Source organism: Pantoea cypripedii (assembly GCF_002095535.1).
Taxonomy (GTDB): Bacteria; Pseudomonadota; Gammaproteobacteria; order Enterobacterales; family Enterobacteriaceae; genus Pantoea; species Pantoea cypripedii.
The window spans coordinates 922,747-980,417 of sequence record NZ_MLJI01000002.1 but is presented as its reverse complement, the minus strand read 5'-3'; the positions used below and the strand labels follow the sequence as shown (position 1 = coordinate 980,417).

Sequence of the window (57,671 nt, the reverse complement as noted above, 5' to 3'; positions counted from 1 at the left end):
TCTCTGAAGGGATGTCGAACGGTGGATAGTGCCAGCCTAACGCGTCGCGCGTGGCCGCCACTTCGGCATCGCCGAGCGGCGCACCGTGAACATCGTGCGTTCCTGCTTTATGCGGCGAACCGAACCCGATAATGGTTTTACACATCAACAGGGAGGGCTTATCGGTGACCGCGCGGGCTTCCTCAATGGCACGTTTGATGGCATCGACATCATGGCCATCAATACCGCGAACCACATGCCAGCCATACGCCGCGAAACGTTGCGCGGTATCGTCGGTAAACCAGCCAGTAACATGACCGTCGATGGAAATTCCGTTGTCGTCATAGAAGGCCACCAGTTTGCCCAGTTTCAGGGTACCGGCCAGCGAGCTAACCTCATGGGAAATACCTTCCATCAGACAGCCATCGCCCATAAAGACATAGGTGAAATGATCGACGATATCGTGACCGGGGCGATTAAATTGCGCGGCCAGCGTTTTTTCGGCAATCGCCATCCCTACCGCATTGGCCAGCCCCTGGCCCAGCGGGCCCGTGGTGGTTTCCACGCCTGCGGTATATCCCACTTCCGGATGCCCCGGTGTTTGCGAGTGCAGCTGACGAAAGTTTTTCAGCTGTTCAAGCGGCAGATCATAACCGCTCAGATGCAACAGGCTGTAGAGCAACATCGAACCGTGACCATTTGACAGCACAAAGCGATCGCGGCCAGCCCAGTGAGGATTGTTCGGGTTATGGTTGAGGAAATCACGCCACAAAACCTCAGCAATATCGGCCATGCCCATGGGTGCGCCAGGATGGCCCGATTTGGCGCGTTGCACCGCATCAATACTGAGAAAACGAATCGCGTTCGCCAGGATGTTTCTTGAGGACATTTCAAACTCCGTGGTTAAAACCTGAGAGAAAAATCGGCACCACGCTGATGCGTCACAGCGAGGTCGAGGTAATGGCGGATGGTGGCGTAAGCCTCAATATCATGGACGGTCGATTGTGACGTCAGAACCTCTACCACCACACTCCCCGCCGCACTGGCTGAGCGCAGTCCCGCCTCCGAATCTTCAAAGGCGATACACCCGGACGGGGATACTTTGAGTTTCTGCGCACCTTTAAGGAATGGTTCCGGATGGGGTTTACCGTGCTGAATATCCTCACTGGTCACCAGCACGCCAGGAAACGGAAAACCGGCCTGGTGAATACGTGCAGAAGCGACCCGCAACGAGCCTGAGGTGACAATTCCCCAGGGAACGTTAAGCGCGTTGAGCCGGGTGAGGAATTCGGCGGCGCCAGCAACCGGGGTAATCCCCTCGGTGTTGCGAGCTTCATAATCCTCCAGCGCCAGGAATTCCTGCCCGATCGTCGCCTCGCTGGCGTCCGGCATAAAATGACGCAGCGTGCTGATGGCCGGTTTGCCATGCAGATAATTACGTACTTCCCCGGCGTTAAAGCCTTTTCTATTTGCCCAGGCACTCCACGACGCTTCGACGAAATCCAGTGAGTTGACTAAGGTCCCATCCAAATCAAATAACAGCCCACGAAAATGCATATTACTCACCATCAGGGGAATTAAAGAGATATGCCTATTATTTACTCCTCTCTCCGCCAGGCATTAAAGAGTAAAAATGAAACTTTAATAGCAATTCCGGCACCACCTCTCGCAGCCGTCATTAATTTATGACAAGGTTCACAAAATAAAAAAAGGAAACCTTTTTTCAAGTAAAGGACACATTTTTTCTATTCAATCCTCCGGGCAAACGCGGAAGGATATTAAACATCGAACGCAGAGTGTCACATCTGCCTGGAAAAATTTAACAGCGTTTCTCTTAGCTATTTATTGGGAGTGGTTATGTCAGAATTAATAAGCTATCAATGTGAGCTTAAGGACGGAATTCATGCCAGACCAGCAGGCCACATCGAACGTCTTTGTAATTCCTTTCAATCTAATGTGCGCTGGAAAAATATCCGTACCGGCCTCGAAGGCAGTGCAAAGAGCGCCCTTTCGCTGGTCGCCACCGATACCTTATTCAATGATCGCTGTGAAATTACCCTCTGCGGTGAAGATGCACACGACGCCGCAAATCAGCTGTCGGCCTTACTGGAAAAACTGCCGTCTTTTGAAATGACGCAGGAAGAAGAACCCGCAGCGCCAGCAGGTTATCTGCCACGTTCCCTGCGGGAAACACAACTGAGTTTTATCCAGGGATCACGCATCAGCGGCGGTGTGGCGATCGCCAGACCGGTGGTTATCCAGAGCCTGACGTTGCAGGAGATACTGGCACGTAGCCCGGCACAGCAACGCACCGCTGCACAGGAAAAAGAGTCGGTGATTACCGGTCTGGAAATCCTGAAAAATGAGAAAATTGCGGCTCTGGAGATGAGCAGCGGTGTTGAGCACGAGATTATTCAGGCGCATTTATCGATTATCACCGATGCCGCTTTCCAGAGCGCCATCACCGGCTTTATCGAAAACGGCAACAATGCATGGTCAGCGATTACACTTGCCGCGATAGAGTTCTGTGAAATACTTAACCGCTCATCGAGCAAATATATTAAAGAAAGAACCCTCGATGTATTAGATATTACCAGCCAGTTATTGATGACGCTGTATGGTGCTAACGCGTTACCACAAAATAACCTGGAACTGTCAGAGCCGTCGATTATTCTGGCCGACAATCTGACCCCAAGCAAATTTCTCGGCATCAACAAAGATTGGCTGGCTGGCCTGGTATTATCCTCAACAGGTAAAACCTCGCATACCGCCATCCTCGCGCGTTCACTGGGTATTCCCACGCTGACAGATATCAACTTTTCCGCGCTGAACCTTGATCCGCAGCAGGATATTATTATTGACGGTAATCCGGGCATTCTGATCACCGCCCCTGACGCACGGGTACTGCGATATTATCGTCATGAGATTGCCGTACAGCAGCAAATGCAGCAGCAGATGCTGGCAAATGTCCACCAACCCGCCGTCACCGCAGACGGGCATGGTATCGAGATCGCTGCCAATATCGCCAGCCTGGCAGAAGCGGCTGCCGCGTTTGACAATGGCGCAGCAGGCGTCGGTCTGTTTCGTACCGAAATGTCGTTTATGGACCGCGCCACCCCGCCTGATTATGCCGAGCTGGCCGCGCTTTACACCGCTGTCATGGCGTGCGCAGCGGGCAAACCAGTGATCTTTCGTACCTTCGATATCGGCGGTGATAAACCGGTGGATTACCTGAATATGGGTGACGAAAAGAATCCCTTTCTTGGCTTCCGCGCGGTACGCACATATCGGCTTTACCGGGATTTGTTCAGCATGCAGCTGAAAGCAATTCTGACCGCCTCCGCACATGGACCGGCCAAAATCATGATTCCGATGATCTCGAACGTTGATGAGGTGATCTGGTGTCGTGAGGTGCTGTCTGCGGTGATGCAGGAGATGGATAACGCCGGGTTGCCTTACACGATGGCATCGAATTAGGCGTGATGCTGGAAGTGCCTTCGGTTATCTTCGCCATTCCTGAAATCGCTGCCTACGCCGACTTTTTCAGCGTCGGCAGCAATGACCTGACCCAGTATTTCTTCGCCGCCGATCGCGGCAATTCCCAGGTGGCGGATGTGTACGACAACTACGCCCCCTCCTTCTTACGTGCCATGCAGTTCGCTGCCGAAGAGGTACATCGTGCCGGTAAATGGATTGGCATCTGCGGCGAGCTGGGAGCCAGCCCGGATTTCCTGCCGCTGTTCACCGGCATGGGTTTTGACGAACTCAGCATGAGCGGTACCGCCATTCCCGGCGTCAAGCATGCGTTGCGTGAGCTGAACTTCGCGAAATGCCAGCAACTGGCGCAGCATGCCGTCACGCTCAAACGTTCGGCTGAGGTCAAAGCGGCGTTGCAGGCTCCCGATGTCAAACAGGTCAGCAGCAAGCCGATCCTGGCGCCGGAATTTATGCTCTGCGGTTTGCAGGCCAGCGATAAAAATGAGGTCATCAAAATGATGACCGATAATCTGTGGCTGCACCATCGCACCGATAACCGGGAACCATTATGTGACGATATCTGGATAAGGGAAGATTCCTTCTCCACCGCTGTCGGCTATGGTTTTGCCATCCCGCACACCAAATCCAATCATATCCGCTATTCAACCATCAGCATGGCGACCCTTGCCAAACCCATTATCTGGGGCGACCAGCAAGTTGAGACGGTCTTTATGCTGACGGTGAATAAATCTGCCGACCCTAATCAACATATGAAGTATTTCTCCATCCTTGCCAGAAAACTGATGAAAGAGGAGTTTCGCAATGAAATAAAACGCGCCGATAACGTCAGCGTACTCTACAACCTGATGACCAAAACATTAGATGTATAAAGTCAGGACCACGCAATAACACTTTAAATAATCAGCCAAATAAATAAAAGACCAGGAGTCAGTGATGAAAATCGTCGGAGTCGCAGCATGCATTACAGGCATCGCACATACCTATATGGCACAGGAAGCCATTGAACAGGAATGCAAAAAAAGAGGTTATGACGTAAAAGTCGAAACCCAGGGCGGCATGGGAATTGAAAATGAATTAAGCGAAGAAGACATCGCCGAAGCGGATGTGGTGATTATGGCCGTCGCCATCGGTATTGAGGGCGTGGAGCGCTTTGAAGAAAAAGAAGACGCAGGCCGGATTATTTCATTAAACCCGGCTGAGGTCATTCGTAATCCGGCGGCGATCATTAATAAAGCCGAACAGCTTGCACAATAACCCTGCGTAAAATTGCGTTTATTTTTCGCAGAAACCAACGTGCATAACAACGTTAAATAAATTTCTGTGACCTCCGTTATTTCTGTGTTCAGGCAATTATGCCTGCGGATTTATTCGGCCATAGCACTGCGATCGCGGAGATCGGGAGGAATAAAAATGTCGGATACGATGAAAACCATTAAGGATGATTTAGTCAAAGCCTTCAGCACCGGGGTGTCTTATATGATGCCGGTGGTGGTGGTCGGCGGGATCTGCCTGGCGCTGTCGCTGGTGGGTGGAGAACCCACGCCGGGCAAAGGCATTGTGGTCACCAATCCATTCCTGCTAAACCTTGGAGCCATCGGGAGCGCCGGGCTGGGCATGATGATCCCGGTGCTCGCCGCCTATATCGCCTATTCCATTGCTGGCAAACCAGGCCTGACGCCCGGCTTAGTCACCGGATTTATGGCCGCCACACCGCTCGGCGAAGCGCATGTGGTCACCGGCTTTCTCGGTGCGATGCTGCTCGGCATCCTGAGTGGCTACGTCGCGAAATGGGTCAAGACCTGGAAGGTCGGCAAAGTGCTGATGCCAGTGATGCCGATCCTGATTATCCCTATCGTTACCAGCTGCCTGGTCGGCATGCTTTATTTGTACGTGCTGATTGGCCCCATCGGTATGGCGATGAAATGGCTGGTGGCCATGTTGTCGAATATGCAGGGTGGCAGCGGCCTGGTTCTCGGTTTAATTCTCGGAGCAATGGCTGCCTTTGATATGGGCGGACCGGTGAATAAAACCGCGACGGCATTTACCCTGGCGTTGATGGCTGAAGGAATATATGGCCCGAACGGAGCCTACCGTATCGCCTGCGCTATTCCGCCGCTGGGTATTGCGCTCTCGACGTTAATCTCGCGCCGTAAATGGGCGGAAGATGAAAGACGCATGGGTACCTCCGCCGCGTTTATGGGCTTAATTGGTATCACCGAAGGTGCCATTCCTTTTGCCGTTAAAAACCTTAAAACCGTTCTCCCCTCAATCATTATTGGCAGCGCCGTAGGTGCCGGTCTGGCGATGATTCATGGCGTTGAATCTATGGTGCCGCACGGTGGCTTAATTGCCATTGCTGGCGTGAATAAAGGTGCGATGTGGTACGTCATTGATATGGCCATCGGCGTCATTGTTACGGCTGTATGCCTGCATATTCTGCGACCCAATATTAGCGAAGTCGTTAAAAAAGAACCCGCTAAAAAACCTGTCACTTCTGATTTAAATAAAGCGTAAGGAGTTATTATGAAAAATACCATGAAACAGTACGTCGATTATATTGTTAACGGTGGAAAATCAACCATGTTGGGTATCGGCCCCATGTCACCTGCGCTTATTCAGGCGTGCTTTGAACTGGGTAAAGAAAAAGATCTGCCTTTGATGTTTATTGCCAGCCGTAATCAGGTTGATGCCGATGAATTTGGTGCGGGTTACGTCAATAACTGGGATCAGTTCCGCTTTGCGGCAGATTTAAAAGCGATGGCAGAAAAAGTCGGTTTCGATGGCGACTATTTCCTCTGTCGTGACCACGGTGGCCCCTGGCAGCGTGACAAAGAACGTAAAGACCATATTCCGGAAGCAGAAGCCATGGAACTGGCGCGCCGCTCCTATCAGATTGATATGGATGCCGGTTTCGACCTGTTGCACATTGACCCGACCAAAGATCCGTATGTCGTCGGCAAAGTGATTGATATCGAACTGGTGCTGAGCCGCACCGTGGAACTGATTCGCTTCTGTGAAGAATACCGTAAGGCGAATAACCTGAAAGAGTTCTTCTATGAAGTCGGCACCGAAGAAACCAATGGCGGCCTGACCGATATCAGCGCGTATGAAGGCTTTATTGTTGAACTCAACAAACGTCTGCTGGCCGCAGACTTACCGCAACCGTTATTTATCGTCGGCCAGACCGGTACGTTGACGCGCCTGACAAAGAATGTCGGACATTTCAACGATACACAATCAGCTGAACTCTCGGCGATCAGTACCCGCTACGGTGTGGGTTTAAAAGAGCATAACGGCGACTACCTGCCGGATGACATCCTGCTGAAACACCCGGGTCTGGGCATCACCGCGATGAACGTCGCCCCGGCGTATGGCACCATCGAAACCCGCGCCTACCTCAAACTGGCCGAAGTGGAAAAAGACCTGGCGGCCAAAGGTTTTATTCAGTCCGCTTCTAATCTTAAAAATGTGCTGACCCGTGAGTGCGTGCTGAGCCACAAATGGGAGAAATGGATGACCGATGAGTATAAAAATAAGTCAGAAGAACAGATTTTTAATGAGCCAGCATTGCTGAAAGAAATTCTTGAACTTAGCGGCCATTATAATTACGAAAAACCGGATGTCGTGAAAGAGATGAAAACCCTGTTCGCCAATTTGCGTTCCTTTGGTGTGGAGCCTGAGCGTTATGTGGTGAACAAAATTAAGGACATGATCCAGAATGAAGCGGAATGCTTCAATATGCCGGGTCTGACCTCGCGTGTTGCTCACGCAAAATAATCTTTTGATGCAATGAATAACCGGGAGCAGGATGCTCCTGGTTATCCGGCTAAACACATTACCGAGGTAAAGATGGTGAACCAGCTTGAGCAATTAAAGCAGCGGACCATTATTGTCGCTGACAGTGGGGATATTGACAGCATTCTGGCTTATCAACCCGAAGATGCCACCACCAACCCGTCATTAATTTATAAAGCAGCGCAGCTGCCGCAATACCAACCGCTGATTAAAGATGCGGTTGCGGCGGTAAAGACGCGCCAGGCTGGCAAAGAGGTTCTCCCCTCAGCGATCGCCGATTATCTGGCTGTCAGCATTGGTGCGCTGATCCTGCAAAGCGTGCCGGGACGTATTTCAACCGAAGTTGATGCACGGCTCTCTTTTGACACCGAAGCCAGCATTCATAAAGCGCGGGAACTGATCGCCCTCTATGAAGAAAGAGGTGTCACCAAAGACCGTGTTCTGATCAAGCTGGCTGCCACCTGGCAGGGAATTCGTGCCGCCGAAGTGCTGGAAACAGAAGGCATCAATTGTAATCTGACGCTGCTGTTCTCCTTCGCACAGGCCCGGGCCTGTGCCGATGCTGGCGTTTTCCTGATCTCGCCTTTTGTCGGACGTATCTATGACTGGTACAAAAAGAACCAACCGGACACCGTCTTTACCGTCGACAACGATCCTGGGGTTGAGTCAGTACGCACTATATACCATTTCTACAAAAGGCATGGCTACCAGACGGTGGTGATGGGAGCCAGCTTCCGCACCCCGCAACAGGTGCTGGCGCTGAACGGCTGCGATCGCCTGACGGTTTCTCCCAATCTACTGGCGCAGCTACAACAAAGCGAAGCGGCTGTTCCTGCCCCGCTGGACTACGACGGCGAGATTCAGTCCAGACCCGCTGCCATCAGCGAAGCGGAGTTTTACTGGGCGCACAATCAGGATGCGATGGCAGTCGAAAAACTTGCCGAAGGCATCCGCCTGTTTGCCATTGACCAAAATAGTCTTGAGGCGCTGCTGACAAAGTATCTATAAATATTCCGTTATTGCCCCTGCAAGTTTGCCGCATCCATCTTGTCGGGGCCCTGTTTATTGCGATGGGAACATCACTATTTAGGCGTAAATAAATTGGTTGCACAATCGAATGATGGGATCAAAACATTATTCTAAGGAACCAGCATCTCCATTTTCAGCATCCTCAAGCACTATTGGCAGTTGACGCAACAACGTTGGCAACCATTCCCTCACGGTGTCCCACACCACATCAAGGTTTATGTCAAAATACCCATGAGCCATGCGATTGCGCATACTACGCCATGGAATTTCCGAGTGCTTTTGGGTGAAATCCACATAGCCATCCATGACCTTGGTGGAAGCCTCTCCGACGATAATAAGACTCATAATGACTGCTTGCTGGCTTCATTTATCCACCAGAAAATCGTCCTTTGTTAAGCCTTCAACAAAGCTGATAGCATCTGACGCTGCTTGCTGGATATGCTCAATATAATCAGGTAAACGGTTCTCACTCATATAGGGCGGGCCTCAGCCAGAACTTTCGCCCGAAATTTCGGTGGTAAGTCACCCGGCGTCAGTAAATCGACTTCTATACCCAGAAGTGATTTCAGTTCATCTTCCAAATCACCTAAGTCCAGCAAGGTGGCTCCCGGAAGCGCATCGACTAGCAGATCAAGGTCGCTGCCATCTTTATCAGTCCCATGCAGTACAGAACCAAAAACCCGAGGATTAGCGGTACGATAGCGGTTTACCGTTGCCAGTACAGCACCACGCTGCATGTTGAGAGCAATCGATGGTCGCATAACTTTCGCTCCTTAACATTCTGTATTCAAACACTTACCCGAATAATACATCTTTAAACTGTAAGGTAGATGAAAATCTGACTCTTCTGTTCGCAAATATCACCCATCACCAACAATCCACTTTTGTCTATTCCGTCCATATAGTGAAACGATGTCAATGAATCACACACACCTAACCTGCCTCTGGCAACACCTGCCGTCATTCTATCTCTGACAGGTGTTGCGCCTGAATGTTAACTATTGCAACAGCCTTTGCAGCCAGCACACCCCGTACCATTTTCCGCTACCGGAATATTGAGACGGTGCTCTTTGATGCGTTTACCCCATTTACGCAGTAACGCAATAAGCAACACATTCACGATCACGACACTGAACAGGCAGATTGCGCTATAGGCCGGATGCGCACTAAAGGTCACGCTCTGATAAAACAGGGTTGCGATGGAAAACGCCACATTCAGACCCCAGAAGAAAGAGAACAGCATCCAGTTTCTGCCCGCTTCACGCGCTATCGCCCCCATGACCGAGACACAGGGCACATACAACAGCACGAATATCAGGTAGCTGTAGGCGGCAAAAACGCTGCCAAATTTCGCACTCATCACCCCCATCTGTCCGGCAGCCATCTCACCATCCCCTTTGCTGGCTTCAATCGGGTTGGCTAACGCCCCCAGACTCACTGCGGCTTTCAGCCCTTCCCAGGTGGCGGTTAGCGATCCTGTCAGTTCCGTGAGCAGATTAAATTCCTCAGGGTTGAACCCACCACTTTGCACATCTTCACCGGTGTACAGGCTGTTTAAGGTCCCTACCACCACCTCTTTTGCCATGATGCCCGTCACCAGCCCCACCGTGGCCTGCCAGTTATCATCCGTGACCCCAATGGGTTGCAGAATCGGCGTAATCACTTTGCTGGTCGCTGCCAGCGCAGAGTCATTGATGTTATTCACTGTATTGCCGTTAAACGAGAAGCTGCTCAGCACCCCGATAATCATACTGACAAGAATAATCACCCGGCCCGCGCGGATAATGAACATCTTCAGGCGTTGCCAGGTCTGAATCAGCAGGCTCTTCAGGTGCGGACGATGGTAAACCGGCAGCTCCATAATGAAAGGTGAGGCTTCACCACGCAGTAACGTATGTTTCAGGATCAACCCGGTGATGATTGCCACGGCGATGCCGAGCACGTACAACGAGAACACCAGGCTGGCACTGTGGGCACCAAAAAATGCCGCAGCAAATACGGCGAAGATGGCCAGACGCGCACCACAGGACATAAAAGGAGCGATCAAGACCGTAATCAGGCGTTCGCGCGGCGTATCCAGCGTACGCGCCCCCATCACCGACGGCACATTGCAGCCAAAGCCGACAATCAGTGGCACAAACGATTTACCCGGTAACCCCAATGCCTGCATCAGGCGGTCCATCACGAAAGCCGCGCGCGCCATGTAACCGGAATCTTCCAGAAAAGACAGGAAAAGATACATCAGGCCAATCTGGGGAATAATCGGCAGCACCGTATTGATACCCGCACCAATCCCCTGCGCCAGAAATACCGTTAACCAGTCGGGGAAATGGAAGGTGTAGCCGAGCCATTGCGTACCGTGGATAAACACAGCGACCGAGCCACTATCAAACACCGGTTGCAGTGCCGCGCCAATATTGATCGACAGCACAAACATCAGATACATCACCCCGAGGAATATCGGGATCCCCGCCCAGCGGTTAAGCACCACCTTATCGATCATGCCGGTGAGGTGGCCCGGCGTTGACTGGTGGATATTGCTGACGGTGGAACAGAGATCGGTAATCGCGCGAAAACGGTAATCGGCAATCACCATACCCGGATCGCCGCCGGCTTCTTTGCTTATCTCCGGCAGATGTTGCACCACCTCCGGACAGATTTTCTGACTGTTGAGATCCCCTTCCAGCAGCTGCAATGCCAGCCAGTACTGCTTTTGTGCCGGGATAGCAGACGATATCATGGCACGCAGGCGGGTGATCATGGTTTCAATCCCGGCCGGATACGCTACCCATTTCACCGGTGCCTGGTGGTGGTGATGGTCGATAGTTTCTTTGAGCCTGGCGATCCCTTCGCCGCGCGTTGACGTCAGGGATACCACCGGACATCCCAGTCGACGGGAAAGCGCATCAATATCGATGCTGATATTCTGGCTGGCGGCAATATCCTGCATATTCAGCGCGATAATGCAGGGAACACCTAATTCCAGCAGTTGCACTGTCAGAAACAGGTTACTTTCCAGGTTCGATGCATCCACGACATTGATCACCAGATCGGCCTGGTCGTTAAACAGGTACTGGCAGGCAATACTTTCATCTATCGAGGTATCCGCCGAAATGGTGGTGAGCGAGCGCGTGCCCGGTAAATCAATCAAATGCACATCCGAAGCTGCGGTAAAAAACTGCCCTTCTTTGCGTTCGACCGTCACCCCCGCCCAGTTACCTACCCGCTGCCGTGCCCCGGTAAGCTGGTTAAATAAGGTGGTCTTGCCGGTATTCGGGTTGCCGATCAAACCAATGATTAACTTCTTCATGCGGTCATTTCCTCAAGAAGGATGGCCGCAAGATCCTGCTGCCGTACTGCCAGGCTGATGCGCCGCGTGCGGATTTGCACCGGATCGCCCATCGGGGCCACGCGGATAACTTCAATAAGCGCTCCGGGGATCATGCCCATCGCCAGTAGCTTTTGCCGCCAGGCAGGATTAATCGGACTTTTATAGCCTGCAATCCGATAAACGCGGTTGGTTTTAATCTGCATATCATCAGCCAGCTTAGTAACAAGGAGTGATGATTATATAAATGATAACCATTCCCACTTTTGATCCAGGATCAGGTTGTTGCGAACAATCAGGCCTTAACTTCAATGGCGGGTTAACAACCGGCAATTTCTCACGTCATGCCAATGATGCCGTTTAATTCTGAAAACATCTGATTTGTCAGATATTTTCATAAAGAATCGCTTACGGCGCAGATGTTGGGTTTTGGCATGTTAATCTGTTGACTTAAAGTATGTTGTAATTATGAAGCATCTTGTATCCGACGCCGGATCAGATCACAGCATTCAATTATCGGGAGTGATAACCTGGTTCACACCTCAGGAGAACCATCACCCGTTTTTTATCCGGACAACAGGTCACTAAAGACAGGAAGCTTTATTATGCCGATAGATGGAATTAAAGGACCCGCAACAAGCCATGCATCCACCTCAAACATTGCAACCGACGAACAGATTGCCCAACTGACGAATCTTATCGAAGAAATTTGCGCCAATAATCGTCTCAGAATGTCGAGTATGAACACCAGAGTTGATACGGCGGGCGGTGACGAAATTGATGGCGTATATGAACACGCTGCTCCGGTTACAGAAGCGGATTTTGGTAAAACCATCGAACACGTTAACGAGATAATTACCGAAAAAATCAAACAGCGCCTGGATGCCGGACGAGCAGAGCCCTTTTTTATCCTCGCTTTCGATTTTGATGACACCATCAAGGAACAGGAATGGAGGAAAGGACAGATAATACAATCGGTGATTCGCCAAGTCTCTCGCAACGGGCTATCTATATCTGCGTCATCTCCAGCCGTGGTAGTGATGCTGCCGACCATCACAAACTGTGGACGTTTCTTGATGAGAAAGGTTTTTCAAAATCACTCAGCAAAGACATAACCGTGGAAGTGAAGGCGGGTGACTGTGATAATGGCGATGACTCTGACACTATCCCGGCTTACCATTACCGTACCGAATATTCAATGCTATGCACTAAAGTTTCACACAACGGCAAAATCTGGCAAAACCAGAGATATTTGAACATAGGCTAGTAAGAACCCAGAACCAATGGTCAATAAGGCGGTTGGCGTGAGCTCAGTGCCAGCAATTGCACACGTAAATAAAGCGGATATTTCCCTGCGATGTCTGGCAGGGCATGCTACATGTCCATCATGGCAGTCAAAAGCCTTATTGGTAGCTGCAGGATGTTTTTCGGTATAACTGATATCACACCCAATCCACACTCAGCGATGAGGTAAAAACTTTTGGATATACTGGAGCAGGTCGACGGTCGGTTGATTGTATTAGGCATTCTGGGCGATCCTGTCCATCAGGTTCAAGCGCCTCTGATGATGAACGCTGAAATCAGACGTCATCAGATAGCCGACACCCTGATGATACCATTCCATGTCACCCGCGAGGGCTTAACGGAGTTTTTAACCGGGTTGCAAGCATGGCATAACTTCCGTGGAGTCATTGTCACCATGCCTCATAAACAGGCCGTAATGGCCAGCCTAGGCCACGTCTCGGAACAGGCAAAAGCGATAGGAGCCTGCAATGTTATCAGGCGAGAAACCGATGGCAGCCTAAGCGGCACCATGCTGGATGGGGAAGGATTTGTGAGTAGCCTATTGGTGGCAGGTTATCAGGTTCAGGGTAAAAGTATCTATCTGGCCGGAGCCGGAGGCGCTGCCTGCGCCATTGCCCACGCACTGGCATACAATGGCGTGACCAGCATAACGCTTTACAATCGCACCCGTGCTAAAGCAGAGGGACTGCGGCAGGTTCTGCAAAGCCAGTATCACGGATTGAACATTTCGATTGGTACGGAAACACCAGAACATCACGATATTGCGATCAATGCGACATCAGCAGGGATGGGAGACTCAGACCTGATACCCTTCTCACTGGAGAAACTGACACCCCCAGCTTTAATCTGCGATATCATCATCTCCCCTGAGCGAACCTTGTTGCTGCAACAAGCAGAGAAACTGGGATTTCCCACCCATTACGGCAGAGCAATGCTGCAGCAGCAAATCAGCCTGATGCTGAAGTATATGCTGCATCATTGACTGCTCCTCGCCTCAAATGAACTGACCCCACTTCACTGAGCCGAACCTAAGCCGCTTGGAGTGACCCTGCTCCCGTAGACATTCGCTGTCCTCACGGTGAGGCCTTTTCGAAGGCCTCCGGACTGACGCCTCCCAGGTGGCTGTGGCGCCGGGTCCGGTTGTAGAACACTTCGATATAATCAAAGATATCAGCCCGGGCCATGTCCCGGGTTTTGTATATCCGCTTTCTGATGCGCTCTTTTTTCAGCGAGCTGAAGAACGACTCTGCCACCGCATTATCCCAGCAGTTGCCACGACGGCTCATGCTCGGTGACAGGTTATTGGCCTGGCAGAACCGCCGCCAGTCATCGCTGCCGTACTGACTGCCCTGGACGCCCTTCTAAGAGTCAAGCCGTTATCGGGATGCTGCTGACCTGCCTGTTTTGATTACGCAGTAATGTATAAACTTCGCGTGAGATATAACGCTTCAGGCAGCGTATTGCTTCCATTTTTGTATGTCCTTCAGCTACTCGCCTGTCTACATACTTCCTGGTTTTTTCATCAGTTCGTAATCGACCGATGGCGATGATGTGAAGAGCACTATTCGCAGCACGATCTCCGCCCCGGTTAAGTCGGTAACGGTTCGTTTTCCCAGAGGAGACAGGAACTGGGCTGACACCACACAGTGCTGCAAAACCTGATTCTGATCGTAGTCGTTGGGGATTGTCTCCGGCAGTGATCAGCAACTGCGAAGCGCTTTCGTATCCAATGGCATTACGTTTAATCAGCTCAGGCGCCAGCTCGTCAACAATTGCCGCAATCATGACATCCAGATCAGCGATTTCGTCATGTAACTCGAGATCGCGTCGGGCCAGAGATTTTAATGCAATGCGATAAACGTTCGTAACATTGCGGTATTCACTGGCATCTGGCCTCCAGGATCCCAGTGTTCTGATAAGCTGCATGCGCGTCATATTTCTGAGCTGTTCACGCAGTTCATCTGGCGCAGAGACAATATTGGAATGAATAATCTGGAGCGCGACTCTACGGGCTGATATCGCTGTTTTTCGACAGGTTTTTAGCACCCGCAGAGACTCAATCATGCCAACCCGTGTTTTTGGAGTGACTGTCCGTATTCTCGCGAAGGCGGCATGAGCAGCGCACTCTGCATCAATCGTGTTGCTTTTACCACGCTTATGTCGCTCCATGCGGTCTGGTGTCGTTACCTCAAGCACTTCTACTCCGGCTTTGAGTAAATAACGCAGTAGTCCTGAGCCGTAGGTGCCTGTGCACTCAACACCAATTCGCTGTACTGAGCCAAAAGTGGCCATCCATGCCAGCATCTGGCGGTAGCCCTGTCGTGTTGTGGAGAAATACTCCGTACCGAGGATTTTGTTATGTTGATTAACTACAGCAGCAACGTGCAGGTCTTTATGCGTATCTACACCACCAACAATGGCAGAAGCAGTGGCATCAATATTTTCATCATTCATGGCTGGTCACCTGTCAGGACGACATAATTGAATCTCCAGACAGATAACCCGGACAGGACAGTAAAGAGACACGCCGTCAGGCCCTTCTTGAGTCACGCGTACCGGTGAGGAGATGCCTCGCATGAAGATGCTTCCGGCAACCGACGAGTCCAGGGCAGGACACAAAAGGTCGATCGCTGTGTGAGTCAGGATGCGGGAAGTTCTTCACTGCATCAGTAATCACATCAATCTGCTCAGACAGCAAACAGCGCAAGGATGAAAACTGACACCGGAATTATTACTATCACTATGCACGATAACTGTCTCTGTAGGCCTGCGCCGCCAGACAGCCATCAGGAGCGCATCCAGCGCCAGTTCGCGCGACAGTGTCGGCTTCATTGACCAGCCCACCACATTGCGGGCAAACAGGTCGATGACCACAGCAAGATACAGCCAGCCCTGCCATGTCCGTATGTAAGTGATATCCGTCACCCAGACCTGGTTGGGTCGCACAACCGTGAACTCCCGCTGTACCCGGTTCGGAGCAATCAGTGAAGGCCTTCCCCGTGCGCCACGGGGGACCTTCAGAACCCGACACATCATGGTGATCGACCAGATATCACGGTGATCGTTAATGAAGCGGTACTTCAGTCGGGCTCCCTTGCAAAGTACCGCGCCGCCTTTTTCAGGATATCGCGCTCTTCCTCAGTACGCCTGAGCTGCGCCTTCAGCCGGAGGATCTCCGTTCGCGCATCCAGCCGGTCCTGCGCCTGATGCCCGCTGGCATCAGGTTTTACGGAGCGAACCCATTTGTAGAGGCTATGCTGTGAGACGCCCAGGCGTTCAGAAACGTCGGCGACGGAATAGCCCCGCTCGGTGATCTGGCGGACAGCTTCTTCCTTAAACTCAGGGGTAAATCGTGGTGTGCCCATAGACTCCTCCTTGTATCTCTAAAGCGGATTACTATTAACGAGCTTAGATTTGGTAAAGCCTGTGTAGTCCGATTCCTCACGGGGTTATTCAAGCCCGCAGCATAGCGACTGACGCACAGGCTGAGCCGCCCATCTGAAGCCCGAACAGTTGTCCGAACCTCAAATCGTATTTGCAAGGAGGGGTATAGATGAGTGGAACCAATCAGCATTGTGCCGGGATTGATGTTTCGAAAAACACTCTGGATATTGCATTTAGCGGCATGACTAATCAGTCAACAATGCCAAATGATCTAGAAGGTTTTACTAAAGTTGTCAGCGAGTTAAAACGTAATTGCACGCGCTTGATCCTGATGGAAGCAACAGGCGGCCTTGAATCGGGAGCCACTTGCTATCTCCAATCTGAAGGTTTTGATGTTGTTATCATTAATCCCCGACAGGCGCGAGATTTTGCTCGCGCGATGGGTTATCTGGCTAAGACTGATCGAATTGATGCCAAGGTTCTGCTTCAGATGGCAGAGGTTATTAACCAGCACCCCGAGCGGGAAAAATATATTCGTCCCTTGCCTAATGTTCACAGACAATTGCTGGCAGCCATGGTTGTCAGACGCCGTCAATTAACAGTCATGCTTACGGCAGAACGGAACCGATTACATCTATCGCATCCAATGAGTCACAGGAGCATCAGATTAATCATTACGGCACTGAAAGATGAATTAGCTCGCATTGAAGATGAAATGGCAGACCATATCTCGAAAAATTTCAGAGACCTGTCTGAACTGCTAAGCGCTGTAAAAGGCGTTGGTGCGGCGACTGTTGCTGTGCTACTTGCAGAAGTTCCAGAACTTGGATCTCTGTCACGTCGTGAAATTAGTGCTCTAATTGGAGTTGCACCGGTTAACCGAGATTCCGGAACAATGCGTGGTCGACGAACGGTCTTTGGAGGGCGAGCCTCAGTCCGTACGGCCCTGTATATGTCAGCACTGGTAGGGACCCGGCACAATCCTGTAATTAAAGAGTTTTACGAGCGGCTGGTTGCTGCCGGAAAGCCTAAAAAGGTCGCATTAACTGCCTGTATCAGAAAACTATTGACCATTCTGAATGCAATGTTAAAGAAGAATGAAGCATGGGATCCTTTGTATCATCACCATGCTTCGTAATGAGTGGCTATAGACAGTTGCTATGCTCAAAATATAGGGCAGATTTGTCTACGGGCGCGGGGTCACTCCATACAAACTGGTGGGCAATCCCACAGTTGCAGCTGCGCTGATGGAGCAACTTCTGCATAACGGGCATCGGGTTGAACTCAGGGGTGAATCGATGCGAAAAGTCGCGCAAACCGATCAGACAAGTTAAAAACTAAAGAAGTAAAAACAGCGTGAGAAGAACGATCGAAATCATCGGAATACACACCTGCAAACGAAGCTGGATATTAGCCGACAGGAATATTCTGCCGGGGAAGATGGCAATGACGGTCTAGCTAGCTAGTACCTTCTGATACGTGAGGCAAGATATGGATTAGTGCTTAATCTGCAACAGCTGTTCTTCGGTCAGACCGGTCATTCTCTTGACGGTGCTGCGGTCCATACCGTCCAGCAACATATAACGGGCGACTTCAAGTTTACCTTTCTCGATTCCGCGTTGTTCACCGAGTTGGATGCCCTTCTGTTTAAGCTGTTCCGCGATAGTCATCAGTGCGTCCTCGTGGTTCGGCACTCGCTGTGCCAGTTTACGTACAAAGGCTTCTGCGTTTGAAGTTTCGCCTGCCTGCGCAACGTAGTTTATCACCGAAACAAACTGCTGTCCTGTCATGGGCTCCGTCTGCAAAAGCGTAGCCAGATTATCCAGCAGCTCGGCCAGATCGCGCCGGTGAATGTGTTTTTGTATCAAAGTCAGGGCCGCCATACTGCGGTGCCCCATGATTTCAGCATCAGGAATGACGGTGACATCAACCAGCGGGAAACCCTTGTTATAGAGGTTATCTGCCAGCACCGGATCGCTAAATTCATCCAGCCAGCGGGTTGAATACGGATAAGGGCTGCGCTTTCCGGTGTAAAACAATACCGGTATCACCAGCGGAAGCTTTTTATGCCCGGCGTCCAGGTGGCGTTGCATGGCTGCGACTGCGTAGCGGAGAAGCCTGAAGGCCATATGTTTATCCGGGGAAGACTGATGCTCGATAAGCACATGCACATAGCCATCATTACCGGTTGTGGTCTTCAGGCTGTAAACGACATCACTAAAGTAGGGACGCAGGTTTTCCTCAACAAAACTTCCTGACTCCAGCTTAAGGGTTTTGAAGTCACAGACGGACTTCAGTTCTGCCGGAAGGTGAAGCTGCATAAAATCCCGGGCGGTCTCGGGATGCGTCAGAAACTGCTTAAATACAAGGTCATGCGGGGTTGGGGTGGCTTTTTTCCCTCTCCTGGCTTTCGTGTACGACATGTCCTTCTCCTTGATTGGGATGCTGCTCACCTGCTATTAACGAAAACTCTGCTATGCATTTGATCTGATGGAATTTTCAATAAATGACATTGAATCGCAGAATTTTGATAGTATACTGGTTATCCATACAGCCGTCTGTGCGTAATCTCGGTACTTCGGCCCCGAGATCCGATATCAATACCCTCATATATTTCCCGCCTCAGCGTTTCGCTCGCCTTATAAAGTCGGTTTTCTGGTCAGGTGGATAACGAACATCGGACGAAAAAGCAGCACTAACCGGCACACCCTGGTGCGCTGATATGCCATGTTGATTGGATACCGATGAGACAGAGAGGACGACGTAATGATCACCTTATGCAAAGCCTGCGGAACATCCTATGCGACCGCCGGAACGCCTCCGAGGCAGTGTAAAATCTGCGAAGATGCACGGCAGTTTGTGCCTGCAACCGGACAACAATGGATCGATTTACCCGGCCTCCTTGCCTCACACACCAATAAGTGGCAACAACATGAAGCCAGTCTCTTTAGCATCACCACCGTGCCTGAATTCGCGATTGGTCAACGCGCATTCCTGCTGAGAACAGCAGAAGGGAATATTCTGTGGGATTGCATTGCCACGCTCGACGACGCCACGAAAACGTTAATTTCCACACTGGGTGGGCTCAAAGCCATCGCCATATCACATCCGCATTTCTATACCACCATGCAGGAATGGGCAGCTGAGTTCGATGCCCCGGTTTACCTGCACGCCAGCGATCAGCAGTGGATCATGCGCGACAGCCCCTACATCAGGCCTTGGGAAGGCGACGCCATTAAACTGACTGCTGACGTTACTGTTATGCATCTCGGTGGGCACTTCGCAGGCAGCTGCGTGCTGCACTGGGCACAGGGTGAAGGGATACTGCTTGGCGGGGACACCGTTCAGGTCGCACCTGGCGCGAATGCCGTCTCCTTTCTGTGGAGTTACCCGTAAGCGTACAGCGAGAGCCGTATTGACAGGATGATCCGGAGATTATTCCCCGGGCAGGGTGACGCGCCACGGCAGTAACTCACCGACGCGATTGACCGGCCAGTCGGCGATTACCGACAGCACATGGCGAAGATAACGTTCAGGATCGATGCCGTTTAACCGGCAGCTCCCGATTAACCCATACAGCTGCGCGCCACGATCGCCGCCGTGATCCGAGCCGAAGAACAGGTAATTTTTCCGCCCCAGACTCACCGTCCGTAGCGCGTTTTCCGCGATATTGTTGTCAGCCTCCGACCAGCCGTCGCTCGCATAGTATTTCAGCGCATCCCACTGATTGAGCGCGTAAGCGAACGCCTTTGACAGTTCCGAGTGTCGTGACAGCGTTTTCTGCTTCTCCCGCAGCCATCCTTCCAGTGCGGTCAGCAGAGGCACCGTTTTTTCCTGCCGCGCGGCCAGACGTTCCGATGCGCTTTTGCCCCGGATACCGGCTTCAACAGCGTACAGTTCCCCGATACGGTGCAGCGCTTCAGTCGTGGTGTCAGACGGCGTCCGGACGTGAACGTCGTGGATTTTACGCCGCGCGTGCGCCCGGCACGCCGCTTCCTTTATTTGGCCTTCGCGGTACAGCTCGTTGAACCCGGCGTACGCGTCCGCCTGCAGCACCCCGCTGAACCCCGCAAGGTGCGACTGCGGGTGCATCCCTTTGCGGTCCGGCGAGTACGCGAACCACACTGCCGGCGCCATCGCCGAGCCCGCGTTGCGGTCATCACGCACGTAGGTCCACAGCCGGCCCGTTTTCGTTTTGCCATTGCCCGGCAGCAGCACCGGGACCGGCGTATCATCGGCGTGCAGCTTACCGTCCGTCAGCACGTAGCGCTGCAGGGCTTCATCCAGCGGTGACAGCAGCTGGCAGCACGCGTCAACCCACCCCGACAGCAGCGAACGACCCAACGTGACGCCCTGACGTTCGTATATCTCCGACTGCCGGTTCAGCGGCGTGTGCTCCGCGTACTTCGACGTCAGCACCCGCGCCAGCAGACCCGGCCCGGCGATGCCACGCTCGACAGGACGCGACGGTGCGGGGGCCTGCACGATGCGGTCGCACTTTCTGCAGGCGTGCTTTTCCCGCACGGTGCGGATAACGCGGAACCGGCTTCGCATCAGCTCCAGCTGCTCTGCTACGTCTTCGCCCAGGTACGACAGCGCGCCGCCGCAGTCCGGGCAGCAGCTTTCAGCGGGTTTAAGCCGTTTTTCATCGCGCGGCAGGGATTCAGGGAACGGTTTGCGCGTGCGGGTCTGCCGCAGCGGCCGTGGCACCGGCGGGTCGTCCACGCGACCGGTACGCTCGTCGCTGTCCTTCTGCATGGCGGTGAGACGGGCTTCTATCTGCGCGATGCGCTTCGCCACCTTTTCAGAGCGGCTGCCAAAGTTCATGCGGCGCAGCTTATCCAGTTGCGCCTGCAGGTAGTCAACTTCGCGCTCGCGCTCATCCAGCCTCGCCTGCAGGAGGCGGTTCAGCGCCTCCTGTTCAGCCAGGCGCTGTTTAAGAAGGGCGATGTCGTCGGGAAGAGATTCGTTCATGGCGGGCATGCTACCAGGTTGCCCGCGGGGTGACCAGGATTACAGCAGCGTGAGGGGCGACAGCAGGCGCTTTGGCTGCCGCCAGTCGATGCCTTCCAGCAACATGGCCAGTTGAGCGGGTGTGAGGAACACTTTGCCGTCGCGGGCCGACGGCCAGGCGAAGCGACCACGCTCCAGCCTTTTGGTCAGCAGGCACAGACCGTCACCGGTGGACCAGAGCAGTTTGACCTGGCTCCCGCTGCGCCCACGGAAGATAAAGACGTGACCGGACATCGGGTCATCTCTGAGGGCGGTCTGGATCTTTGCGCCCAGGCCGTTAAAGCCGTTGCGCATGTCGGTGATGCCCGCAACCAGCCAGATTTTTGTGCCGGATGGCAGGTTTATCACGGACGTCCTCCGCGCATGATGGCCGCCAGCATCGCGCTGAGCTGCTCCGGAGTGGGGTTATGGAGCGATATTTCCCCGCCCGGGAGCCGGATAATGCAGTCTGCGGTGGCATCAGGCAGCGGTACCTGAGCGGGTACAGGATGCACTATCTGAACCGGTACCAGCGCGGGTAATGCTGGTGTTTTTGTTTTACGCCTCCGGGGTGTAGCGACCCGGCCCTCATTTTTCCAGAGACGCATCCATTTAAAGAGGAGGTTGTCGTTAACATTATGCTGTCGCGCCAGGGCGGCAACGCTGCCGTTTTCCTCAAGGGTTTTAAGCGCCATGTGAACCAGCCGCAGCTTAAATTCGGGCGTGTAGCGCTGGCGTGTCAGAGATTTAGAATCAGTCATCAGGTGTCCACCTAACCGGAATAAGTGGACGCTTAAATTACAGGGAGAGGCGAAATTAACCAGACGGTGCTGGCTGCACGCTTACAGTTACCCCAACATGCTTCCGTTACCGGCAGCGATGGTCCGGGATATTACGCAGCGCCTGAGTGCCGTGAAGTTTGCAAAACTTTATGGTGCGTTTGAAGGAAGGAATATCACGGAAAATGCGGGGGATATCGTGCGTTGTTCAGGCGAAAAATATATCGCCTGTTTGGGGCTGTGAAGCGGACATCTGGGTAGCTAAAAAGCTACCCTGTGCTTATCACTACGTGGGAAAATCAGGCACGCGGATCTAGTGGTTATGGTCTCTGAGAAAAACCGTCAAAACGTCTTTGGGAGGCGTTACTCCACACTCTGAAAGTAACCAACCTACCGCACCGCGATGATAAGTCCCGTGGAACAAAACATGATTAAGCATATCCACGGCCTTCATTTCACCCTCCCCGCCGTCTACGAACTGGAATTTTATCGTAGTCGCGAGATCCTCGGCAGTCATGGCGGTTACCGCCTCGATATACCAATCCGTGCATGCGGCCATTTTATCGAGCAGCTCATCAGCAGAGGGAGTATCCGGCGTATTTAGCGCAGTGTACCCATGTTGCTGCCCTGTCAGGTTGGCCCTGAAAATCATGTCAACGAGATAAATATGGTTCATCAGCCGGAGCGTCAGATGTCGTTTTTCTGCTTTCGCAGGGGTGTCTACTTCTTTAATTACCTTTAAAGTTTCGAAGTCAATCCAGCGCTTATATTTAAGCAAAGTAACGATGGTTGGCGAGCTCATGGTCTGTCCCTGGAATTTTATATTGTGCCATCATATCAATAGCATGCAGGATTGGTACCTTGAATTACACTCCGTTAACAAATACCTTGTGAATGAGTGCCGCACGATAAATCCGACTTACACTATATGCCCAAGAGGGAGTGGCGAAGGTTCTTTAATCACCTGAATGGCAAAGGTACTTCGGATGTCACGCACACCCGGTAACTGCAGTAACACCGTGGTGTGGAAAACCTCATAGGCTTTCAGATCCGGCACCACCACATGCAGCAGAAAATCAGCATCTCCCGATATCAGATAGGCAGAAATGACCTCAGGCAACAGAGCCAGCGCCTCTCTGAGTCTTCCGGCCTGTTCAAGATCGTGCTTTTCGACTTTCAGACCGACCATTACAGTCACTCCCAACCCCAACAGTTCCCTGTCCAGACTGGCTGTATATCCCTTTATGACGCCCTCTTTTTCCAGATTTTTGACCCGTCGCAGACAGGGTGAAGGTGAGAGTCCAATCTTGTCTGCAAGCTCGACATTGGTGAGCCTTCCATCAACCTGGAGGGACAAGAGAATCTTTTGGTCAAACGTATCAAGTGATATTTTTGGCATAGAAATTACCATTAGAGTTGATTACAGCAATAATATGCCAATTATAAGCCTTAAAAGAGAAACAATGGCAAGCACCTGCCTCACCACTCCGGGATAAGATAGCGGCCTTCACTATTCTGGATTGCCGCGACTATGTCTGACTATTATCTGTTTGCTCTTTCACTTGCCATGATCTTCACGTTGCCTGGTCCCGATATGATTCTTCTGTTGCAAACGGGTTCAACAGCCGGGAAACGTGCAGGTCTGATGACTGCCCTGGGACTCGGTACAGCCAAACTATGCCACGTCATCCTTGCCGCATTTGGGTTGGGGACGATGTTCAGGGTGTACTCATGGACGTTCGATATCGTCAAATATGCAGGCGCCGCCTACCTGTTCTGGCTGGGTGTAAAAATGCTGCGACCAGGCCGCTTTTTCCGTGCACCGGACGAACCTGCCAGCATGGATTCCCGCCATACCATCCAGCATGTGGGTAAAGGCATGCTGACGAATCTTTTGAATCCCAAAGCGCTGCTATTTACATCCGTGCTGCTGCCCCAGTTTATCCATCCGGAAAAAGGGAATGTGATGTTGCAGTTTTTCTCACTGGGTCTGGTCCTTGTTCTGACTGGATTTATGTTTGATGCCATGTACGCACTGGCGGGGGGTATTTATGGCCGTTTTCTTGATAGAAACATCCGCTTTCAGCGCATTCAGCAACTTTTTTTCCAGCGTCATTCTTATCGGATTTGCTGTACGCCTGATGATGATGAGCCATGTGTAATACTCGCTCCATTAATCCCTAACCTTTTGCGCCGAAATGCCGATAATCTTGCACGGCCTGGTTTCAGGCCGTGATGAGTTTCCTTTTTCTTTGTATCGAACAGGAGCACACCATGGATGTTTCGCAAATTACTTCACTGGCTTCCGGTCTTGATAATCTAGATCTCAAAAGCCAGGTGAATACCCTCGTACTGAAGAAAGCGTTAGATAACCAACAATCCTCTGCAGCCAGCATTCTCGAATCCATTCCACAACTGCCAGCTAACCCGGCAATCGGACGGAATATCAATACCACCGCTTGAGCAGCAGCCTGACCGGGATTGATATGCTGGTTTACTCGCGGATGTCATAGCCGGCTCTTGTCGACGGGGAGTGAGAATCTCCCCGCTTTGCGGTGATGGAATGGTGGGTGGGGATTTTATTGTTAGGTTAAGTTAGGTGAATAGTGTTAATCCCACTTGGATTAAATGGCATACCCCAGTGTAAGATGATGTCATTACTTTTATTCTTATATTTGTCATGAATACAGTTGCAAGAACTCTATTCTATCAGATAACAAGTTTACAAGTTCGAAACCCGGCATAACGCCGGGCAGTTCTTGAACCATCTAGCTCTTAAATAATCCCTGTCACCTCCAAAGGGTCAGGAGTATGGTTATTTTCAAGTCTAACTTGTGCGGAGTTATTCCTTTTAGCGTAACCACGATAATTACTGGACACATCACCTTTTTTAGTTTCAGAGATTTTATTATTATCTATGTTGATTACACCCTCTATTACCAATCCTTTTTTCTCTTCAAGGAAAATAGCCGCCCTTAACCGGCTACCCCTAATAGTATTGTTTTTTATTAGACCACTCCCAACTCCGGTTAAAGTTATTGCATTCATTCCTGAACTAGTAATTTCATTACCTGAAACAATCACATTTGATATTGAATTGATGCGAGAATTTATTAAAATCCCAATCCTTCTATTGTCAGAAACTATATTATCAAGCACTTTCGAAGTAACACCATTGCCGCCAATGAAAATCCCATCCACGCCATTTCCAATTGATACATTATCACTGATTGTTACTTCTGGCTTACCTTCAAAAATATCTATGCCATTGTTACCATTTCCTTCAGAGTGACAATTCATAACACGGCCTGAATTCAGGTATCCAAGGCCAATTCCGCAATATCCATTGAAGGCTGATTTTATATTTTCTATAATCTGCGTGCCAGCATAGCTTTTTGAATAATTAAATAAACCAAACCATGCATTATTTATGCATTCTATTGTGGCCCCTGATGTATCAATGCTCCAAGATTCAACACCAGTTCCGATACGAATACCATTCTTATCGTCAGCATCAAGGGTTACGAATTGACCAGCAAGACAGTTATCTCGACCACCGTTATAAACTTTCGGACTTATGAAGTTTGGTAACCCTCCTCTTTCTAAGGTTATCTTATTCTTGTCTATCATTTCAATTTTAAATTTTCCATCACCTACCCAGACAAAATCGCCGATATTGAATGCACTAGCATCTTTGACATACAAATGACTCGCGACTGCTAAGTTTGCATCCTCAATGAGTGTAGTCCTTTTAATATCACCATTCGCATTATAACGGCACATTCCAATTGCTTTGAAGCTATGATGACCATCAGCATCACTAATTACTTTGCAACCAGAACCAGAAAATCCAACTACAGAAATATTTTCGTGAACAACGGAGTTATTTTTTGAATAAAATATTGGACCTGCCCCATGATACCCTTCTGCTGGTTTAAATATAATGTTCTTGTAACTACCACATCGAAGAAGTAAAAGTTTTGATACAAAAATGGTACTACCAGATCCATCGATCATCCCTCCCTGCATCTCATTTATCGCTTCCTGCGACATGAGCCAGTCCTGATCTAGAGCCGGGTTGGTGCGAGAAAACGCAAAGCCAGGGAGCAATGAAGCGACACTAGACATAACTAGCTAGCTAGTGCTCAATTTACGCTGTAGCAACGCAAGGCGCTTTTCGGATTTCGCGGTATGGCGGGGATTGCTTTGTCTGAATCCGGTATCGGTGACGAACAAATCTTTTTAAACCAACATCAATGCCGACCGTTTTTAGCAGTGATCGGCAGTGATACAGGCTCAGATTCGCACAGGCAGGAGACGAAATATCGCCCTGCTGCGTCTTTTGAAATTGTCACTGTTGACGGCGCAGATGGCAGAGGACGCGACCAGCGGATATCCAGAGGCACTTTGCTTTTCGCCATGTACAGCCTGCCGTCACGGTATTTAAAAGCACTTGCCGTCAGCTCGGCAGATTGTCTGTGGTGCTTGCTTTTAAATGTGGGGTATTTTGCGCGTCCGGCAAAGAAGTGGGTAAAAGCGGACTGTTGGTGGCGTAAGACCTGCTGCAAAGGGACGCAGGAAACATCATTCAGCCAGGTAAATTCAGGCTCTTTTTTCAGGGCGGTGAGCCGGGCATTGGCCTGAATGTAGCCGATCTTCTCTTGCCGCTGTCGGTACGCATCAGTACGCCAGCGGAGAACTGAATTGTAGACAAAACGCACACAACCGAAGGTTTGAGCTAAAAGCTCAACCTGATCAGGTGTTGGATAAAACCGATATTTGCAGGCACGTTTTATCTGTACAAAATTACAGTAGTCATTGTGAAAAGACAAAAAGAAGTTAGCCTGAAAGCCACCTTCTTTCCTCCCCGCCGGATTGGGCGAGGTCTCCAGGAGGCATCCTGATGAAACACATAAAGTAAATGTCAGGTCATCGCGACTTAGGGCAGTGTGTTTACTGGTCTTCGGTCTTTTGTTGATTTTGGCAGGTGCCGTGTTGACGATGCTGGGCTTCAGGCTGACCCGCCTGTCTGGCAGCCCTTATTATATCGTCATGGGGTTGATCTGGTTGATAACCGGACTGCTGACGCTATTCAGGCGGCCAGTCGAACTTTATCTTTACGCTTTGAGCTTCGTTGCCACCCTGATTTGGGCGTTATGGGAATCCGGCCTGAACGGTTGGGCATTGGTTCCGCGTCTCGATTTAGCGCTGTTATTCCTGGTGATTGCCGTGGCGCTGATGCCTGGCCGCAAGGCTGATGGCACTTATTTTGACAACTCGACTCAGCCGGCAGTCCAGGACTGGCCAACTTACGGCGGCGGGCATGGTGCCCAGCGTTTCTCTACCAATACAGGCGGCATTTATTGCCGCCTTAATTGATCGCCATCCTCTCTATCTTTGCATCCATTCACCGAAAGAACTGTCAGAAACACGCCCCCTACAGGGTGGGGGTGACAAATTGAGTCAATGTTAAATCCTGGTTATTTACCTGTCATATAACGATATTTCATAACTAATCACGCCAAAAAGGTTGCCAGATCAGGATGAATGTGGAAATCTGTCCGTCTGGACATCCAAACATCTAGATGATGACAACGATAAATAGTAAACATGACACAACTCACTTTAACTAATGAAATCGAGCAGACTGAATCACCAGGCTCAGCTGTTCACACCATCCGCAGCGCTTCCGACGTCAGCCAGTTAGTCAACAACTCCACCCAGGCGCGGAGCAATGCACGCATCATTGTTGCCATTGCGCTCGGCGGTATTTTTCTTGATGCCTACGATCTCGGTGCACTGGCCTTCGGGGTAAAAGACATCACGCGTGAATTCGGTCTTGGCCCAAAAGGCATTGGTCTGGTGGTCTCTGCGATCACCATGGGTGCCATTGTCGGCGCGCTGATCGGCGGTTATCTGACGGATAAGATTGGCCGTTATCGTGTCTTTATGGCGGATATGTTTTTCTTTGTCTTTGCCGCTATCTTGGGCGCTCTGGCACCGAACGCCGAAGTGCTCGGCATCAGCCGTTTTATTATGGGGCTGGGTATCGGCATTGACCTCCCGGTGGCGATGGCATTTCTGGCTGAGTTTTCCCGGCTAAAAGGGCGTGGTAACAAGGCCGCCAGTATCGCCATGTGGTGTCCGACCTGGTACGCAGCCATCTCGGTTTCTTACCTGTTGGTGCTGGCCTTCTTTTACTGGCTGCCGGAAAGCCAGACAGCATCCCTGTGGCGCTATATTGTCGGATTTGGTGCGGTACCTGCGCTGGTGATCCTGACGATTCGTAAGCGTTATATGACGGAATCTCCGGTATGGGCTGCCAATCAGGGCGATCTGGAGCAGGCAGCGCAAATCCTGCGCGTGTCCTATAACATTCCGGCAGTGGCCGCGCCACAGGCGGAAGCGGCAGGCTCGTCAACCGCTATCAAACACAAAGCAAGCTGGAAGAACTACGGTTTACTGCTGCGGGGCCACTACCTGCGCCGTACCATCCTGACCAGTGTGATGTCCTTCGTTTCCCCCTTTGCCTACGGTGCCATTGCCTTTGGGTTACCGATCATCGTTTCTACCTTGTTCCAGCAGTCGATGTTGACCACCATTTTAGTTTCGCTGGCGCTCAATCTGTTTTTCGCTTTTACCGGTGGATTGGCCGCCGTGAGGCTGGTGCCACGTTTTGGTGCTCGGGCGATGAGTATTGCGGGCTACGCGTGTCAGTTAGTGGCTTTGCTGGGACTGGCATTGGCGGGACGACCTGATGATGAGCTGAAGGCGGCTTTGTGCTGCGCTTATCTGGCGCTGTTTCTGCTGGGGCAGGGGTTTGGACCGGGAGCACAGACCATGGTGTATGCCTCACTGAGCTACCCGGCATCAATACGCGGTGTTGGGGTGGGGCTGAATCAGACTATCACCCGCTTCGCCACCACTATCGCGCTATTTTTATTCCCGCTTCTGACCGCAAGTCTGGACACTGGCCTGTTCTGGGTGATTGCCCTGTCGCCGGTGTTGGGTTTGCTGGCACTGTTTGCGATCCGCTGGGAGCCTGCTGGCTATGACATTGATGCTGAAGATTATGCCGATGTTGTGCAGCGTTAATACGATAATTATCCAGGAAAGAAAAAATGTCTTTTACTGAAATTCAGGTAGTACCGGGGCCGGCTAACTATTACTGCTTTCCGGGCGCGATCCGTGAATTAAACAACTTCTATAGCGAATCTGACTTGCAGCACGCGATGTGGTTGTATGGCGAACAGGCGTTGCAGGCCGCTCAGGCCTGGCTGCCTGAGGCGTTTGCTGTTGAATCCGCCGGTAAAGCCTGTATCCGTGAGCATTGTAATGACCCGATGATTCGCCGTTTGGCAGAACAGGCCGGGTCACGCTGTAAAGTGATCATTGGCGTCGGTGGTGGCACGGTGATGGACAGTGCGAAAGCGCTGGCAGCCCGTATGCAATTACCTGTGGTGCTGATTCCTACTATTGCAGCAACCTGCGCAGCCTGGACGCCGCTTTCCGTCTGGTATAACCCGCAGGGGGAGAATATCGGCTATGAGATCTTCAAACAGGCGAACCATCTGGTTTTAGTCGAGCCAGAGATCATTTTGCAAGCCCCAGCGCCTTACCTGCTGGCGGGGATCGCCGATACGTTAGCCAAGTGGTATGAGGCCAGCGTTTTGGTGGGTAATTCCCCGGCGTCTGAGGTGCCTTATCTTGCGCGCACCGCACTCAATATGGCGCGCGGGCTTAAAGAATTGCTGCTGAGTGACAGTGTAACGGTATTGGCCGATCTGCATAATGGATCCTTAACCGAACGATTCATTGCTGTGGTAGATGCGATCATTGCCGGTGGCGGATTAATTGGCGGGTTGGGCGAGCGTTTTACCCGCGTGGCGGCAGCCCATTCGGTACACAACGGTATGACTGTACTGCCGCAGACACATAGCATTCTGCACGGTATCAAAGTGGCGTACGGGATTCTGGTTCAGGTCGCACTGATGAAGGATGAGCAGGAACTGCAAATGCTGCTGGGCTTCTATCGTCAGTTGAAATTGCCAACCAGCCTGCGTGAGTTGGGCATCGATATCTCAGACAAAACACAGATTGATGCGATGATTGCCCATACCCTGCGTCCGAAAGAGACCATTCACCTGATGCCGGTTAAAGTCACTGCTGAAGTTCTGTTCGAGGCAATGGCAACCGTTGAGCAGGCGGCTGAGACAGTCAGCGCAGAATAAATCTAACATTAGCCGGTAGTTATTATGCTACCGGCTTTCAAACGGCTTCCTTTCTAAACTGAATTACCTTAATTAAATTATTATCGATATATTTTATTCTTGTCTTCGGTTGTGATTATTAATATTCTGATGGAGCATTGCAGCTTACTTAATATTTATAACAATCTGGCAGCAAATCACAAACAATCCGAAGGCCGCAGTAGATAACCCACCGCAAACCCATCCCAGACATTAATTAAATTTTGTGATCTACTTCAAATAAATTCTTCAAATAACATAAAAATGGAGAAAATAAATCACTTTGTTATGCAAATGCACATTGTCTTGTTCTCCCTGAAATCCTATCGTGTTCATATCAAAAAATATCAATATTAAGTCAGGTCGCCTTATCAGATAACGAAGAAAATTTATTTTCAGAATACAAATAATTAATTAGGTCAGGTTGTCTGCTGCCTGAATAATTCATTATTTGCATTTTTGATCTTCTAACAAGTTTAAGGTGGTGTCACATGGCTCAATTAAATGAAATTGATGACATTTCGCATGACAGGAAAACCAATGTCAGATGGCATGTCGTTATTATTTTATTTATCATCACTGCAGTAAGTGTTGGCGATCGTTCAACGCTGGCGATTGCAGGTAAAGATATGACTTCTGCTCTGGGTATCAACCCCGGTCAGATGGGATGGATATTCTCAGCGTTTGCATGGGCATACTGTCTGGCGCAGATCCCCGGAGGCTGGTTACTCGACCGTTTTGGCTCGAAAAAGATTTACCTGGCTGGTTTGTGCCTGTGGTCAGTTTTTACCTTGTTGCAAGGCTGTGTAGAAATTTTCCATGGTCTCGGTGCCGTTGTTTGTTTCACCATTCTTCTCTTCCTTGTCGGTTTGTGTGAAGCACCGGTGATGCCGGGCAATAGTCGTTTTGTTGCTGCCTGGTTCCCGTCTAAAGAACGTGCTACTGCCGCAGCAGTCTTCAATTCTGCGCAATATTTCGCCACTGCTATCTTCGCTCCGATAATGGGATGGCTGACACTCAATTATGGCTGGCAATCGATTTTTATCTTTATGGGCGTGTTGGGTATTGTGATTACCTTTACTGCGGCAAGAGTGATTCATAATCCGCTGGACCACCCACGCGTTAATAGCGAAGAAATTGATTATATCCGTCAGGGTGGGGCATTGGTGGATATGGATCAAAGTAAAACCCAGAAAAAAACGAATTTGATTTAAGCGCATTAAAGCAATTAATGACCAATCGCATGCTGCTGGGCATTTATCTTGGTCAATATTGTATTAACGTTCTGACCTTCTTTTTTATTACCTGGTTCCCGCTTTATCTGGCGATGGAAAAAGGGCTGAATATCAAAACAGTCGGGTTTATTGCTGCCATCCCGGCGATTTGCGGTTTCCTGGGGGGGCTGATGGGTGGCATTATTTCGGACCGTATTCTGCGCATCACAAAGTCACTCTCTGTTGCACGCAAGACACCGATTGTACTTGGCATGTTGCTGTCGATGGTGATGGTGTTCTGTAACTATGTCGACTCGATTTATCTGGTAGTTTTGTTCATGTCTTTAGCGTTTCTGGGCAAAGGCATTGGCGCACTGGGATGGGCGGTGATGTCCGATACCGCGCCAAAAGAGATGGCTGGTGTTGCCGGTGGCATTTTCAACTTGTGTGGTAACTTCGCAGGGATTGTTTCTCCGGTGGTTATTGGTTATATCGTGAAAGCGACAGGCCACTTCGAATGGGCGCTGGTTTTCGTCGCCATTCATGCCCTGATTGCCATTTTCAGTTTTGTGGTGATTGTCGGCCCGATCAAACGCCTCGAACTAAAAAAAGCGCAGTGACACTGTAACTATCTCGCATCATTTCAGGCAGCAGAGGTCGGCTGCCTGAAGCGAGCATCTGAAATTTCCGAACTGTTTCTTTTTTAAAGAAAATGAAAAGATTATGCGAGATCATATCCAGATGGCGAAATTAGGAATAATCTTATCTTTCGCTTTCTTTGGATTGGTTCTCATGCTTTACATTGATGCAGTTGGCGGTAGTAAGTACCTGATAAAAATGGATTCAATATTGTATGTTAAAGGCGAGGGTCACAAAACCTACGTTTACATCAACTACATGAAAGAACCCATTGTCAGTTCAACCTCTTTTGACGAACTCGTCGCACAGATTGCCGTGAAGCAAAATGTTGTCTATTCAATGCCTCACCGCGAGAAAACCGCAGGAAAATACGAAGAGCCAATACAGCTTGTGCACAGCCATCGAAATTGACAACAGTGTACGTTTCCGGAGCTGAATTAAGCTGTGGTGGTTAGTTCGGGGTGACACCTCAATTTAGCTGCTATAAAAATACGGGTAATGATAGTTATGTTAAATTGACTATCCGCAAGCGCACTTCATCACTCACCCCACCCGTAGCGGCGTGATTTATCACGCGGGTTTTCCTCCATCATGGCTGGACGATGCGGGATAAATCGCGTCGCTACGAGTTGTGTCAATCCAGACAACGCTACGGCAAAACTCCTTACCAAAGTCCCTGCTCTTTTCTCAGATTTCGCGTAGCATCGCCTGCACTGGTTAAGAGTGTATAGTGTTTCCTGAAGAACACTTATGTTGCACATATATAAAGCATCTGCATAAGCATATGTGAAAGACGTCAATCAACCTGGGGAAAGTCATGAGAACCGTATCAATTTTTAAAAACGGAAATAATCGTGCAATACGCTTGCCACGTGATCTCGATTTCGAGGGCGTAAGCGAGCTGGAGATTGTCCGTGAAGGTAACAGCATCATTCTGCGTCCGGTCCGGCCGACCTGGAGTTCATTCTCTCAACTTGAAAAAGCTGACGCAGATTTTATGGCAGAACGGGAAGATATTGTTAACGATGAAGGAAGATTCGATCTGTGAACAAGACGTACATGCTGGACACTAACATTTGTTCTTTCATTATGCGTTAGCAACCGGAAGCTATAATTATGTGTCTGCAGCAGGCTGTGCTACGCAACCATCGCATTCTTGTCTCAGCGATTACCTATGCTGAAATGCGCTTTGGGGCAATCGGTAAAAAGGCATCTATCCTCTTTTAAACCGCCACCTTATCGCTAATCCTGATAAAGTCAGCAGCAGGAAAGAAAATAAGGTGTTCGCTATTGCCACGCATGTTAAAAAAACCGTTTTTATTAAATCGCCTTTCTGTATATCTTGCGTATTTTTAAGATTATCGAACGGTTGAAATGTTTGCTTTAAAGTGAATATTAAGGAGTTGGTGATGTTTTTCCAGTCTGGCGGTAAATCAACTGCGACTGTGTGAGATCTGATTAACGAGTATATTATGGTGAATAGTGGAATTGATAGCAGGAAGATGATCAATGGCCTGCGATAGTTAGTTCCGTAATCTGATAACAAATAATACATGTTGCTGATGCTGAATAACTTATGGATCTTATTTTTCGTGTTAAGCAGGCTCTCTTGCTCCAGTGAAAAAAACATCCCCTCCAAATCACGATTCCTTTGTGATTCCATCATGAACCTCAATGTTCGATAACAGGAGGCATCATGCTCCCCTTTTCTGCTAAGGAAATATTTCCTTTTAGGGAACTGGCTTCCTTCGGAAATTTTCGCGCCAAACATCTGAGGTGCGGTATTGAAAACCGTATTAGTTAAAACCAACTCATGCACGATATCCCGGTAGCGTAAACTTAACTCATTAACAATCGATTCCGTAATTACCACGTTGTAGATGGCGTTTTTCTCATCATTTTCGATAGTCGCTAATTGCAAGGACCCTACTGAACTATCATTTATGATCAGATTTTCAATGGAAGAAATAAATAAGGATAAACGTAATTTACTCAGATTGGATTTTATTATCTTTATATCTATAACTTCCGAGTTGGCCGGGAATGTCATCGAGGAATGAAACCTTTCGTCGGTACTGATTACGCGGCAGTTTTCAAGATGAATTGAAATTTTTGCATGGATGTTGATGGCAATTTCAGTGTGATCCTGAAACATGCAATCGTCGAAAAATAAATGTTCGTGTTCTTCTTCCTCATTATTGTTAGTGATCTCTGTGGCAATCTTCGGTGTTTTTTTATTTTTTGTGAATCTAATCTTATCAATAAAAGATACTTGTTTAAATACTGCTGGCATTTTCCCTACGCAAACACATGAATTAAAGATGCACTCTTCAATATCTGGTGATAGCAAGTCCGGCGAAACACGCCTCCCTTCCTGCGAAATTTCAAAGTAATTACAAACAACCCCTCTTAGTTTAACATTGCCTAATAATAAATCTTGTTTGCAATTTTTAAAAATAACGCTCCTGCCATTTTTTAATCCGGATAGTTCAGTTGGTGCTGCGAATTTACATTTCTCAAACTGAATTGAACTTACGGCGTCAGGTATATCCAAAACGTCAGTCAGAATAGTGTTATCTTTTAAAATCAGAGCGATATCATCAAGACCAGAGAGCAATGATTTCACATCATTCCAGACTGCGTCTGTTATGTTATCTTCGATATGAAGTGACCCGTCATTAAGTTCCATACAGAACCCCATTCGCAACCCGGCCTTTATCGCGTCAGGGTTAAGATTTCCATATCTTATTAAGGAAGTCTATGCCCCTGGATCCTGGTTCCGGCATAAATAGCCAGCAGACTCCCTAACACGACCAGCAATAACCCTGCTTTAAACGATATGCTCATCGTCGTCCCCAGAATAAAAAGTGAAGCAATATTGCCCACCACAGGGACACCTAAGGTGAAATTGGACATCACAAAACTGCTGACTTTTCGGCCACATGCGCTGGAGATAACGAAACATATTGACGTGGCAACCGGGCCGATAAATACCAGTAAGCTGCAAAGGAATGGCGTAAAGGTTATCCCTTTTGGCTCCCCCTCAAAGATTAAAGCCAAAATAAACATCGGTACTGTGGCAAACAACATTTGCCAGGGCGCTAAGGCCAGTGGGCTTTGCACCCAGCGGTGATGGCGAACATGGAAGATAACCACTGACCAGCATCCAGCGGCCAGTAACAACAGTAAACACCCCTTTAATACGCCTGGTGTGTACCAATTTATTTCATAGGGAGAACACACCAGCGCTATCCCGAGCAGACCGGTGACTAACGCACACAGTTGTACCCAGCTGGGTATCTGGCGAAAAAACACCCCGGAGATAATCACCCCCCATAAGGGTGTGGTATAGGCTAATAACGCCGCACGACTGACGTCGGTATACTGCATCGCTACCAGTCCCAAAGCGGTGAAAGCCAGCATTTGTAAACATCCAACGCTGAGCAGAATCGGCAGATCCTGCTTCGCTGGCAGGGTTAATCCTTTCCTGCAGGCAAGGAACACAAATAAACAAACACTGCCACTGAGAAAACGGATCACCCCTAACCATAATGGTGGAATCACATTTAACGCTATCTTCATGGCTGGCCAGCTGATTCCCCATAACAACACCATCAGCACTAACAGCAGCCAGGTCAGCAACGTTGGCTGCTCTGCTCTGTGCGTTGCTTTCATGAATGCACCGGGGTCAGCAGGCTGATGGCGTCCAGTGCCTGCATCAGATCAGCAATCAGGTCATCGCTGTTTTCAATTCCCACGGACAAACGCACCAGGTCAACCGGACAACGCGACAACTCCCCTTCTGTACTCTGACGGTGTTCAATTAAGCTCTCTGTTGAACCCAGTGAAGTAGAGTGGCGGATGGTTCTGGTCAGCGTGCTGAGCGTACTCGCGGCAGCCACTCCGCCGTACAAACGGAATGACAGCATGGCACCATAAAATCCGTTCATTTGCTGCCGGGCATTGTTGTACCACTGATCACCTTCGAGGCCTGGGTAATGAACCTCACGAACCGCAGGATGTTTTAACAGCGATCGTGCCAGCTTTTCCGCATTATCACAGGCTTGTCTGAAACGGAGTGCCAGGGTGCGCATGCCGCGCAGTAACATCCAGGCATCCAGCGTTTGCAGCACCGTACCTGAGCTGGTACGGAACCACATCGTCAATTCCCACCATGCGTCAACTTCACGGGTAACAAGAAATCCGGCAGTTAAATCACCGTGACCATTAAGGTATTTAGTGGCGGAATGCAGGACAATATCGGCACCGAGAAGCAGGGGATTTATCGCTAACGGGGTTGAAACGGTGGCATCGACTACCAATCTGGCGTGATAACGGTGCACCAGGGTGGCGACCAGCGCAATATCGATCACTTTCCATAACGGATTAGTGGCGGTTTCTGCCCATACCACATTGACCTGGTGGCTGCGCAGCGCCTGTTCAAGCGCCTTGCTGTCATTAAGATTAACGAATATCAGCTGGATTTGATGCTGTACGCAGTAAGCAGACATGATATTACGGAATTCGTAATAACATTCTTCTTCGACAATCAGGCTATCGCCCGTCTTCAGCGTTGAGAGGACGGCCCAGGCAGCAGAGACACCGGAATTAAACAACGCAGCGTCAGCGCCAGATTCCAGTTTGGTCATCAGCTTTTCGGCCAGCCGGGATGTTGAATTTCCGCTACGGGCATAATGGAGCGCACCCTGTCCGGGCAATATCTGAGAGGTCACCGCAGGCTGAATGGCGGGAACGAGTCCCCCATGGGTTTCATCAGTAAAATGATCCAGCCCGGCTAATAATGTTTCAACATGTTCCATTGCGCATTCACTTATTGTTATTCCAGCCGGACGGTAAGCCGCTGGTTAAAACTGATGGGAGAGAAGCATCAGTGAAAACACGAAAAAATTAAATGGAAAAAAAACAAGGCTGAGACGCATTAAAATTAATACGTAGCGGGTAAGGATTTTCGTTACACTCGAACGAGGGTTCGGGAGAAATAAAATCCGCCCGACGTATTCAGGGTGTTACCAGGAAAATATCAGGCACTATGCAGAATTTAAAAAAGCTACCCCCGCTGAACTGGTTGCGTTCTTTTGAATCAGCCGCGCGGTTGCAGAGTTTCACGTTGGCTGCCGAGGAACTGCATATGACGCAGGGAGCGATCAGCCAACATATCCGTAGTCTTGAATCCCATTTCAAAACCAGTCTCTTTATTCGCCATGCACGTAAAATCGAGCTGACTGAAGAAGGCCTGTCCTACCTGACAGTGGTCCAGGCGGCGATTCAGCGCCTTGAGGTGGCAACCAATGAGATCTTTGGCGAAGGCCATCGGCGGCAGATCAAAATTAAAGGCAGCATCGCCTTCTTTACCTACTGGCTCAATGCGCGCCGACTGGGCGAATTTAGTCAGGAAAATCCGGACATCAATCTGCAATTCAATACCGATATCTGGATGCGTGAGGAAGATATTAAAGCGGATATGGAAATCCGCTGGGGCAAAGGTCAGTGGGCTGGGGTGAATGCCGTGCGACTTAGCTACGATACCCTGTTTCCGGTCTGCTCCCCGCGTCTGGCCGATTCACTCCCTTTGCAACAGGTTAGTGACCTCAAACACCATCACCTGCTGCATGTTATGGGCTATCAGGAAGGATGGGGAGAATGGCTGAAGTTTGCCGGTGCCACTGATATCAATGCCTCAGAAGGGGTTCAGTTTGATACTTACGCCTGTGTGCTGAATCTGGTGGAGTCCGGCTTTGGTGTGGCTCTGGGCAGGCTTTCGCTGGTAGAGGATCAGCTTCACACGGGAAAACTCATCGCTCCCTTCTCTGCCCGTTTACAAAGTAGTGAAGACTTTTATCTTATCTATCCTCAGACGGGGTTTACTAACCCTTATGCCCGCCGTTTTGCCGAATGGCTGGTTAAGCATGCGGTAGGCGGTAAGCTGACGGAATAATATTTCTTAATAACCCTTTCTTATCACAGGTGTCAGGTGCTTACCTGACGCCATACATGCCGTTGATATTGCCATCTACCCGGTCATCAAGCACTTTCCGTTAATTATGCCACGCCAGCATGATAATTATTTCATATGGACGTCAGTGCTTTTTCTGTTAAATCCACACCTATTAAAAAAAACGACCCTGAGGCAGGACATAAATGGTTTTAATAAAAATAGCGCGTGGTGAATGCTGCGGTCATTGAGAAAGTATTGTCAGGGATATTCATGTCTCTCCCTGATATAGCCAATCGTCCAACACCAGGGGTAATGATGAATAACCTTCAATCGCAAGATTTGACGCTTCATATCAATAATAAAATGGCTGAACTTGAACCTCATTTAATCACTATTCGTCGTGATATTCATTCCCACCCTGAATTAGGTTTTGACACGGTAAGAACTGCGGATATTGTCAGGTGTGAACTGGAGAAAATGGGTTATCAACCCAAAACCGGCGTAGGGCGAACCGGCGTTCAGTTAGATATTTCAGGCGGAGCGGCTGGGCCAACGTTGTTGTTACGTGCCGATATGGATGCACTGCCGATGCAGGAGCAAACGGGTTTGCCCTATGCCAGCCAGATTGCCGGAAAAATGCATGCCTGCGGGCACGATCTGCATACCGCAACCCTGTTGGGTGTGGCGGCGACGTTGAAAGATCTTACGCCACAGTTGAAAGGCAACGTGCGTCTGATTTTCCAGCCAGCTGAAGAAACCGCAGAAAGTGGAGCCGCTGCCATGATCGTTGATGGCGCTGCCGACGGCATTGATATGGCGATTACGCTTCATAACAAGCCCGAGTTACAGGCGGGGAGAATTGCGCTGACACGCGGTGCTAGCACCGCCTCCAGCGATGAATTTGATGTGACGGTGAAGGGGATTTCAACCCACGCTGCCCGCCCTCATATGGGACGTGACCCCATCATCGCCGCCGTCGGTTTGATCACTCAATTGCAGACCATTATTTCGCGCGAGGCCGATCCGGCGGATTCTGCTGTCCTGACCATTGGCCATATTCAGGGTGGTACCACCCATAACATCATTCCTGACAGCTGTATTTTTCAGGGCACCGTGCGTGCGCGTTCTGCGCAGCGAAGGGACCAGATTGAAGCCGCATTTCGGCGCATCTGTACCGGGTTTGCCCAGGCGATGGAGGTGGAAATCTCGCTGAATTATCAGCGCGGTGTCCCTCCCCTGATTAATGACGAACATCTTATCGATCAGATAGAAGGCATCCTTTCTCAACATTTCGGTGAGCGTATTGAAGCCACGTCGAAGTCCAGTTTTGGCGCTGAGGATTTCTCGTATTTCACGGAGCGTGTGCCGGGTTGTCAGATTGAGTTCGGTTCAGCCATTGCCGGACGTCATGACCATTTGCACAACTCCGATTATCAACCTGATGAAGCCTGTATCAAAGTGGGTGCCATTGCCCTCAGCCGCATCGCCGTCGATCTCCTTTCCTGAATGCTTGTTCACCGAGGATAATGAAATGAATAAAAAGACTTTTTTACCGGGAATCTTTTGTGCGGCGCTGATGCTGGCATTGCCGATGATCAGCCAGGCAGTGACGACACCTCTGCGCATTGCCACGGAGGGAGCCTTCCCTCCCTTTAACCAGACCACACCCAATGGAAAAATTGCCGGATTTGAGCCCGACATGATTGCTGAGATCGCCAAACGCGCGGGTTTTAGCTACGAAATCATTGCGCAGAAATGGTCGGGGATCATTCCGGGGCTGATGGACGGTAAATATGACGCGGTTGTGGATTCCATCACCATTACCCCGGCCAGAGCCCAGGCGATTAATTTCTCACGTCCTTACACCAATAGCATCTCGGGATTTGTCACGCTGAAAAAGGGTGTGATTCCCGTCCTGCCAGGCGCTGACGCGGTGATACCCGCGAGTGATGAAGCCGGTATGAATCAATCGCTGGCGCAGCTGAAAAAAGCCTTCACCGGAAAAACCATTGCGGTGCAGGTCGCCACTATCCAGGCCGACTTTCTCAATAAATACCTTGCTGATGTCGCCACCATTCGTACCTATCAGGCAGGTCCGGAAACCTATGCTGACCTCACCAATGGGCGGGTTGATGCAGTGATGGCATCCGTCACTAACATGGCGGCATTTGTGGATAAACATAAAGACAGCGCCACGATCACCGGTTACCGCTATTCCGGCGGCGTATTAGGTGTCGGTTCTGCCATTGGTTTACGCAAGGATGAAGGTGAGCTGAAAACCAGAATCGATGCTGCGCTGAATTCAATGATCAAGGATGGCACGTTAAAAGCCCTGTCCATGAAGTGGTTTGGCACTGACGTCACGCCGTCAGAATAAATGAGGTCACGGGTATGAATATCGACTGGCAACTGCTGGGATTCGGTGATGAAGGCTGGGGGATGGCACTTCTGAGGGCAGCTGGCGTGACTTTTTCAGTGTCCCTGTGTGCATTTGTACTGGGCATGTTGCTAGGCAGCCTGCTGTGCTGGATGCAACTGAGCGGTAATCGCTGGCAACGTAAAGCCGCCAACGGTTATGTCATCGTGATGCGTGGTGTACCTGAACTGCTGGTCATTTACCTGTTTTACTTCGGCGGGCGTCAGGTTGTTGCGTTTTTTGGCGAGGTTCTGGGGCTGGCTGGTCCCTTTGACGTCAATGGTTTTATCGCCGGTGCCGTGGCGATTGGCCTGATCTCGGGTGCCTATCAAAGCGGCGTATTTCGCGGTGCCTGGTACGCCATTCCGAAAGGAACCGTTGAAGCGGCCGTGGTTACCGGTATGACTAAAATGATGATGTTCCGCCGCATCATCGTCCCCCAGGCATTGAAAACTGCCGTCCCGGCACTGGGTAATCAGTGGCAGTCGGTGATTAAAGAATCCGCACTGGTTTCCGTGACCGGGTTGGTGGAAACCATGAGCCAGGTATCCTCGGCTGCGGGTTCGACACAAATGCCCTTCTTTTTCTATGCCGTTGGCGCAGTCATTTATCTGATCATCACCGTGATATCAGATCAGGTATTTCGCAATATTGAAAAATATTCTTTGCGCGGACAGAAAATTATTAGCCAACAAGGGTAATGCAGTGGACAGTTCATTCTTTTCCGAAACGTTTATTAGCCTGATGAAAGCCTTGCCTTTGACACTGAATCTCACCGTATTGTCGCTGGCAGGTGGCGGTTGTCTGGCATTAGCGCTGAATTTATTACGCCTGACACCAGTGGGAGCCTGGTTTTATCGTGGCTATGTGTTTTTATTTCGCGGCACCCCGTTATTAATTCAGATCTTTATGATTTATTACGGCCTGGGAAGCCTGACATTTATTCATGAAAGCGTGATGTGGCCAGTGCTACGTTCGCCTTACTGGTGCGGGCTGATTGCACTTATTCTTAATGACGCCGCTTATACCTCGGAAATCCTGCGCGGAGGGTTGAACGCAGTTACGCATCAGTCCACCGAGGCCGCCAAAGTCAGTGGCATGTCGACGGTGATGCGATTGCGACGCATCACTTTGCCGATTGCGGTACGGCAGGCTTTACCAGCTTACAGCAATGAAATCATCTCCATGCTCAAATCGACCTCACTGGTCAGCACCATCAGTTTGATGGAGATGACCGGCATGGCTGATGCCATCGTGTCATCAACTTTCAGGGCACTGGAAGTGTTCCTGATTGCCGCAATTATTTATCTGGTTATTTCCGTGGTGGTGAGTTACGCCATCTCCTGTCTGGAAAAACATCTTTCACCGCAGAATTTCGGAGTACATTAATGGCTATCCCAACGATCATGCTCAGTAATATTAAAAAGAGCTATGGCAACCATGACGTTCTTCATAATGTCAGCCTGACGGCGAACGACGGGGATGTTATTTCACTGATTGGTGCCAGTGGTTCAGGCAAAAGTACCTTGCTGCGCTGTATTCCATTTCTTGAAGTCCCTCAGGCTGGGGAAATCGCCATTGGTAATGATATCGTCACTATTAATAATCCTGACGAGTCACTGAATCGCTGGCAGCGCAGGACGATCAAATCTATCCGGATGCAGTTAGGTTTTGTCTTTCAAAGTTTTAACCTGTGGCCACATAAGACAGTTTTGCAGAACATTATTGAAGCACCGGTGTTTGTGCAAAAACGAAATAAGCAGGAATGTATTGATGAGGCGGAAGCACTGTTGCATAAGGTCGGAATGTATGAAAAGCGTCATGCCTGGTCATCCCAACTCTCTGGCGGCCAACAGCAGCGTGTCGCAATAGCGCGGGCGCTGGCACAACAACCGAAAGCGTTGTTGTTTGATGAGCCAACCTCTGCCCTCGATCCGGAACTGGTGGGTGAAGTGTTGCGGGTGATACGTTCACTGGCGGAAGAAGGCCGCACCATGGTTATCGTAACGCATGAGATGGGTTTTGCGCGTGAGGTGTCCAATAAGGCAGTGTTTCTTCATCAGGGGGTTATTGAAGAACAGGGGGCACCTGAGCAGGTATTTCTCGATCCTATTTCCGACCGTTGTCGGGCTTTTACCCGTAGCCATTTTAAAAGAAACCCTTAGCGGTGTTTGCCTTTCCTGTTCGATTGAACAGGAAAGGTGAGTAACTTAGTTACAACAGACGTTAAGAGCGACTAAACATAGTGAGTCCTCAGCTAGCTGGTAAATCTCACCATCGACATGCGGCACGGAGTAGTGGCAATGCAAGGTAACAGTTTGTTGTAACTAATAGCACTGCCCTCCCCTGATCTATCTCTCAGGTAAAGATAAAAAGAAATCCGCAATCACTTCGCTGGCGTTAATTTGTAGGCTCGGTTGCCCGGTAATACGAGGATGGAAAGACTGGCTGTTACCGGGCCAGACGTGACCTCCTCCCCTCACCGAAAGGACGGTCACCTTACCCGCAGGTGGACAACTGATGAAATCCGTACGCAAGATTCTGGTGGGATCTGCCATGACTACTGCGGGAAGCTGGACGGGCTTAAACGCTCCCGCACATCCGTTATGCCTGCCCCAAAAAGCCGCGGTTTCTGCAACGGATATTACTTGCCCCCCTTCCCCTCTGCCGCCAAAATCTTCTACCCACCCTCCTCCGTAAGGCATGATGGGGTCGGCCATTCCGTTGATCTGCATCACCGCAACCGGTTTTGCAGGCCGACAAGTTGGAACCAGATCAGCAGGCAGTGAACCCGCCACAGGCGCAATGGCGGCGATGCGGGATGAAAGATCACAGCCCAGGCGCTCAGTAAACAATGCACCGTTGGATATGCCGGTTGCATATATTCGTCTGCGGTTGACGGCATAGTTATGCTGCACCTGGTCGAGCAAAGCCGCGACGAAACTGACATCATCCTGCGGATTTTTGATCGTTGTGCGGCCATCATTCCAGTGTTTGTCGACGCCATCCGGATAAATGACGATAAAGCGATCCTTGTCGGCCACCGCATTGAATCCCGTCATTCTCTCCATCCCTGCTCCTCTCATGCCACCGCCATGAAAGGCAAGAATCACGGGAAATCCGCCAGCCGGAGGGGTGCCATCAGGCACATGGAGGGCAAAGGTTCTGGCCTTGCCTCCAGCCAGTACCTCCTGCGCGCCATCTGCCGCCAGCGCAGCGCCCGAAAGGAAAACAGCAAGGACAACCATCCTGAAAATATTTCCCATCACCTTCATTTGCTTATCTACCCACTATTGGTCGGTTTAGATATCAGGAACCTGACGGGGATGATGTTCATTGATTTTCCCTATCACCGCAATAGTTAGCACGATCACAATACCAGCATTTATTGTTAATAAGATAATAGTCACCATGGTTATCATTATTCACATCGAAAGCAATCATGCTTTCAACCATACAAACCAAGGAATAAGACCATGAAAACTATCAAAGCCATGACCATCGCCGCAGCCGCCGCTCTTTCTCTGATGTCAGCAGCAAGCTTCGCTCAGAGCATTTCTGTTACCGCCGATACTCTGGACGGTGCCGAAGCTCAGGTAGCCGCTCAGGCCGCACAGCATGGTGATCAGTACAAAATCACTGAAGCCAACACCAATAACCGTGTGCATATGACTGCTGAACTGTACAAATAACGGATGGTCGCAAAAGGAAGTGCCGGAAGAGGTCGCCCCGCGGGGCGGCCTTTTTCGCTTTTATAAACAAACCATCCTTCCATCCGGCCCGCACGTTAATAGCCCCGCCAGCCGGGCAGCGAATGCCGCAAACGCCTGTTCATCACATCCCTGGCGGGTCATAAACTGAGTGCCCACGCGCAGGGCAAACTTGCCAAGTGCCTGAGGATCATTGCAAGTGCCGACCAGCACACCTTGACAAGCCAGCCTGTCGATGACCGCATTCGCCGGTAAATCATCGCTCATCGGCACCAGTAATTGATGGGTGGCGATTTGTCCCACAGTTGCCGCCGTTACCGTCACTCCCAGCCCAGCCAGCGCCCCGGCCATCGCCAGCGTATTGCGGCAAATTTGCTGCGCATAACGCGCCCCCTCTTCACGCGCCTCCCGCAGGGTGACCAGCAGGGACGGCAGGCATCCGGCGTCGGCATTGGCGATAAATCGCTGGCCGATAAGTTGCGCTAACTGTTTCCCTTGCCCGGCATCGCGCCCGGCAATGATGCTATGCGGGCGGCCCGGCAGCGTTTTATAGGTGGAACTGGTCAGTATATCGACGCCCAGCGCCAGTGGGTTGGGGAAAACACCGCCAATAATCAGGCCCATCACATGAGATGCATCGAACACCGTCACCGCACCCACCTCACGGGCCGCAGCAACCACCGGCTCCACGTCATCGGGTTTGATCATCACCGAACGCCCCAACATCACCATCGTTGGTCGTAGCAGCCGTACCTGGTCTGCCGCCGCTGCCGCATCGAGGCAACAGTTGTTCACGTCGAACGGCAGATCCGCCACACGCAGACCAGCCAGCGCCGGGGTACCGTCACGGCGCTGACTCAGATGACCACCGTGCGTCGCCGCTGGTGCCAGTAATAAATCGCCAGGCTTGGTGAAAGTGTGGAATACCGCCAGATTGGCGGTGGTGCAATTGGGCAGGCGCGTCTCAGCCCAGGTTGATCCAAGCAACCCATTAATTTCATGGGTTAGCGCGACTTCCAGCGCCGAAACCAGCCCGGTATCCGGTTGCTCTTTGTCAAAGGCCGGACCCATCGCCGGATAAGCGCTGAGTCCTGGCGCATAAGCGGCCATCGCAGCCGGACTGGGCAGGTTGGCTCCAGCGTAGAGCACAATACGGTCATGTTGCAGCACCTCAGTCCGCGCCGCTGCTGCGCGTAACAACGCATCAGGATCGTTAGCGGATAAGGTGAAATCATGGGTGTCGGGTACAGTCATCAGAACATCCGTCAGAGTGAAATGTCGTGCTAGCGCACAATCGAGATGCGCTTTTGCAGATAGCGCACGCCGCGCGAAGCGCCGTAAGAAATCAGGAAATACACCGCCGCCGCAAACAGATACATCTCCAGCAGGCGGCCATCACGCTGTGCCACTTTCGCGGCAGCACCGAGAAAGTCGGTGATCGACAGCACGTAAACCAGCGAGGTGTCCTGAAACAGGATGATGGTTTGTGTCAGGAACAGCGGAAGCATATTGCGCATCGCCTGCGGCAGTACCACATAAAACAGGGATTGTGCCGGAGTGAGACCCAGCGCCAGCGCCGCATTGCTCTGTCCGCGCGGCAGCGACTGGATCCCGGAGCGGACGATCTCGCAGAAATAGCAGGCCTCGAATAAGGTGAAAGTCACCACCGATGACCAGAACGGGTCCACCCGCACCGGAAACGAGGAGCCTGTCAGCCATTGCAGCAGATAAGGCACCAGGAAGTAGAACCAGAAAATCACCAGCACCAGCGGCAGCGAACGCATCAGGTTGACGTATCCTGTTGCGATCATCGCCAACAGCGGATAGCGGCACAGACGCATAATCGCCAGACCGGTGCCAAATACGATACCGATCACCGTGGCACAGAGGGTCAGGCTGAGGGTAAAGCGCATACCGGTCAAAATCAGATACGGCAGCGCGCTGATGATGCTTTGAACGTCAAATCCCGACAGCATAACCTATCCTTTTTTTCCGTAACCCGGCAGCGCAGCCCGCTTTTCTATGCCGCGCATGGTGAAGACGATGGTCATATTGAGCAGCAGATACAGCAAGGTGGCGACACTAAACGCCTCGAATACCTGAAAGGTGTTTTCCTGCATGGCACGGGCGCTGCCGGTCAGCTCAATCAAGCCAATCGCCAGCGCCACCGAGGTGTTTTTGGTACAGCTGAGGAATTCGGAGGTAATGGCCGGTGTCACGATACGATATGCCACCGGCAGCAGGACATAGAGATAGGTCTGGGGCAGCGTCAGTCCCAGCGCCTGCCCGGCCATACGCTGGCCTTTGGACAGACTCTCCAGCCCGGCACGCAACACTTCCGCCATGCGCGCCCCGTGATAACAGCCGAGGCACAGCACCGCAGTATAGAACTGGGCGTCAGGCAGTTGTTTCAGCCAATCCCCGGCCTGCTTTGGCAAGGCTTCCGGCAACACGAAGTACCACAGAAACATCTGCATCAGCAGCGGAATGTTACGGAACACTTCAACGAAGGCACTGCCGCCCCGGTTCAGCCAGGGTGACGGTACGTTGCGCAGCACGCCAGCCAGCGAACCAAGCAGCAAAGCAATGGCGAAAGCGCCAATCGCCGTGGCCGCCGTCCACCCCAGCCCCATCACCAGCGTTTCCCAGTAAGTATGGGCTCCGTCCAGCGACACATCGAAAAAGGCAGCCCAGTTCCAGTGGTAGTTCATGTCTTTATCCTGCCCGCGTCTCGTGGCTTAGCGATATAACTCTGGATTCGGATCGTCGGTCGGATTAGCGATGGCTTTCGTCAACTGCGCCGACATCGGGAAGTTCATGTTGACGTTCATTGGCGCGATCGGCTGGGTAAACCATTTGGCATAGATGGCGTTGATCGCCCCGCTTTTATACAGCCCCTCGATGGCGGAATTCACCAGCGCTTTGAACTGCGGATCGTCGCGGCGCAGCATGATGCCATAAGGTTCGACGGATAAAGGCTGATCGGAAATCTGGTAGTCATCAGGCGATTTGGCGGTGGCGCGAGCCCCTGCCAGAGAGACATCGTCAAAGATAAAGGCAGCAGCGCGACCGGTTTCCAGCGTCAGCATCCCTTCTCCCAGATCTTTCGCCATCAGGATGCGCATCCCCAGATGTTGGGCATTATTCGCCTCGTTGATGATCTTCACGCTGGTAGTGCCCGACAGCGTGACGACCGTTTTGCCTTTCAGATCAGCCATGTCCGCCACCGGCGCGGATTTTTTCGACATGATGCGCACTGCGGCGACGAAGTAAGTCGTGGAGAACGTTACCTGTTTTTGTCGTTCAGCGTTGTTGGTGGTGGTGCCACATTCCATGTCGATGGTGCCATTGGCCAGCAACGGGATGCGCGTCGCACCGGTCACCGCCATGGTATCAACCTTGAGGTCAGGCTTGTTGAGCCGGGTTTTCACCGCGTCCACTACCGCCCCACAAATATCCATCGCGTAACCGATCGGCTTCTGGTTGTCGTCGTAATAGGAAAAAGGCACAGCGCCATCACGATGCCCGACAGAAATCTGTCCGCTGTCGGCAATTTTCTTCAATGTTCCGTTGAGTTCTTCACCGGCAACCGGCAAAGCAGACAATCCCAGGGTGATAACGGTTAACAGGGGCAGATATCGTTTCATGATCTCTCCGTGGTAAGCCAAATACTGCAATCAAATGAAAATTCGGCTGTTCCCACCGGGCAGCAGGAACAGAGGACGACAGCGCTGAAGGCCAGAATGATGCGTTGGCGAGGATCCCGTCAACGAAAATTAATAATGTATAATGAATTCATATTGCAGAAAGGCAGCAAAATGCCGCTGCGTCAGTAGAAAAAGAAAGCAATCAGGGGATGACGGCGAGGGAGCCCCGCCGTCAATCGTCAGTCAGCTGCGGGTCGGCTGGCGTTCATCGCGTTGCGTACCGCGTTGGCGGTACTCATTACGTGCTGGCGCATGGTTTGCGCCAGACGGGCGGACTCGCGGGCGCGCAGGCAGATCATGATCTCCTCATGTTCCTGCATCGCCAGCCGCCAGTCATCAGGCAACTGGCGCACGGTATGGCGAATGTTACGGATGCGCTGTTCCAGGTTGCGGTAAAGCGTCAGGAGGGATTGATTACGGGCAGCAGCGAACAACGCAAGATGGATTTCCCGATTCAGCCGGGCGTATTCCAGTTTGTCCTGCTGCTGGTAGCTGTGCAGCATCGCGGCATGCAGCTGTTCGATAGCGAGAAGCTCGTCATCGGTGATTTTCTCGCAGGCCAATTCACAGGCCAGTCCTTCCAGGCTGGCGATGATGGGAAACAGCTCGTACAGTTCTTCATCGGTCAGCATCGCCACGCGTGCACCGCGTTGCGGTAGCAGGACCAGCATCCCCTCAGTTGCCAGTACCTTGAGCGCCTCCCGCAACGGGGTGCGGGAAATGCCAAACCGTTCACAAAGATCTTTCTCCGGTATTCTGTCGCCCGGCTCCAGCTCACCGCTGACGATCATCTCCCGGATGGCATCGGCTATTTCACTGTGCAAGGTGGTGCGTGAAATAGGCATTCCCTTATTCATAGATGGTTGCCCCGAGCGCATAGGACAGTTTTCTGGCTTCTTCAATTAACAACTGCTGGCTGTCGGAATTAGCCGGATCAAAGCGAATGATCGGGCCGGAAATACCCAATGCGCCCGCCAGTTGGTTATCGTGCTTAAAAATGGGAACCGACATCGAGGCAGTCAGGCTGGTCGGCAGGTTACTCCCCGCGCCGGTAGAGGTGAACACCCCCTGCGCGTAAGACCAGCCTTCCGGTATCCCCTGCTCAAAATGGCGTAAGGCGGTCGCTGCGGAGGTATCGTCCATCGGCAACAAGGTGCCGACAGGAACGCTGGAGCGGATATGTTGCGGCGAATCTTTCCGATACAGACACAGACGAAAATCGCCTTCACGCACAAAGAAGGAGCTGCTTTCCACTGTCACTTCCGTCAGTTTATTCAGCACCGGCATGACGTGTTCGCGCAGGTTGAAAGTTCGCTCGTAAGTACAACCTAATTGATAGGCGCGGGAACCCAGTTCATAGCAACCATCAACCCGCTTGGAGACATAGCGCTCCGCCTCCAGCGACAGCATGTAACGCATGATGACGCTTTTAAACAAACCTGTCGCTTCTTCCAGTTCTCCCAGCGTCATGCCGCCAGGGTGATCAACAAAGGCATCTAAGATGGCCAGGGTACGCTTAACCGCTTTGACGGAACGATCGATATCGGTAGTTTTCTGCCTTGCCATAATTTCCTGTCAGGTAAACAAAAGCCGTTATTCAATGAAAAGTAATGTACTAGCATTAACATACCCTGCCAATCAGCTCACTGCCTGAGAAATACAATTCAACATTGTCCAGCATACGTTTCTGCTGAGCGGCCTGGGCATAATGGGTATTGGCAGCGATATGCGGCGTCAGAATCACGTTTTGCATGGCGCGTAAGCGGGCAGAAACGGCAGGTTCTGATTCATAAACATCCAGGGCAGCCCCCGCCAGCTGGCCGTTGTCCAGCGCATTACATAGCGCGGTTTCATCCACCAGCATTCCACGCGCAATGTTGATCACATACCCGTGCGGACCCAATCGCTGAAGAATATTGTCGTTGATGGCGTGATAGTTTTCTTCACTGCCGCGGGTGGCAACCACCAGAATATCAGCCCAGTCAGCCAGGGTTTCCAGGCTCGTCAGATACTGATAAGGCACCGACTTGCGACTGCGGCTGTGATAGCCAATGGACATATTGAATGCCTCCCCCAGACGGGCGATGCGGCCGCCAATCTCCCCCAGCCCGTAGATACCCAGTCGGCAATCCTGTAATCCCGGCACGAGATGATAACGTTCGACGCTGTTGCCTTGCCACAAACCGCTACGCAGAAAACGGTCACCCGCTAAAATATGCCGCGATCCAGCTAAAATCAGCCCCATGGCGAACTCCGCCACGCTGCTGGCATTGGTTCCGGCGGCATTGGTCAGCGCAATGCCGCGCTGTTTCAGGTACTCACAATCAACAAACTCCACCCCGGAGCCGTAGCAGCTCACCAACTGCAACTTTGGCAATGCATCGATCAGCGCCTTCTCAGTTTTAATGCTGCTCATGGTCAGCAAAACCTCGGCTGACTCCGCTCCTTCCGGCAAATCGCTGCCATCCAGACGGGTTAAGGGGCCAACGAGGTGATAATGTTCACGTAACTGCTTAACCAACGCGTCCGGCAGCGTGCGCGCCATCAATATTGTTTTTTTCATCTTTTGTTCTTTCATTGCATCGTTATAGGAAGCTGTTATTTCCACTTCAAAATCCCCCACTGCCCGGCAAGTAAGGCGGCCAGTGCTGCCGCCATCACCATAAAAGTCAGGGTGATATTGCCCACCGAGGCCAGCATGCCGACCAGCAGATTTCCGATAGGCATGGTGCCCTGAAATGACATGCTGTACAGGCCAACCACCCCGCCGCGCAGCTCCGGAGGGCTGCGGTGTTGCAGGGTGGAATTGATCATGGTGGAGAAAAACGTCAGGGATAATCCCAGCAGCAGAAAGCACAGGCAGGTCAGCAGCGGCTGATGGGACAAGGCAATGCCGCCCAGCGCCAAAACCCCGCTCCAGGGCGCAACCTGCAACCATTGCAGCAGCTGCTGATGTGACACCCGGCTGGAGATAAACACCGCCGAGCAGAGCGAACCGACGCCCGCGCTACTGAAAAACCAGCCGGTGTAGCGTGCGGTATCATGGAAACTCTGCGCCGCCAGTACCGGGATCAGCGACTGATAAGAACCGGCGAAGATCCCGACGAAGGCCAGCATCGGTAAAAAGCGCAGAGCAAAGCTGTCCTGGGTGACGAAGCGCAGCGCGTTGCGCATCCCCCCGCCGCGGCGTTGACTGTGTTCGGTGTCCACCACCTGAATGGTACGCACTGCGCAGAACATGGTCGTCAGCCCGCACAGGGAGATGACGAATCCGCCGACGGCACCCACATGGTTAAAGCTATAGGCGGCCAGCGCTGGGCCAAACATCCGCCCGATGTTGAACACCATGGTGTTCATGGCAACGGCGTTATACATCAGGGATTTGTCGTGCAGGCTGCTGGTCAGCAGCAGTTGTCGGGTTGGCAGCTCCATCGAGGAGATGCACCCGGCGACCGCCGCCACCCCCAGCACAAAGACCGGGGTGATAAAACCAAAGATCACGCTGGCGAGCAGCAGCGTGGTGAGGGTCATCGAGAAGCACAGGATGCGCATCATGATGGTTTTCACCCGTGCTGGCGTCAGACGGCTGCCAAACAGCAACGGAACCACCAGAGACGGGCAATACAACAGGAAGTTCAGCACCCCGAGCAGCCAGGGTGAATGACTCATCTGCCATAACAGTAAATTCAGTGTGACGTTTTGCGTCCATAAACCGAGGATTGATGCGGCCTGCCCCATTAAATACCTGCGGGTCATCGGTTCTTTAAACACAGGAAAAGTCGTGGTCAGCATCGTGAATCGGCCAAAAAAATGTTCAGGTTGCAATGTGGCCCGGGTGGAAGCCCGGGCAGTGGCTTAGTGCAGGCTGCGGCAGAAACGCTGGATACGCGTGCAGGCTTCCTGTAACTGCGCCATAGACGCGGCGTAGGAGAGACGGAAATTCGGTGCCAGGCCGAACGCGTCGCCATGCACCAGTGCCACACCTTCGCTTTCCAGCAGGGCTTCGGTGAAGTCTTTATCGCTGCGGATAACGCGTCCGGCTGGCGTGGTTTTATTCAGCACACCGGCACAGGAGGGATAGACATAAAACGCCCCCGCAGGCACCTGGCACGTCAGGCCCGGCGCTGCATTCAGTGCCTCAACCACATAATTGCGGCGCTTAACGAAGCTGGCACGCCACTCCGCCAGGAAATCCTGTGGACCATTCAGTGCCGCAACAGCAGCCCATTGGGAAATAGAAGAGACACCGGAGGTGATTTGCCCCTGAATGGTTTCCATCGCTTTGATCAGCGTGGCCGGACCGGCACCGTAACCGACGCGCCATCCGGTCATGGCATAGGCTTTCGATACGCCGTTGATCACCAGTGAACGTTCCATCAGCGCGGGTTCAACCTGCGGGAAGGTGTAAAACTGGTTGTCGTCATAAATCAGTTGTTCGTAGATATCGTCACACATCACCCAGACATGCGGATGGCGCAGCAGCACATCGGACAGCGCCCGCAGTTCTTCACGGGAATACACCGCGCCCGTTGGGTTGGAAGGTGAGTTGAATAACAGCCACTTGGTTTTCGGCGTGATCGCCTGCTCCAGCGCTTCTGCTGAAAGCTTGAATCCCTGCGCTTCACTGACCGCGACGGTGACCGGCGTGCCGCCCGCCAGCGCGACCATTTCCGGGTAAGACACCCAGTACGGGGCGGGAATAATCACCTCGTCACCTGCGTTCAGGGTCGCCATCAGCGCATTGGAGATAATCTGCTTGGCACCATTGGAGACGATGATTTGTTTAACGGTGTATTCCAGCTGATTGTCGCGTTTGAATTTGGCCACGATCGCCTCGCGCAGCGCAGGAATACCGGCGATGGGCGGATATTTCGTTTCGCCCTGCGTCATCGCCTGCAATGCCGCCTGCTTGATGTGTTCCGGGGTATCAAAGTCCGGCTCACCGGAACTTAGGGCGATAACATCCTTGCCCTGCGCTTTCATATCTCGTGCCAGCTGGCTGGCAGCATTGCTGGCGGAAGGTTTAATCCGGGAGAGGGTATTGGATAAAATGGTCATGCTTATTGGTCCTGTCAGTGGCGAATATCGGCGACAAATTTTTGCGCGCGCGGATGTTGGGGATGATGGAAAAAGTCTTCTGGCTTAGCTCGTTCAAGGATTTCTCCGCGATCCATGAAGATCACCCGGTCAGCCACTTCCCGGGCAAACCCCATTTCGTGGGTGACACACACCATGGTCATACCTTCCTTGCCGAGTTGCTTCATGACCTGCAGGACTTCGCCGACCATTTCCGGGTCGAGCGCACTGGTCGGCTCGTCGAACAGCATGACCGGAGGTTTCATCGCCAGGGCGCGGGCAATGGCGACACGCTGTTGCTGTCCACCCGAAAGCTGGTGGGGATAGGCATGCAGTTTCGCCGAGAGACCGACCTTCTCCAGCAAGGCCATGGAAACAGCGTCGGCTTCCCGTTTGTTACTCTTACGCACCCGGCGCTGCGCCAGCGTGACGTTCTGCAACACGGTGAGGTTGGCAAACAGGTTGAACTGCTGGAAAACGAAACCGATATTGCTGCGAAACTGGTTGAGGTCGGTGTTTTGTGCGCGGCTGTCTACGCCGTTAACCAGAATCCGTCCTTGCTGAATCTCTTCCAGCCGGTTGATGGTGCGGATCAGGGTTGATTTGCCAGACCCGGATGGACCGCAAACCACCACCACTTCTCCTTTTTCCACCACCTCGTTGACGTTGTTGAGGACTTTATTGGGTCCATACCACTTCTCAACGTTTTCAATTCTTAGCATCTGCCCTCTCCTGCCCGTTAACTTAGTGTTTTTTCTTTAAAACGCTTTCAAGTTTTCCAACCAGCTGCGTCAACGAAAAACAGATAATGAAATAGATAATTGCCAGCACGCCAAATACCTGTAGCGGCTTGGTTAACTCCAGCGTATTGATTTGATAAGCGGAGTAGGTTAATTCGGCAACACCAATGACATAACCCAGCGAGGTATTTTTTATCAGGTTGATAAACTGATTCAGAATACTGGGAATCATATTAAATAATGCCTGCGGCAAAATAATCTCAAACATCGTTCGGGTGTAACTGATCCCCAGGGTACGGGCAGCTTCAGTTTGTCCCTTTGGGATCGCATTAATACCGGCCCTGACCACTTCGCCTAAAAATGCCATTTCATAAATAATCAACGCCACCGTCAGCGTCTTCACGCCCGAGATAGCATGGCCGGAAATTAACGGCACCGCAAAATAAGACCAGAACACCAGCATCAATACCGGCAGGCCGCGAATCACGCTGGAAAATAATGTTACCGGCACATAGATGATTTTATGTTTGCTGGTGCGGGCAATGCCGATCAATATCGCCAGCGGGAATGCGCAGATTAAACCCGCCGCCGCAATCAGCAATGTCAGGGCTAATCCGCCCAGCGGGCCGTCAGGATAACCGCCCACCAGAATCAGGTCGCGATAGTTCTCCACGATTGAAAGCATATCGTTCATCTTAGCGGCTCCCGGCGTGGTAAATGAAACGATCGTAAGCAAAGCCGACGCCAACGATCAGCAGCGAACCCAGCAAATAAATCACCGAGACAATGGCGAAGGCTTCAAAGGTCCTGAAGGTTTCATTTTCAATCTGCTTGGCCGCGTAGGTCAGCTCTGCAACGCTGATGGCCATTGCCAGGCTGGTGGCCTTGTACAATGCCAGCGACTGATTAATGAGTGGCGGAACAGAGACACGAATCGATTGCGGTAAAATCACATCCCGCATCGCCTGAGCAAAGGTGAGCCCCAGCGCCCGGCAGGCTTCCATCTGGCCACTGGCAATGGAGCGCAAGCCACTGCGCAGATCTTCAGACATAAATGCCGCGGTATTCAGCGTCAGTGCCACATAGGCAAAGAAGAATTCACTGCCGTGCTCATTGACCCACTGAGACAATATATCGGGTAACACCGCCGACAGTCCGAAATACCACAGCAGCAACTGAACCAGTACCGGGACATTACGATGATATTCAACATAAATAGCAACAAACCACCGCAACGGGGCAACCCCGGAAATACGCATCGCGGTCAGAAATAATGCCAAAATAAAACTGGAGATCAGACATAAAGCAAAAAGGCTTAATGTTGTTTCCAGACCTGTTATCAGCCACTGCAAATAGGCACCATGCAGTAATGACATAGGATCAAAACTTACCATTGCAACTCAGCTCCTTAACGCAGGGAGATCCGTAATAATTAATAATCATCATAATGAGATAACTGCGTATAGAGGTTGATATTCGTTTCTTGCAAAACAGGCGTAATGATTACCGCACCGGAATCAGATGCGGCATTATCATCATCTATTTTTCGGCGATTTATTCGGTACTGAGTTTGATTTGTTCGATCGGTTCTAATTTATGTTCCCGTGGCATATTATAGACGGTGCCTTTACCCAGCCATTTATTCCAGATGGCATCCAGTTTGCCTTCCTGCTCCATTTTTTCCAGTGCGCTGTTAACCGCCGCCAGAAATTCAGGTTCGCCTTTTCTGACGCCCAGCGCGTTGGGTTCCCAGCCAATCGGCTGATCAATAAAGGCATATTTCCCTTTACCGGCCTGCAAATAGCGAATGCCGGAGGTTTGTGCGAATGCCTGACCGCTGATTTTCCGCTGTTGCAGCGCCAGAAAAGCCGACGGGGAATCGTGATAGGTGACGACGCCGATTTTCGGGAAAGATTTGCGCAACCAATATTCAGAAGTGGACCCGGAAGTCATGCCGACACGTTTGTCGTCCAAATCCGCCAGGGATTTATCGCCATCGCTGACCGGAACCAGCACTTTCAGGGGTACCTGGAAATGTGAAGACGTGAAATCAATCTGCTTTGCCCTTTCAGCGGTGTAGCCCAGCGCAGCAGAAAGAATATCAACCCGGCCAATCTGCAATTCAGGAATACGGGCTTCTACTGACAGGGTTTTTTGCACCATCTTCACGCCGAGTTGATCGGCCAGTGCCTGGCAGACATCAACATCAAATCCGACAACTTTACGGGTTTTGGCATCGGTAAACCCCATCGGCTCGGTGGTGGAGAGCGTGCCACACACCATCTCGCCGTGTGCTTTGATGTCCGCCAGTTCGTTAGCAGATGCGGTGCCACTGAATCCAGACAGTCCGAGCACGGCGCTGGCCAGCACAACGGCGCTGAGGGTTTTTCTTTGCCAGGTACAGCTGATTGCATATTTAGCCACAGGGAGATCCTCATAGAAGCGAAATGACGCCAGACAAAAGTCCAGGCCTGCTTAATCCACACTCACTTAAAACAAAGTACATTTTCATAATGCCATTATGATTTTGTTAATGCATAAAGAGTGCCATTTTGCGACATTAAGGTCAGGAATATGTTTATTGATTATTTATCAGAATGTTGTGTGATATTTTCAATGATGTCTGGACAGACTGACGGGTATCGATCAGGGAAAGGATCGCAGAAAATAGTGAGATCCAGCGCACTATTTTAGGGATGAGGATGCTCCATAACAGGGCCAGAGCGATAGTCAGCAATGGCCGGGATCTGTCGATTGGCTGAAGCTCAGTTGATTTGGCCAGACGCCTTTCAGCGTTCCCGCCATCTATATCATCTGGTACCGCACCAGGTTGAACGCCAGAAGGACTCCCCACCACTCCTGTCTCACCAGCTCCTGCTTTCTGCTGCGCAGCGTCAGACAATTATCCTGCAGCCCCCGGGTGAGATCTTCCGGCAGGCGAATCAACCCTTTTGTTTGTGCACATCCTCCCAGCTTAAATCAAAACGCATAAGGTATTTACGCAACCGATCCGCATCGTTTGGCTGCTTTTTTTGCTGTCTGGAGATGGCAAAGAGCCTGCGTCCAGCTTCTGACAGCGAGGCAGAGCGCTGGCAAACTTCAATGACCGTTTCTAATTGCTTTTGATCAAACAGATCGATGTCATACTCAATGGGCAATGTCACAGACTGTTGATCTTCTGTATGCCAGTTTGCCTGTAAACGGGCGATCTCTTCATCCACCAGTGCCAATGTAATGCGTCCGTTTTCCGCCAGTGTGGCCATACGCGCTACGCTGGCACTGAGTTCACGAAAATTGCCTCGCCAGGTGGCTCCCCCTGAATTCGCAAAACGAAGGTAGTGAGTGCGCGCATCTCTATCGAAGCGCACCTGACTGCGCTGGTTGCGCATAAAGCGCTGTAATTCGTAATCAACATTAGGCTCAATGTCTTCACGACGCTCAGCAAGTCCCGGCAACCTGTAGCTCCACATATTTATACGAGCATATAAATCCTCCCTGAAACGTCCTTCCCTGACCCACTGATGCATATCGCGATGCGTGCCTGCAATCAGTTGAAAATCACTGCTAACTTCACGATCTGAACCAAACGGGAAGAAGTGTTTCTCTTCAATCGCGCGCAACAGCATGGCTTGTTCGTCAAGGCCCAGCTCCGCGATTTCATCCAGAAACAGGATGCCGCCATCAGCTTCACGCAACAGACCCGTGCGTGCAGCCAATGCCCCCGTGAACGCCCCTTTGATATGCCCAAACAGCGTTGACATGGCGTTATCACCACGCAACGTGGCGCAGTTCACAGCGACAAATTTTCCTTTGACCTGATGGCGTGATTGGCGCAATTGAAAAATACGCTCTGCCAGAAACGATTTCCCCGCGCC

The 57,671-nt window shown here is 51.2% G+C and carries 53 protein-coding genes and 10 pseudogenes (2 of these 63 only partly in view); 27 read left to right on the top strand and 36 right to left on the bottom strand.

Annotated features, from left to right (window positions below; translation table 11 throughout):
• Positions 1-868: the start of a transketolase gene (gene tkt / locus HA50_RS25800; RefSeq protein WP_084879631.1), read on the bottom strand. Its footprint begins 1,127 nt before the window's first position; only the first 868 of its 1,995 coding nucleotides appear in the window; it begins with the start codon at positions 866-868; its stop codon lies off the left edge, out of view.
• Positions 869-882: 14 nt separating this feature from the next.
• Positions 883-1,536 (bottom strand): HAD-IA family hydrolase, encoded by a 654-nt coding sequence (locus tag HA50_RS25795; protein WP_084880256.1) that lies wholly within the window; start codon positions 1,534-1,536, stop codon positions 883-885.
• A 300-nt stretch (positions 1,537-1,836) separates the two neighbouring features.
• Between HA50_RS25795 and ptsP the strand changes: the two are divergent.
• From ptsP to tal, 6 genes and pseudogenes are all read left to right on the top strand, one after another.
• Positions 1,837-3,740 (top strand): annotated as a pseudogene (ptsP, locus tag HA50_RS31845) (phosphoenolpyruvate--protein phosphotransferase); the annotation flags it as partial.
• A complete protein-coding gene (locus HA50_RS31840; RefSeq protein WP_420872892.1) occupies positions 3,729-4,346 on the top strand; it encodes a PTS sugar transporter subunit IIA in 618 nt (205 codons plus the stop codon). The pseudogene ptsP and the gene HA50_RS31840, both read left to right, overlap by 12 nt.
• 64 nt (positions 4,347-4,410) lie before the next feature.
• Entirely contained in the window at positions 4,411-4,731 is a 321-nt protein-coding gene (locus HA50_RS25785) for a PTS fructose transporter subunit IIB (RefSeq protein ID WP_084879630.1), read from the top strand.
• 156 nt (positions 4,732-4,887) lie between these two features.
• Positions 4,888-5,991 (top strand): PTS fructose transporter subunit IIC, encoded by a 1,104-nt coding sequence (locus HA50_RS25780; RefSeq protein ID WP_084879629.1) that lies wholly within the window; start codon positions 4,888-4,890, stop codon positions 5,989-5,991.
• A gap of 9 nt (positions 5,992-6,000) precedes the next feature.
• On the top strand, positions 6,001-7,254 hold the full coding sequence (locus tag HA50_RS25775) for a class II D-tagatose-bisphosphate aldolase non-catalytic subunit (protein WP_084879628.1): 1,254 nt from the start codon (positions 6,001-6,003) through the stop codon (positions 7,252-7,254).
• A 75-nt stretch (positions 7,255-7,329) separates the two neighbouring features.
• Positions 7,330-8,280, top strand: coding sequence for a transaldolase (tal, locus tag HA50_RS25770; protein WP_084880253.1), 951 nt, complete (start codon positions 7,330-7,332; stop codon positions 8,278-8,280).
• 126 nt (positions 8,281-8,406) lie between these two features.
• Here the strand turns inward: tal and HA50_RS25765 are convergent.
• From HA50_RS25765 to feoA, 4 genes and pseudogenes are all read right to left on the bottom strand, one after another.
• Positions 8,407-8,775, bottom strand: a pseudogene (locus HA50_RS25765) (HepT-like ribonuclease domain-containing protein).
• On the bottom strand, positions 8,772-9,062 hold the full coding sequence (locus tag HA50_RS25760) for a nucleotidyltransferase family protein (protein WP_084879627.1): 291 nt from the start codon (positions 9,060-9,062) through the stop codon (positions 8,772-8,774). The pseudogene HA50_RS25765 and the gene HA50_RS25760 overlap by 4 nt, the downstream one beginning before the upstream one ends.
• Positions 9,063-9,295: 233 nt before the next feature.
• The gene (gene feoB / locus HA50_RS25755) at positions 9,296-11,611 is read right to left on the bottom strand and encodes a Fe(2+) transporter permease subunit FeoB (RefSeq protein WP_084879626.1); all 2,316 of its coding nucleotides are present in this window, start codon (positions 11,609-11,611) and stop codon (positions 9,296-9,298) included.
• Complete coding sequence (gene feoA / locus HA50_RS25750) at positions 11,608-11,835, bottom strand: ferrous iron transporter A (protein WP_084879625.1); 228 nt, start codon at positions 11,833-11,835, stop codon at positions 11,608-11,610. Before feoA ends, feoB begins: the two co-directional genes overlap by 4 nt.
• A gap of 399 nt (positions 11,836-12,234) precedes the next feature.
• On the opposite strand from feoA, the gene HA50_RS25745 reads away from it, so the two are divergent.
• Positions 12,235-12,744 (top strand): hypothetical protein, encoded by a 510-nt coding sequence (locus tag HA50_RS25745; protein WP_084879624.1) that lies wholly within the window; start codon positions 12,235-12,237, stop codon positions 12,742-12,744.
• A 365-nt stretch (positions 12,745-13,109) separates the two neighbouring features.
• Positions 13,110-13,916 carry a shikimate dehydrogenase family protein gene (locus HA50_RS25740; protein ID WP_084879623.1) on the top strand — a complete coding sequence of 269 codons (807 nt, stop codon included), beginning with the start codon at positions 13,110-13,112 and terminating at the stop codon, positions 13,914-13,916.
• 91 nt (positions 13,917-14,007) lie between these two features.
• Here HA50_RS25740 and HA50_RS25735 read toward each other — a convergent pair.
• From HA50_RS25735 to HA50_RS25725, 3 genes and pseudogenes are all read right to left on the bottom strand, one after another.
• Positions 14,008-14,286: pseudogene (locus tag HA50_RS25735) on the bottom strand (IS3 family transposase); the annotation flags it as partial.
• A gap of 16 nt (positions 14,287-14,302) precedes the next feature.
• Entirely contained in the window at positions 14,303-15,388 is a 1,086-nt protein-coding gene (locus HA50_RS25730) for an IS110 family RNA-guided transposase (protein WP_084879622.1), read from the bottom strand.
• 273 nt (positions 15,389-15,661) lie between these two features.
• Positions 15,662-16,299, bottom strand: a pseudogene (locus HA50_RS25725) (DDE-type integrase/transposase/recombinase); the annotation flags it as partial.
• Between the two features lie 188 nt (positions 16,300-16,487).
• Between HA50_RS25725 and HA50_RS25720 the strand changes: the two are divergent.
• The gene (locus HA50_RS25720) at positions 16,488-17,456 is read left to right on the top strand and encodes an IS110 family RNA-guided transposase (RefSeq protein ID WP_084879621.1); all 969 of its coding nucleotides are present in this window, start codon (positions 16,488-16,490) and stop codon (positions 17,454-17,456) included.
• 358 nt (positions 17,457-17,814) lie between these two features.
• Here HA50_RS25720 and HA50_RS25715 read toward each other — a convergent pair whose 3' ends face one another.
• Positions 17,815-18,741 carry an Rpn family recombination-promoting nuclease/putative transposase gene (locus HA50_RS25715; RefSeq protein ID WP_084879620.1) on the bottom strand — a complete coding sequence of 309 codons (927 nt, stop codon included), beginning with the start codon at positions 18,739-18,741 and terminating at the stop codon, positions 17,815-17,817.
• A 343-nt stretch (positions 18,742-19,084) separates the two neighbouring features.
• Here HA50_RS25715 and HA50_RS25710 point away from each other — a divergent pair.
• A pseudogene (locus tag HA50_RS25710) lies at positions 19,085-19,711 on the top strand (MBL fold metallo-hydrolase); the annotation flags it as partial.
• Between the two features lie 42 nt (positions 19,712-19,753).
• On the opposite strand, the gene tnpC reads toward HA50_RS25710, so the two are convergent.
• Genes tnpC through HA50_RS25695 form a run of 3 tightly spaced genes read right to left on the bottom strand, consistent with a single transcriptional unit; the run spans position 19,754 to position 22,071 of the window.
• The gene (tnpC, locus tag HA50_RS25705; protein WP_084879619.1) at positions 19,754-21,292 is read right to left on the bottom strand and encodes an IS66 family transposase; all 1,539 of its coding nucleotides are present in this window, start codon (positions 21,290-21,292) and stop codon (positions 19,754-19,756) included.
• Between the two features lie 39 nt (positions 21,293-21,331).
• Positions 21,332-21,679, bottom strand: coding sequence for an IS66 family insertion sequence element accessory protein TnpB (gene tnpB, locus HA50_RS25700; RefSeq protein WP_084879618.1), 348 nt, complete (start codon positions 21,677-21,679; stop codon positions 21,332-21,334).
• Entirely contained in the window at positions 21,676-22,071 is a 396-nt protein-coding gene (locus tag HA50_RS25695) for a transposase (protein WP_084879617.1), read from the bottom strand. Before HA50_RS25695 ends, tnpB begins: the two co-directional genes overlap by 4 nt.
• 82 nt (positions 22,072-22,153) lie before the next feature.
• On the opposite strand from HA50_RS25695, the pseudogene HA50_RS31830 reads away from it, so the two are divergent.
• Positions 22,154-22,333: pseudogene (locus HA50_RS31830) on the top strand (MBL fold metallo-hydrolase); the annotation flags it as partial.
• A 69-nt stretch (positions 22,334-22,402) separates the two neighbouring features.
• Here the strand turns inward: HA50_RS31830 and HA50_RS25685 are convergent.
• Positions 22,403-22,891 (bottom strand): DinB family protein, encoded by a 489-nt coding sequence (locus HA50_RS25685; protein WP_084879616.1) that lies wholly within the window; start codon positions 22,889-22,891, stop codon positions 22,403-22,405.
• A 117-nt stretch (positions 22,892-23,008) separates the two neighbouring features.
• Complete coding sequence (locus tag HA50_RS25680) at positions 23,009-23,488, bottom strand: Lrp/AsnC family transcriptional regulator (protein WP_084879615.1); 480 nt, start codon at positions 23,486-23,488, stop codon at positions 23,009-23,011.
• A 132-nt stretch (positions 23,489-23,620) separates the two neighbouring features.
• Here HA50_RS25680 and HA50_RS25675 point away from each other — a divergent pair, with 132 nt between their 5' ends.
• Positions 23,621-24,325, top strand: a complete 705-nt coding sequence (locus HA50_RS25675; RefSeq protein ID WP_244193677.1) for a LysE family translocator — start codon at positions 23,621-23,623, stop codon at positions 24,323-24,325.
• Between the two features lie 38 nt (positions 24,326-24,363).
• Positions 24,364-24,552 (top strand): YjfB family protein, encoded by a 189-nt coding sequence (locus tag HA50_RS25670; protein ID WP_084879614.1) that lies wholly within the window; start codon positions 24,364-24,366, stop codon positions 24,550-24,552.
• 312 nt (positions 24,553-24,864) lie between these two features.
• Here HA50_RS25670 and HA50_RS25665 read toward each other — a convergent pair whose 3' ends face one another.
• Together HA50_RS25665 and HA50_RS25660 are read right to left on the bottom strand one after the other, a co-directional pair.
• The gene (locus HA50_RS25665; protein ID WP_139811038.1) at positions 24,865-26,142 is read right to left on the bottom strand and encodes a right-handed parallel beta-helix repeat-containing protein; all 1,278 of its coding nucleotides are present in this window, start codon (positions 26,140-26,142) and stop codon (positions 24,865-24,867) included.
• A 90-nt stretch (positions 26,143-26,232) separates the two neighbouring features.
• A pseudogene (locus HA50_RS25660) lies at positions 26,233-26,885 on the bottom strand (RNA-guided endonuclease InsQ/TnpB family protein); the annotation flags it as partial.
• Between the two features lie 199 nt (positions 26,886-27,084).
• Here HA50_RS25660 and HA50_RS25655 point away from each other — a divergent pair.
• From HA50_RS25655 to HA50_RS31825, 7 genes and pseudogenes are all read left to right on the top strand, one after another.
• Entirely contained in the window at positions 27,085-27,468 is a 384-nt protein-coding gene (locus HA50_RS25655; RefSeq protein ID WP_139811037.1) for a hypothetical protein, read from the top strand.
• A gap of 231 nt (positions 27,469-27,699) precedes the next feature.
• The gene (locus HA50_RS25650; RefSeq protein ID WP_084879611.1) at positions 27,700-29,184 is read left to right on the top strand and encodes an MFS transporter; all 1,485 of its coding nucleotides are present in this window, start codon (positions 27,700-27,702) and stop codon (positions 29,182-29,184) included.
• A gap of 26 nt (positions 29,185-29,210) precedes the next feature.
• Positions 29,211-30,320, top strand: a complete 1,110-nt coding sequence (locus HA50_RS25645; RefSeq protein ID WP_084879610.1) for an oxidoreductase — start codon at positions 29,211-29,213, stop codon at positions 30,318-30,320.
• A gap of 527 nt (positions 30,321-30,847) precedes the next feature.
• A pseudogene (locus HA50_RS25640) lies at positions 30,848-32,172 on the top strand (MFS transporter).
• 103 nt (positions 32,173-32,275) lie between these two features.
• Positions 32,276-32,602 (top strand): hypothetical protein, encoded by a 327-nt coding sequence (locus HA50_RS25635; RefSeq protein ID WP_084879609.1) that lies wholly within the window; start codon positions 32,276-32,278, stop codon positions 32,600-32,602.
• A gap of 406 nt (positions 32,603-33,008) precedes the next feature.
• Positions 33,009-33,239 (top strand): type II toxin-antitoxin system VapB family antitoxin, encoded by a 231-nt coding sequence (gene vapB, locus HA50_RS25630; protein WP_084879608.1) that lies wholly within the window; start codon positions 33,009-33,011, stop codon positions 33,237-33,239.
• Positions 33,236-33,406: pseudogene (locus HA50_RS31825) on the top strand (type II toxin-antitoxin system VapC family toxin); the annotation flags it as partial. The gene vapB and the pseudogene HA50_RS31825, both read left to right, overlap by 4 nt.
• Here the strand turns inward: HA50_RS31825 and HA50_RS25620 are convergent.
• Genes HA50_RS25620 through HA50_RS25610 form a run of 3 tightly spaced genes read right to left on the bottom strand, consistent with a single transcriptional unit; the run spans position 33,405 to position 37,011 of the window.
• Positions 33,405-34,880 carry a hypothetical protein gene (locus tag HA50_RS25620; protein ID WP_084879607.1) on the bottom strand — a complete coding sequence of 492 codons (1,476 nt, stop codon included), beginning with the start codon at positions 34,878-34,880 and terminating at the stop codon, positions 33,405-33,407. The pseudogene HA50_RS31825 and the gene HA50_RS25620 sit on opposite strands and share 2 nt — an antisense overlap.
• Before the next feature lie 59 nt (positions 34,881-34,939).
• A complete protein-coding gene (locus tag HA50_RS25615; RefSeq protein WP_084879606.1) occupies positions 34,940-35,866 on the bottom strand; it encodes a DMT family transporter in 927 nt (308 codons plus the stop codon).
• Positions 35,863-37,011 carry a trans-sulfuration enzyme family protein gene (locus HA50_RS25610; RefSeq protein ID WP_084879605.1) on the bottom strand — a complete coding sequence of 383 codons (1,149 nt, stop codon included), beginning with the start codon at positions 37,009-37,011 and terminating at the stop codon, positions 35,863-35,865. Before HA50_RS25610 ends, HA50_RS25615 begins: the two co-directional genes overlap by 4 nt.
• A 230-nt stretch (positions 37,012-37,241) precedes the next feature.
• Between HA50_RS25610 and HA50_RS25605 the strand changes: the two genes are divergently transcribed.
• The 6 genes from HA50_RS25605 to HA50_RS25580 all read left to right on the top strand — a co-directional run bounded on the left by HA50_RS25605 (position 37,242) and on the right by HA50_RS25580 (position 42,728).
• Positions 37,242-38,147, top strand: coding sequence for a LysR substrate-binding domain-containing protein (locus HA50_RS25605; protein ID WP_084879604.1), 906 nt, complete (start codon positions 37,242-37,244; stop codon positions 38,145-38,147).
• Positions 38,148-38,510: 363 nt separating this feature from the next.
• The gene (locus tag HA50_RS25600) at positions 38,511-39,653 is read left to right on the top strand and encodes a M20 metallopeptidase family protein (protein WP_338117374.1); all 1,143 of its coding nucleotides are present in this window, start codon (positions 38,511-38,513) and stop codon (positions 39,651-39,653) included.
• 25 nt (positions 39,654-39,678) lie between these two features.
• Complete coding sequence (locus tag HA50_RS25595; RefSeq protein WP_139811036.1) at positions 39,679-40,524, top strand: transporter substrate-binding domain-containing protein; 846 nt, start codon at positions 39,679-39,681, stop codon at positions 40,522-40,524.
• A gap of 14 nt (positions 40,525-40,538) precedes the next feature.
• Positions 40,539-41,264: an ABC transporter permease gene (locus tag HA50_RS25590; protein ID WP_084879602.1), complete on the top strand. Its 726-nt coding sequence runs from the start codon at positions 40,539-40,541 to the stop codon at positions 41,262-41,264.
• A gap of 43 nt (positions 41,265-41,307) precedes the next feature.
• Positions 41,308-41,952, top strand: coding sequence for an ABC transporter permease (locus HA50_RS25585; protein ID WP_139811072.1), 645 nt, complete (start codon positions 41,308-41,310; stop codon positions 41,950-41,952).
• Positions 41,952-42,728: an ABC transporter ATP-binding protein gene (locus HA50_RS25580; RefSeq protein WP_084879600.1), complete on the top strand. Its 777-nt coding sequence runs from the start codon at positions 41,952-41,954 to the stop codon at positions 42,726-42,728. The genes HA50_RS25585 and HA50_RS25580 overlap by 1 nt, the downstream gene beginning before the upstream one ends.
• 186 nt (positions 42,729-42,914) lie before the next feature.
• On the opposite strand, the gene HA50_RS25575 is transcribed toward HA50_RS25580, so the two are convergent.
• Positions 42,915-43,838: a CE1 family esterase gene (locus HA50_RS25575; RefSeq protein WP_084879599.1), complete on the bottom strand. Its 924-nt coding sequence runs from the start codon at positions 43,836-43,838 to the stop codon at positions 42,915-42,917.
• 201 nt (positions 43,839-44,039) lie between these two features.
• On the opposite strand from HA50_RS25575, the gene HA50_RS25570 reads away from it, so the two are divergent.
• The gene (locus tag HA50_RS25570; RefSeq protein ID WP_084872098.1) at positions 44,040-44,255 is read left to right on the top strand and encodes a YdgH/BhsA/McbA-like domain containing protein; all 216 of its coding nucleotides are present in this window, start codon (positions 44,040-44,042) and stop codon (positions 44,253-44,255) included.
• 60 nt (positions 44,256-44,315) lie between these two features.
• On the opposite strand, the gene HA50_RS25565 is transcribed toward HA50_RS25570, so the two are convergent.
• The 15 genes and pseudogenes from HA50_RS25565 to rtcR all read right to left on the bottom strand — a co-directional run.
• Positions 44,316-45,527, bottom strand: a complete 1,212-nt coding sequence (locus HA50_RS25565) for a PLP-dependent aminotransferase family protein (RefSeq protein WP_084879598.1) — start codon at positions 45,525-45,527, stop codon at positions 44,316-44,318.
• A gap of 29 nt (positions 45,528-45,556) precedes the next feature.
• On the bottom strand, positions 45,557-46,249 hold the full coding sequence (locus tag HA50_RS25560) for an amino acid ABC transporter permease (RefSeq protein ID WP_084879597.1): 693 nt from the start codon (positions 46,247-46,249) through the stop codon (positions 45,557-45,559).
• Between the two features lie 3 nt (positions 46,250-46,252).
• Positions 46,253-46,984 carry an amino acid ABC transporter permease gene (locus tag HA50_RS25555; protein WP_084879596.1) on the bottom strand — a complete coding sequence of 244 codons (732 nt, stop codon included), beginning with the start codon at positions 46,982-46,984 and terminating at the stop codon, positions 46,253-46,255.
• Between the two features lie 27 nt (positions 46,985-47,011).
• Positions 47,012-47,920 (bottom strand): transporter substrate-binding domain-containing protein, encoded by a 909-nt coding sequence (locus tag HA50_RS25550; RefSeq protein ID WP_084879595.1) that lies wholly within the window; start codon positions 47,918-47,920, stop codon positions 47,012-47,014.
• A gap of 239 nt (positions 47,921-48,159) precedes the next feature.
• Positions 48,160-48,837 (bottom strand): GntR family transcriptional regulator, encoded by a 678-nt coding sequence (locus HA50_RS25545; protein ID WP_084879594.1) that lies wholly within the window; start codon positions 48,835-48,837, stop codon positions 48,160-48,162.
• Positions 48,830-49,546, bottom strand: coding sequence for an IclR family transcriptional regulator (locus HA50_RS25540; RefSeq protein ID WP_084879593.1), 717 nt, complete (start codon positions 49,544-49,546; stop codon positions 48,830-48,832). The genes HA50_RS25545 and HA50_RS25540 overlap by 8 nt, the downstream gene beginning before the upstream one ends.
• 55 nt (positions 49,547-49,601) lie before the next feature.
• Complete coding sequence (locus HA50_RS25535; protein ID WP_244193676.1) at positions 49,602-50,543, bottom strand: 2-hydroxyacid dehydrogenase; 942 nt, start codon at positions 50,541-50,543, stop codon at positions 49,602-49,604.
• A gap of 35 nt (positions 50,544-50,578) precedes the next feature.
• A complete protein-coding gene (locus tag HA50_RS25530; protein ID WP_084879592.1) occupies positions 50,579-51,772 on the bottom strand; it encodes an MFS transporter in 1,194 nt (397 codons plus the stop codon).
• Positions 51,773-51,835: 63 nt separating this feature from the next.
• Entirely contained in the window at positions 51,836-53,038 is a 1,203-nt protein-coding gene (locus HA50_RS25525) for a pyridoxal phosphate-dependent aminotransferase (RefSeq protein ID WP_084879591.1), read from the bottom strand.
• A 14-nt stretch (positions 53,039-53,052) separates the two neighbouring features.
• The gene (locus tag HA50_RS25520; RefSeq protein ID WP_084879590.1) at positions 53,053-53,778 is read right to left on the bottom strand and encodes an amino acid ABC transporter ATP-binding protein; all 726 of its coding nucleotides are present in this window, start codon (positions 53,776-53,778) and stop codon (positions 53,053-53,055) included.
• Between the two features lie 22 nt (positions 53,779-53,800).
• Positions 53,801-54,490: an amino acid ABC transporter permease gene (locus tag HA50_RS25515; RefSeq protein WP_084879589.1), complete on the bottom strand. Its 690-nt coding sequence runs from the start codon at positions 54,488-54,490 to the stop codon at positions 53,801-53,803.
• Position 54,491: 1 nt separating this feature from the next.
• Positions 54,492-55,190: an amino acid ABC transporter permease gene (locus HA50_RS25510; protein ID WP_084879588.1), complete on the bottom strand. Its 699-nt coding sequence runs from the start codon at positions 55,188-55,190 to the stop codon at positions 54,492-54,494.
• A gap of 160 nt (positions 55,191-55,350) precedes the next feature.
• Positions 55,351-56,220, bottom strand: a complete 870-nt coding sequence (locus HA50_RS25505; protein ID WP_084879587.1) for a transporter substrate-binding domain-containing protein — start codon at positions 56,218-56,220, stop codon at positions 55,351-55,353.
• Between the two features lie 384 nt (positions 56,221-56,604).
• A pseudogene (locus HA50_RS31820) lies at positions 56,605-56,700 on the bottom strand (hypothetical protein); the annotation flags it as partial.
• Between the two features lie 38 nt (positions 56,701-56,738).
• A protein-coding gene (rtcR, locus tag HA50_RS25495) for an RNA repair transcriptional activator RtcR (protein WP_084879585.1) crosses the window boundary here: on the bottom strand, positions 56,739-57,671 show its 3' portion. 648 nt of this gene lie beyond the right edge of the window; the window shows 933 of its 1,581 coding nt (coding positions 649-1,581); the start codon falls outside the window, past its right edge; the stop codon is at positions 56,739-56,741.

Excerpts from the sequence above, each read along its gene's own strand:
- HA50_RS25795 (WP_084880256.1), bottom strand. The coding sequence starts at position 1,536 with ATGCATTTTCGTGGGCTGTTATTTGATTTGGATGGGACCTTAGTCAAC.
- HA50_RS31840 (WP_420872892.1), top strand. The coding sequence starts at position 3,729 with ATGGGTTTTGACGAACTCAGCATGAGCGGTACCGCCATTCCCGGCGTC.
- HA50_RS25785 (WP_084879630.1), top strand. The coding sequence starts at position 4,411 with ATGAAAATCGTCGGAGTCGCAGCATGCATTACAGGCATCGCACATACC.
- HA50_RS25780 (WP_084879629.1), top strand. The coding sequence starts at position 4,888 with ATGTCGGATACGATGAAAACCATTAAGGATGATTTAGTCAAAGCCTTC.
- HA50_RS25775 (WP_084879628.1), top strand. The coding sequence starts at position 6,001 with ATGAAAAATACCATGAAACAGTACGTCGATTATATTGTTAACGGTGGA.
- HA50_RS25760 (WP_084879627.1), bottom strand. The coding sequence starts at position 9,062 with ATGCGACCATCGATTGCTCTCAACATGCAGCGTGGTGCTGTACTGGCA.
- feoB (WP_084879626.1), bottom strand. The coding sequence starts at position 11,611 with ATGAAGAAGTTAATCATTGGTTTGATCGGCAACCCGAATACCGGCAAG.
- feoA (WP_084879625.1), bottom strand. The coding sequence starts at position 11,835 with ATGCAGATTAAAACCAACCGCGTTTATCGGATTGCAGGCTATAAAAGT.
- HA50_RS25745 (WP_084879624.1), top strand. The coding sequence starts at position 12,235 with ATGCCGATAGATGGAATTAAAGGACCCGCAACAAGCCATGCATCCACC.
- HA50_RS25730 (WP_084879622.1), bottom strand. The coding sequence starts at position 15,388 with ATGAATGATGAAAATATTGATGCCACTGCTTCTGCCATTGTTGGTGGT.
- HA50_RS25720 (WP_084879621.1), top strand. The coding sequence starts at position 16,488 with ATGAGTGGAACCAATCAGCATTGTGCCGGGATTGATGTTTCGAAAAAC.
- HA50_RS25715 (WP_084879620.1), bottom strand. The coding sequence starts at position 18,741 with ATGTCGTACACGAAAGCCAGGAGAGGGAAAAAAGCCACCCCAACCCCG.
- tnpC (WP_084879619.1), bottom strand. The coding sequence starts at position 21,292 with ATGAACGAATCTCTTCCCGACGACATCGCCCTTCTTAAACAGCGCCTG.
- HA50_RS25695 (WP_084879617.1), bottom strand. The coding sequence starts at position 22,071 with ATGACTGATTCTAAATCTCTGACACGCCAGCGCTACACGCCCGAATTT.
- HA50_RS25685 (WP_084879616.1), bottom strand. The coding sequence starts at position 22,891 with ATGAGCTCGCCAACCATCGTTACTTTGCTTAAATATAAGCGCTGGATT.
- HA50_RS25680 (WP_084879615.1), bottom strand. The coding sequence starts at position 23,488 with ATGCCAAAAATATCACTTGATACGTTTGACCAAAAGATTCTCTTGTCC.
- HA50_RS25675 (WP_244193677.1), top strand. The coding sequence starts at position 23,621 with ATGTCTGACTATTATCTGTTTGCTCTTTCACTTGCCATGATCTTCACG.
- HA50_RS25670 (WP_084879614.1), top strand. The coding sequence starts at position 24,364 with ATGGATGTTTCGCAAATTACTTCACTGGCTTCCGGTCTTGATAATCTA.
- HA50_RS25665 (WP_139811038.1), bottom strand. The coding sequence starts at position 26,142 with ATGTCGCAGGAAGCGATAAATGAGATGCAGGGAGGGATGATCGATGGA.
- HA50_RS25650 (WP_084879611.1), top strand. The coding sequence starts at position 27,700 with ATGACACAACTCACTTTAACTAATGAAATCGAGCAGACTGAATCACCA.
- HA50_RS25645 (WP_084879610.1), top strand. The coding sequence starts at position 29,211 with ATGTCTTTTACTGAAATTCAGGTAGTACCGGGGCCGGCTAACTATTAC.
- HA50_RS25635 (WP_084879609.1), top strand. The coding sequence starts at position 32,276 with ATGCGAGATCATATCCAGATGGCGAAATTAGGAATAATCTTATCTTTC.
- vapB (WP_084879608.1), top strand. The coding sequence starts at position 33,009 with ATGAGAACCGTATCAATTTTTAAAAACGGAAATAATCGTGCAATACGC.
- HA50_RS25620 (WP_084879607.1), bottom strand. The coding sequence starts at position 34,880 with ATGGAACTTAATGACGGGTCACTTCATATCGAAGATAACATAACAGAC.
- HA50_RS25615 (WP_084879606.1), bottom strand. The coding sequence starts at position 35,866 with ATGAAAGCAACGCACAGAGCAGAGCAGCCAACGTTGCTGACCTGGCTG.
- HA50_RS25610 (WP_084879605.1), bottom strand. The coding sequence starts at position 37,011 with ATGGAACATGTTGAAACATTATTAGCCGGGCTGGATCATTTTACTGAT.
- HA50_RS25605 (WP_084879604.1), top strand. The coding sequence starts at position 37,242 with ATGCAGAATTTAAAAAAGCTACCCCCGCTGAACTGGTTGCGTTCTTTT.
- HA50_RS25600 (WP_338117374.1), top strand. The coding sequence starts at position 38,511 with ATGGCTGAACTTGAACCTCATTTAATCACTATTCGTCGTGATATTCAT.
- HA50_RS25595 (WP_139811036.1), top strand. The coding sequence starts at position 39,679 with ATGAATAAAAAGACTTTTTTACCGGGAATCTTTTGTGCGGCGCTGATG.
- HA50_RS25590 (WP_084879602.1), top strand. The coding sequence starts at position 40,539 with ATGAATATCGACTGGCAACTGCTGGGATTCGGTGATGAAGGCTGGGGG.
- HA50_RS25585 (WP_139811072.1), top strand. The coding sequence starts at position 41,308 with ATGAAAGCCTTGCCTTTGACACTGAATCTCACCGTATTGTCGCTGGCA.
- HA50_RS25580 (WP_084879600.1), top strand. The coding sequence starts at position 41,952 with ATGGCTATCCCAACGATCATGCTCAGTAATATTAAAAAGAGCTATGGC.
- HA50_RS25575 (WP_084879599.1), bottom strand. The coding sequence starts at position 43,838 with ATGAAGGTGATGGGAAATATTTTCAGGATGGTTGTCCTTGCTGTTTTC.
- HA50_RS25570 (WP_084872098.1), top strand. The coding sequence starts at position 44,040 with ATGAAAACTATCAAAGCCATGACCATCGCCGCAGCCGCCGCTCTTTCT.
- HA50_RS25565 (WP_084879598.1), bottom strand. The coding sequence starts at position 45,527 with ATGACTGTACCCGACACCCATGATTTCACCTTATCCGCTAACGATCCT.
- HA50_RS25560 (WP_084879597.1), bottom strand. The coding sequence starts at position 46,249 with ATGCTGTCGGGATTTGACGTTCAAAGCATCATCAGCGCGCTGCCGTAT.
- HA50_RS25555 (WP_084879596.1), bottom strand. The coding sequence starts at position 46,984 with ATGAACTACCACTGGAACTGGGCTGCCTTTTTCGATGTGTCGCTGGAC.
- HA50_RS25550 (WP_084879595.1), bottom strand. The coding sequence starts at position 47,920 with ATGAAACGATATCTGCCCCTGTTAACCGTTATCACCCTGGGATTGTCT.
- HA50_RS25545 (WP_084879594.1), bottom strand. The coding sequence starts at position 48,837 with ATGAATAAGGGAATGCCTATTTCACGCACCACCTTGCACAGTGAAATA.
- HA50_RS25540 (WP_084879593.1), bottom strand. The coding sequence starts at position 49,546 with ATGGCAAGGCAGAAAACTACCGATATCGATCGTTCCGTCAAAGCGGTT.
- HA50_RS25535 (WP_244193676.1), bottom strand. The coding sequence starts at position 50,543 with ATGAAAAAAACAATATTGATGGCGCGCACGCTGCCGGACGCGTTGGTT.
- HA50_RS25530 (WP_084879592.1), bottom strand. The coding sequence starts at position 51,772 with ATGCTGACCACGACTTTTCCTGTGTTTAAAGAACCGATGACCCGCAGG.
- HA50_RS25525 (WP_084879591.1), bottom strand. The coding sequence starts at position 53,038 with ATGACCATTTTATCCAATACCCTCTCCCGGATTAAACCTTCCGCCAGC.
- HA50_RS25520 (WP_084879590.1), bottom strand. The coding sequence starts at position 53,778 with ATGCTAAGAATTGAAAACGTTGAGAAGTGGTATGGACCCAATAAAGTC.
- HA50_RS25515 (WP_084879589.1), bottom strand. The coding sequence starts at position 54,490 with ATGAACGATATGCTTTCAATCGTGGAGAACTATCGCGACCTGATTCTG.
- HA50_RS25510 (WP_084879588.1), bottom strand. The coding sequence starts at position 55,190 with ATGGTAAGTTTTGATCCTATGTCATTACTGCATGGTGCCTATTTGCAG.